Source organism: Streptococcus sp. Marseille-Q6504 (assembly GCF_965111625.1).
The window spans coordinates 286,908-343,891 of the sequence record NZ_CBCOON010000001.1; the positions used below are offsets into that span (position 1 = coordinate 286,908).

Below are 56,984 nucleotides of genomic sequence, written 5' to 3' on the forward strand. Positions count from 1 at the left end.
AGGCGGTCTCTGAAGGACAACGAGACTTTTCAGAATTGATTGTCTATGGTCAAACTGAAAAACCAATTTCGCCTTGCGGTGCTTGTCGCCAAGTTATGGTCGAATTTTTTAAACCAGATCTAAAGGTGACTCTAGTTGCCAAAGATAAAACGACGGTCGAGATGACGGTCGGGGAATTACTTCCATATTCTTTTACAGACTTGCAATAGTCTGTGTCACTCTCTGAGTGGCAAGGGTCCTTGTGACCGATCAATCCATACTTGCAACTTAGTTGCGCATCTTATTTAGGAGGTTCAGTAATGAACAAGAAACAATGGCTAGGCCTTGGTCTAGTTGCAGTAGCAGCATTTGGACTTGCTGCATGTGGTAATCGCTCTTCTCGTAACGCAGCTTCATCTTCTTCTGATGTGAAGACTAAAGCAGCTATCGTTACAGATACTGGTGGTGTTGATGATAAATCATTTAACCAATCAGCTTGGGAAGGTCTTCAAGCTTGGGGTAAAGAACACAACCTTTCAAAAGACAATGGTTACACTTATTTCCAATCAACAAGTGAAGCTGACTACGCTAACAACTTGAACCAAGCAGCTGGAAGCTACAACTTGATCTTTGGTGTTGGTTTTGCCCTTCACAACGCTGTTGAAGAAGCAGCAAAAGAACATTCAGATAAAAACTATGTTTTGATTGACGATGTGATTAAAGATCAAAAGAACGTTGCTAGCGTTACTTTCGCAGACAACGAAGCAGCTTACCTTGCAGGTGTTGCAGCTGCTAAAACTACAAAAACTAAACAAGTTGGTTTTGTAGGTGGTATGGAATCTGAAGTTATTTCTCGTTTCGCAGCTGGTTTTAAAGCTGGTGTTGAGTCAGTTGACCCATCTATCAAGGTTCAAGTAGACTATGCTGGATCATTTGGTGATGCGGCTAAAGGTAAAACAATCGCTGCAGCTCAATACGCTGCAGGTGCAGACGTTATTTACCAAGCAGCTGGTGGTACTGGAGCAGGTGTCTTCTCTGAAGCTAAATCATTGAACGAAAGTAAAAATGAAGACGAAAAAGTTTGGGTTATCGGTGTAGACCGTGACCAAGTTGATGAAGGTAAATACACTTCTAAAGACGGTAAAGAAGCTAACTTCGTGCTTGCTTCTACATTGAAACAAGTTGGAACAACAGTTCAAGATATCTCAAACAAGACTGAAAAAGGTGAATTCCCTGGCGGTCAAGTTATCGTTTACTCATTGAAGGATAAAGGTGTTGACTTGGCAGTGACAAACCTTTCTGAAGAAGGTAAAAAAGCTGTTGAAGATGCAAAAGCTAAAATCCTTGATGGTAGCATCAAAGTTCCTGAAAAATAATTGAAGGAAGTCATTTCTTAGGAAGCGGCCAGTGGCCGCTTCTTTAAGAATTGAGACAAATGGTTTTGTCTCAATAGAGCTTGCTAAGTTTCTTTAGTAGGTTTTATTGAAACAAAATAAAACTCTGAAAGGAAGAGCACATGGCACACGAAAATGTCATTGAAATGCGTGAAATTACCAAAGTTTTTGGTGAATTTGTCGCTAACGACAAGATTAACCTTGAACTTCGTAAAGGTGAAATTCATGCACTTTTAGGAGAAAATGGAGCTGGTAAGTCCACTCTTATGAACATGCTAGCGGGGCTTCTAGAACCAACTAGTGGTGAAATTGTGGTCAACGGTCAAGTTGTAAAGCTAGATTCGCCATCAAAAGCGGCTAGCTTAGGAATTGGGATGGTCCACCAACACTTTATGTTGGTAGAAGCTTTCACTGTTGCTGAAAATATCATTTTGGGGAGTGAATTGACCAAAAATGGTGTGCTAGATATTGCTCGTGCAACTCGAGAAATCAATGAGTTGTCTGAACGTTATGGCCTTGCTGTGAATCCTTCTGCCAAAGTTGCAGACATCTCTGTTGGGGCTCAACAACGTGTTGAAATCTTGAAGACGCTTTATCGTGGAGCAGATATTCTTATCTTTGACGAACCTACTGCTGTTTTGACGCCATCAGAAATTGATGAATTGATGGCTATTATGAAGAACCTGGTTAAAGAAGGTAAATCAATTATCTTGATTACCCATAAGTTGGATGAGATTCGTGCTGTATCAGATCGTGTTACAGTTATCCGTCGTGGTAAATCTATTGAAACAGTTGAGATTGCTGGTGCGACTAATGCTGACTTAGCTGAGATGATGGTAGGACGTTCTGTTTCCTTTAAAACTGAGAAACAGGAAGCTCAACCTAAAGAAGTTATTCTGTCTATTAAAGACCTAGTAGTAAACGAAAACCGTGGTGTTCCTGCTGTTAAAAATCTCTCACTCGATGTTCGAGCTGGTGAGATTGTCGGAATTGCCGGTATTGATGGAAATGGTCAATCTGAATTAATCCAAGCTATCACTGGTCTTCGTAAGATTGAGTCTGGTAGCGTGGAGTTGAAAGGCCAGTCTATCGTAGGCTTACACCCTCGTCAAATTACAGAAATGAGTGTAGGCCACGTTCCGGAAGATCGCCACCGTGATGGTTTAGTTTTAGAAATGATGATTTCTGAAAATATCGCTCTTCAAACCTACTATAAGGAACCTCTTAGCAAGAAGGGAATCTTAAACTACACCAATATCATCGGGTATGCTAAACAGTTAATGCAAGAATTCGATGTGCGTGCTGCTAGTGAGATTGTTCCAGCCTCAGCTCTTTCTGGAGGAAATCAACAAAAAGCAATTATCGCTCGAGAAGTCGATCGAAATCCTGATCTCCTAATCGTCAGTCAACCTACTCGTGGTTTGGACGTCGGTGCCATTGAGTACATTCACAAACGCTTGATTCAAGAACGTGATAATGGGAAAGCTGTCCTTGTAGTCAGCTTTGAACTAGATGAGATTCTAAATGTCTCTGATAGAATTGCTGTTATCCATGATGGTAAGATTCAAGGGATTGTAACGCCAGAAACAACCAACAAGCAAGAGCTTGGTGTCTTGATGGCTGGTGGTGAATTGGAAAAGGAGAAGAGTGATGTCTAAAAAATTACAACAAATTTCGGTTCCTTTGATTTCTGTTATTTTAGGAATTCTACTCGGAGCCATCGTCATGTGGATTTTCGGTTACGATGCTATCTGGGGTTATGAAGAACTATTCTACACAGCATTTGGTAGTGTTCGTGGAATCGGTGAAATCTTCCGTGCTATGGGACCTTTAATTCTGATTGCCCTTGGATTTGCAGTTGCAAGTCGTGCTGGTTTCTTTAACGTTGGTCTTCCAGGACAAGCTCTCGCAGGTTGGGTTATGAGTGGCTGGTTCGCCCTCTCTTTCCCAGATTTGCCACGACCATTGATGATTCTTGCGACGATTGTAATTGCTTTAGTTGCGGGAGGGATCGTTGGTGCTATTCCTGGTATTTTAAGAGCCTACCTTGGGACATCTGAAGTTATTGTAACCATCATGATGAACTACATTGTTCTCTATACAAGTAACGCCTTTATCCACTCTTTCCCAAAAGATATCATGCAAAGTACTGACTCATCCATTCGTGTTAGTGCAAATGCAACCTATCAGACACCATGGCTTGCTGAGTTGACTGGAAACTCTCGTATGAACATTGGAATTTTCTTTGCTATCATAGCAGTAGCAGTTATCTGGTTCTTGCTCAAGAAAACAACTCTTGGTTTTGAAATCCGTGCAGTTGGTCTCAATCCAAATGCTTCTGAATACGCAGGTATTTCAGCGAAACGCACCATTATTCTATCAATGATTATTTCTGGTGCCCTTGCAGGACTTGGTGGCGCAGTAGAAGGACTTGGTACTTTCCAAAACGTTTATGTTCAAGGTTCATCATTGGCAATCGGATTTAACGGTATGGCAGTAAGCCTACTTGCTTCAAACTCACCAGTTGGAATTCTATTTGCAGCCTTCCTTTTCAGTGTTCTTCAAGTTGGAGCCCCTGGTATGAATGCTGCACAAGTACCATCTGAGCTTGTAAGTATCGTTACAGCCTCAATTATCTTCTTTGTCAGCGTTCACTACATCATCGAACGCTTTGTCAAACCAAGAAAGCAACTTAAAGGAGGTAAATAAGGATGTCGATTACAACAATGTTAACCCTTATGGTTTCTTCGATGTTGATTTATGCAGCACCACTTATTTTCACAAGTATCGGAGGAGTTTTCTCAGAACGTGGTGGAGTTGTTAACGTTGGTCTTGAAGGAATCATGGTCATGGGTGCCTTTTCTGGAGTTGTTTTTAACCTTGAATTTGCTCAAGATTTGGGAGCATTAACTCCTTGGTTAGCTCTTCTAGTTGGTGGATTAGTCGGAGCTATCTTCTCGCTCATTCACGCAGTAGCTACAATTCATTTCCGTGCAGACCATGTTGTCAGTGGTACTGTACTTAACTTGATGGCGCCAGCCTTGGCAGTTTTCTTGGTGAAGGTGCTTTATAATAAGGGACAAACGGATAACTTAACGCAAACTTTTGGTCGTTTTGACTTCCCGGTATTAGCTAATATCCCTGTTATCGGCGATATCTTCTTCAAGTCAACTAGTCTACTAGGTTACCTAGCAATTACTTTCTCATTCCTAGCATGGTTTGTTCTCTTTAAAACTCGCTTTGGACTTCGCCTTCGTTCAGTTGGTGAACACCCACAAGCAGCAGATACTTTGGGTATCAATGTCTACAAGATGAGATATCTTGGAGTAGTGATTTCAGGCTTCCTTGGAGGAATTGGTGGAGCTATTTACGCTCAGTCAATCTCCGTCAACTTTTCAGTTACAACTATCGTAGGACCTGGATTTATCGCTCTTGCAGCCATGATCTTTGGTAAATGGAATCCTGTTGGTGCTATGCTTTCAAGTCTCTTCTTTGGACTATCACAAAGTTTGGCAGTTATCGGTTCTCAACTTCCTTTCTTGCAAGGAGTTCCAGCCGTTTACTTGCAAATTGCACCATATCTCTTGACCATTGTCGTCCTAGCAGCCTTCTTTGGTAAAGCTGTTGCGCCGAAGGCAGATGGTATCAACTATATCAAGTCTAAATAACATAAAAAAAACGTCAGTTTCAACTGACGTTTTATTTTTTTGGTTCTTGGTGGGTTAGGTTAAGTCCCCAAGGAATAAGATTTTCTGTTTTATTTTGGATACGTTTGATATTGTCCTTGTGTCGAACAATCACTAGACTGGCAAGACCAATAATAATCACAGTGAAAAGTAGGTCATAACTACTCAAGATAAATCCAAAAAGAGGAAATAGAAGGACGCCAATAATTGCAGCAATCGCAGCTGATATACTAGAGAGAGAAATCATACTTCCCAGATAAAGGATTCCAAAGAAAATGACTGCTAGATAAAGGCAAAAGAGAGGAGCAAATCCAAAAATAACTCCTGCACTGGTAGCGACAGCCTTGCCACCCTTGAATTTGGCAAAGATAGGGAAGGTGTGGCCAATGACTGCTAAAAGCCCAAAGACGATTGGTGAAACTCCCTGCACATGGAAGATTAGTGGAAGTAGAGTGGCTAGAGTACCTTTAAAGAAATCAATTACAAAGGTTGCCATTCCAGCTTTCTTGCCTAGGATTCGGAAGGTATTGGTCGTCCCAGTATTACCAGATCCATGTTCTCTTAGATTGATGTTAAAGAATATTTGTCCAATCCACAGTCCTGAAGGAATTGAACCTAATAAATAAGCTAAAATTAATAATACTATTGTCATCATGTTTCTATTATACCATGAAATAGGAGAGAAACGAAACTGAATCTTTTCACCACTTGTGACATCTGATATTTTTGTAAGTAGAAAAATTTTTAAATAAATAGTATGATTATTCGGGAATCAAGTATAAAGTTTTAAAAATTCATGGAAATTTCTGAAAATCGTTGATTTTATGTTTATTTATGCTATAATAGGAACAATTATTTTTAGGAGGTGGAATATGTCTTACTTATTTGAGATATTACCAAGTTTATTGAGCGGTGCGACAATGACTTTACAAGTTTTTGCACTGGTCTTACTTTTTTCAATCCCTTTAGGCATTTTGGTTGCCTTTTGCTTACAGGTCCATTGGAAACCCCTCCATTACATGATTGACATCTATATCTGGGTGATGCGTGGAACTCCCTTGCTCTTGCAGTTAATCTTTATCTACTATGTTCTGCCAAGTATAGGAATTCGACTAGATCGAGTACCAGCTGCGATCATTGCCTTCACGCTTAATTATGCAGCCTATTTTGCTGAAATTTTCCGTGGAGGAATTGCAACTATTCCTCAAGGGCAATACGAAGCAGCCAAGGTTTTAAAATTTAATCCTATTGATACTGTTCGCTACATCATCTTGCCCCAGGTGACCAAGATTGTCCTACCAAGTGTATTTAACGAAGTTATGAGTCTGGTTAAGGATACTTCTTTGGTATATGCACTTGGTATTTCAGATTTGATCCTAGCCAGTCGTACTGCAGCCAATCGTGATGCTAGTTTGATTCCGATGTTTTTAGCAGGCGCTATCTATCTTCTGATGATTGGTATCGTTACGATTTTAGCTAAGAAACTTGAGAAGAAGTTCAGCTACTATAGATAGGAGGTTATCCATGTTAGAGTTAAGAAATATCAGCAAAAAATTTGGAAAAAAAGAAATTTTATCTAATTTCAGTTTAACAATTCCTGAAAAGCAGATTTTGGCTATTGTTGGACCTTCTGGTGGTGGGAAGACAACCTTGCTTAGAATGTTGGCTGGACTTGAAACCATTGATTCAGGTGAGATTTTTTATAATGGAGAATCCCTACCTTTGGATGAACTTGAAAAGCGTCACTTGTTAGGTTTTGTGTTTCAAGATTTTCAGCTTTTTCCTCACTTATCCGTTATGGAGAACTTGATTTTATCACCCATCAAGACTATGGGGATGTCTGAAGCAGATGCTAAGAAGAAGGCGGTCGACTTATTAACTCGTCTAGGACTCCTAGCTCATGCAGATGCCTATCCATACTCATTATCTGGTGGTCAAAAGCAACGGGTTGCCTTAGCACGCGCTATGATGATAGATCCTGAAGTGATTGGGTATGACGAACCAACTTCGGCCCTTGACCCTGAGTTGCGTCTCGAGGTTGAAAAACTGATTCTACAAAATCGAGGATTAGGCATGACTCAGATTGTCGTGACTCACGATCTCCAGTTTGCAGAGAATATTGCTGACCAGATTCTCAAAGTAGAGCCTAAGTAGGAGGTATCTATGAATCGAAAGAAAATCAGCCTTGTTTTGGTATTCTTTCTGGCTTTTTTCCTGGTAGGATGTACACAAAAAGCTAGTGATCCCAAAGTCGATAATTGGGACAAATACCAAGAACAGGGAACCATTACCATCGGGTTTGACAATACCTTTGTTCCCATGGGCTTTGAAGAAAAGAATGGCCAATATGCTGGATTTGACATTGATTTAGCACAGGCTGTTTCTGAGAAACTTGGCTTTAAGGTTCAGTTTCAACCCATTGATTGGGATATGAAGGAAACCGAACTTCAAAACGGCACCATTGATGCTATCTGGAATGGATATTCAGCGACTGATGAACGCCGTGAGAAGGTTGCTTTTACCATTCCTTACATGGAAAATAAGCAAGTTCTAGTCTCTAAGAAATCTCAGAATATACAATCAGTGTCTGATATGACGGGCAAGGTTTTGGGTGCCCAGGCAGGATCTTCTGGTTATATAGATTTCGAAGCCCAACCAGAACTCTTAAAAAACATCGTAAAAGATCAAAAAGCCAATCAATATCAGAGTTTTAACGAAGCCTTGATTGATTTGCAAAATGATCGGATTGATGCTCTTTTAATTGACCGTGTTTACGCCAATTATTATCTTGAAACTGAAGGAATTTTAGACCAGTATGAGATTTTTCCTGCTGGTTTTGAGAGTGAGTCTTTTGCAGTTGGTGTGAGACCAGCTGATAAGACCTTGTTAGCAAATTTAAATCAAGCTTTTGTAGACCTTTATCAAGAAGGTAAATTCCAAGAAATAAGCCAAAAATGGTTTGGTGAAGATGTGGTCACAAATCAAATTAAAGGAAAAGAAAACTAAGATTTTTATCTTGGTTTCTTTTTTTGATAGAGATGGTTGATGTTTTTGCTAAAAAGACTTGGGAATAGGCTTTTTAACTAGAAAAATTTTGCAAAATCCCTAGAAAACCTGTAAAATAGTAAAGATGAACAAATAGGAGGTTCCTTGTGTCGAAAAAGGAAATCAATATTAACAATTATAATGATGATGCCATTCAAGTGCTAGAAGGGTTGGATGCGGTTCGGAAACGTCCAGGGATGTATATCGGATCGACTGACGGTGCTGGTCTCCACCACCTTGTCTGGGAAATCGTCGATAATGCTGTCGATGAGGCCTTGTCTGGATTTGGTGACCGGATCGATGTGACAATCAATAAAGACGGAAGTTTAACGGTTCAAGACCACGGACGTGGAATGCCGACTGGAATGCACGCTATGGGAATTCCAACGGTTGAGGTTATCTTTACCATCCTTCACGCCGGAGGAAAATTCGGTCAGGGTGGTTATAAGACATCAGGAGGTCTCCACGGGGTTGGATCTTCTGTCGTCAATGCCCTCTCTAGTTGGTTAGAGGTAGAAATTACTCGTGATGGAGCAGTTTATAGACAGCGTTTTGAAAATGGAGGCAAGCCAGTTACCACTCTAGAAAAGGTTGGGACTGCACCTAAGTCTAAGACAGGTACCAAAGTGACCTTCATGCCAGATGCCAGCATCTTTTCTACGACAGACTTTAAGTACAATACTATTTCAGAGCGTCTCAATGAGTCAGCTTTTCTCTTGAAGAATGTAACCTTGTCATTAACGGACAAGCGAACAGATGAAGCAATCGAGTTCCATTATGAGAACGGGGTACAGGACTTTGTTTCCTACCTCAACGAAGACAAGGAAACCTTGACACCAGTTCTATACTTTGAAGGGGAAGACAATGGTTTCCAAGTAGAAGTAGCCCTCCAGTATAATGATGGCTTTTCAGATAACATCTTATCCTTTGTCAATAACGTCCGTACCAAAGACGGTGGAACGCATGAGACAGGACTCAAGTCAGCCATTACCAAGGTTATGAATGACTATGCACGTAAGACGGGGCTTCTCAAGGAAAAAGATAAAAATCTTGAAGGTTCGGATTACCGTGAAGGATTGGCGGCCGTTCTTTCTATCTTGGTTCCTGAAGAACATTTGCAATTTGAAGGACAGACTAAGGACAAACTAGGAAGTCCACTAGCTCGTCCAATCGTTGATAGTATTGTTGCTGAAAAACTGACTTTCTTCCTTATGGAAAATGGAGAATTAGCTTCAAATCTGATTCGTAAAGCTATCAAGGCTCGTGATGCCCGTGAAGCGGCTCGTAAGGCGCGTGATGAGAGCCGAAATGGTAAAAAGAATAAAAAAGACAAGGGCTTACTTTCTGGTAAATTAACCCCAGCCCAGTCTAAAAATCCAGCTAAGAACGAACTCTATCTGGTCGAGGGGGACTCTGCCGGTGGATCTGCCAAACAAGGACGTGATCGTAAGTTCCAGGCTATCTTGCCTCTTCGTGGTAAGGTCATCAATACAGCCAAGGCAAAGATGGCAGATATCCTCAAAAACGAAGAAATCAACACCATGATTTATACCATCGGTGCTGGTGTTGGGGCAGACTTCTCTCTTGAAGATGCTAACTATGACAAAATTATTATCATGACCGATGCGGACACCGATGGTGCCCATATCCAGACCTTGCTCTTGACATTTTTCTACCGTTACATGCGTCCGCTAGTTGAGGCAGGCCATGTCTATATCGCCCTTCCTCCTCTTTACAAGATGTCTAAAGGCAAAGGCAAGAAAGAAGAAGTGGCCTACGCTTGGACGGATGGCGAGCTAGAAGAACTTCGCAAGCAGTTCGGTAAAGGTGCTACCCTTCAACGCTACAAGGGTCTTGGTGAAATGAATGCGGACCAGCTCTGGGAAACAACCATGAACCCAGAAACTCGTACCCTCATTCGTGTCACGATTGAAGACTTAGCACGCGCAGAACGTCGTGTCAATGTCCTCATGGGTGACAAGGTTGAACCACGCCGTAAGTGGATTGAAGATAATGTCAAGTTTACGTTGGAAGAAGCGACTGTGTTTTAAAATTAGGATATAAATACAAATGGAGGACAAGATATGTCTGAAAATCTAAGTGAAGAGCAAGTGAAAGAAGCTCTTGAAAGTGGCTATGCGCAATCTGAAGCCTTATTAAACGATAAAGATGAATTAGATGATTTTTTGTATCGTTTGGAGCAAAAAATTAAAGAGATGCCATTGGTTGGTAAGAAATTTACAATGATCCCAGTCATGATTTCTTTAGTGAAAAATTATGTTCAAGGGAAATACACCACGGTTCCTTATGGGACTATTTTAGCCGTTTTAAGCGCACTTATTTATTTCCTTTCCCCAATTGACATTATTCCAGATTTTATTCCGTTAGCAGGCTTCTTGGATGATATGGCTGTTTTAGGACTTTGTATGAATATGGTCAGCATTGATATCGAAAATTATGAAAAATGGCGTCAAGCTCAAGGGTTAATTTAATTAGATTTTCCTTCTTAATGATCTTGGCTTTCTAAAAGAGGTGTACATCATGATTAGTTTATTGTCCGATACTCCTTTTCTTGTGATTGTCCTGGTACTAGGCGCAGTTACGTATATGATTGCTAAACCAGAAAAACCTGAAAAAATTCGCTTTCTTGAATTTTTACTATTAACTATAGTAACCACAGGTGTCTTTTTATTTGATAATCCTTTAAGGTCTAATCCTTATGCAGGTTTGCTCTTCTATGTTTTTGACTTTTATATTTTCACACCAGTGAGCCTTGCTTTTGGATTCACAGCTATTTATAAGAGCAATAAACATCTCAAACATTATCCTAGTAGTTACTCAAAATTTCTTAAGATAAATGCCTGGTTTTTAGAAATATTTTCAGTTATTAATTTCCTCTTTTTAATGCTGACTGAAGAAATGGGAATTATGTTGCTGCTACCACTTTTTGGAATCAGTTCTATTATCCAATTTATAGTTGGAGAACTTGAAAGAAAAAGAGTTCAGAAACTTCTTAAGCAAAGAAATGAAGATGCTGTTATTCAGAACATAGAGACCACTGAGGAAGAACCACATGAGAACTGACCAGGAAATGCTTGAACTGATTTTAGGAACAGCTAAAAAGTTACAAGTTGATGCTGTGGCACCACTATCTGGTTCACGTACTGATACAAAAGCACCAAAAGATGAGTTTCAGGATTACGACGTAGTCTATGTTGTGGACGACTTAGACACTCTAACGAATGACCTTTCTTGGCTGGACCAGTTCGGTAAACGCGTCATTGAGCAAGAGGTTACTCTTGGACAATGACGTCTCTACCTCATGCTATTTGAAGATGGCAATCGGATTGATTTAACCCTCTGTCCTAAAGATTACATCAACGAGTGGGTGGATAGTGAGGCGGGCTTCACAGTTTTAGAAGATAAGAAGGGGATTTTTGAGACTTATTCTCCAAGTCCTCAGCGCTATTGGACGGCACCAGCCAGTGCGACTGACTTTGACAAATCTTGCAATGAATTTTGGTGGGTGTCAACTTACGTGGTCAAAGGAATTTGTCGTAATCAGCTCATCTATGCGACCGACTGAGCTCAAGGGCAAGGCTCCAAGCCAGAATAAGACCGTCCGCCTCAAGTTGCAGGAAATCTATGATTTCCTTGTGGACTTTACTGCCATCGGTGCTTATGCTTATCCCAAAAGAACTCACAAGGTCAATCTTCGCGACCACCTCAACACCATCCGCAGCCGCTATAAAAAACGCAAGCCACCTAAGAAGGCGAGGGAAGAAGCGACGGAAAGCAACTAGAATATAACTAAATTTGAGTTGAAAAATTGTTAGTGGTCGCATCGGATTTGAAAGGAGTAGAGAATGATAATCAGACCTGCAAGCACAAAAGATTGTCAAGCTATTTATGCCCTTTATCAAAATGAAAAATGGATTTCTTTTACAGAGGAAAAAGTGACATCATTATTTTCAACAAATCTGTCCCATTACTTGGTAGTTGAAGAGAACCAGAAAATCCTTGGTTTTGCCCGCTACTTGACAGATGAAGTGATGACGACCTTTTTAGCTGAAATAGTTATTGATAAATGCCACCGTAGAAAAAGACTGGGGCAGCAGCTGATTGAGGAGATCCACAAAAAATATCCTTTGACACGGATTGAATTAATATCTGAAGCAGATGGATTTTATCGGTCAATAAGTTTTAAGCCTGTTGGTACAGGATTTAGAAAATCTGAATGAAAGGAGACAGCCAATGACGCTTGACAACAAACTGGGTCTGACAGATTCGCTTGAACTAGCCACGATGGTTATGCGACGGAGGCTGCCAAGCCTGTCTAGACTTTGCTTTTCAGCAAGCTGGCTTGTTAGAAGTTTACTCTTTTACATCCTTACTCAATCAACTTTCGCAAAAAGTCATGCAAAAACTGAGCATGGAATTTGTCAAAGAATTTGATAATGAAAAAGTTCCAGCAGACAGTCCGCTTTATAGACATGTCCTCTACAGAATCAGGAGTTTCCACTAAAAAGGCAGGTATTCCCATGAGAACTGAAACCGAGATGTTTGATGTGATTTTGCAAACTGCAAAAGTGCTACAGGTCGATGCAGTCGCCATGTCCGGATCGCGGACAAACCCAAAGGCTCCCAAGGACGAGTTCCAAGACTATGATGTAGTCTATATCATGGAGGATTTGGATGATCTGATAGCAGACCTTGCTTGGTTGGACCAGTTTGGCACACGTATCATTGAGCAACATAATATCTTAGGCAACCGTCGTCTCTATCTCATGCTATTTGAAGATGGCAATCGGATTGATTTAACCCTCTGCCCCAAAGACCACATTCAAGAGTGGGTAGAAAGCGAAGCGGATTTCACGGTGCTAGAGGATCCTAAGGGCTTGTTTGTGCCTCATTCTCCCAGTCCAGAGCGCTTCTGGACAAGTCCAGCTAGTGAGACGGATTTTGAAAAAACTTGTAATGAATTTTGGTGGGTGTCAGCCTACGTGGTCAAAGGGATTTGTCGTAATCAGCTCATCTACGCGACTGACCATCTCTACGGTATTTGTCAGCAAGAACTCTTGAAAATCTTAGCTTGGCAGGTCGCAAGTGATAGAGGAACAGTCGACATCGGTAAAAATTACAAGTACCTCTTTAACTACTTGCCAATTGAGAAGGAGAAGGAATTCTCTGCTCTTCTTGATTTCTCAAGTTTAGACAAAATCACTCAGTCTTTATTTGCTACCATGCAACTTTTCCATCAGGAAGCTCAAAGCCTTGCTCAAAAGATGGACTTTAAGTATGAAAAAGAAGTGGCTGAGAACATGATGAGATATGCTAAGGAAAAACTTCTAAATCACTTAGAAAATAAAGAACACAATTCAAAACTTTAAATTACAGAGAGGATAGTTTAGTTATATAAAGTAACTGAAATTCTTTTCTATAAAATCTACTCTACATTCTTTGAAAGGAGTTGAACACGCCCTAAATGCTGTGTGAAAACTCCTGACGCATCTTTTAAAACGTATTTTAAACTACAGAAAGGATAGTTTGGTTACTGGAGGTAACTGAACACGGGACTAAGACTTGGGAAAAAAGATAAATCGCCTTGGGTTCATCGAACCCTGCAGCGATTTCCTATTTTTCTACAGAAATTTTCGGCAGGCCGAATCGTCCCTTTGTATCTTATATGAGTAATATCCAAAATATGTCCTTAGAGGACATCATGGGAGAGCGCTTTGGTCGCTACTCCAAGTACATCATTCAAGACCGGGCTTTGCCAGACATTAGGGATGGATTGAAGCCGGTTCAACGCCGTATTCTTTATTCGATGAATAAGGATGGCAATACTTTTGACAAGAGCTACCGTAAGTCGGCCAAGTCTGTCGGTAACATTATGGGGAATTTCCACCCACACGGGGATTATTCTATCTATGACGCCATGGTTCGTATGTCTCAGGACTGGAAAAATCGTGAGATTCTAGTTGAAATGCACGGTAATAACGGTTCTATGGATGGAGATCCGCCTGCGGCTATGCGTTATACCGAGGCCCGTTTGTCTGAGATTGCAGGCTACCTTCTTCAGGATATCGAGAAAAAGACAGTTCCTTTTGCTTGGAACTTTGACGATACCGAGAAAGAGCCAACAGTCTTGCCAGCTGCTTTTCCAAACCTCTTAGTCAATGGTTCAACTGGGATTTCAGCTGGTTATGCCACAGATATTCCACCGCATAATTTGGCTGAGGTCATTGATGCTACAGTCTACATGATTGATCATCCTACTGCCAAGGTTGAAAAGCTCATGGAATTCTTGCCTGGGCCAGATTTCCCTACTGGTGCCATTATCCAAGGCCGTGATGAAATCAAAAAGGCCTATGAAACTGGTAAAGGGCGCGTGGTTGTTCGTTCTAAGACAGAAATTGAGAAGCTAAAAGGTGGTAAGGAACAAATCGTTATCACTGAGATTCCTTATGAAATCAATAAGGCTAACTTGGTCAAGAAAATTGATGAAGTCCGTGTCAATAACAAGGTAGCAGGTATCGCTGAGGTTCGTGATGAGTCTGACCGTGATGGTCTTCGTATTGCTATCGAACTCAAGAAAGATGCGAACACTGAGCTTGTTCTCAACTACCTTTTCAAGTATACTGACCTACAAATCAACTACAACTTCAACATGGTGGCGATTGACAATTTCACACCTCGTCAGGTGGGAATTGTGCCAATCTTGTCTAGCTATATTGCCCACCGTCGTGAAGTTATCTTGGCGCGTTCTCGCTTTGATAAGGAAAAGGCTGAAAAACGTCTTCATATCGTGGAAGGTTTGATTCGTGTCATCTCTATCCTGGATGAAGTTATTGCCCTTATCCGTGCTTCTGAAAATAAGGCTGATGCCAAGGAAAACCTCAAGGTCAGCTATGAATTTACAGAAGAACAGGCTGAGGCCATCGTTACCTTGCAACTTTATCGTTTGACCAATACAGACGTGGTTGTCTTGCAAGAAGAAGAAGCAGAACTTCGTGAGAAGATTGCTATGCTTGCGGCTATCATCGGTGACGAACGAACCATGTACAATCTCATGAAGAAAGAACTTCGTGAGGTCAAGAAGAAATTTGCGACTCCACGTTTGAGTAGTTTAGAAGATACTGCTAAAGTGATTGAGATTGATACAGCTAGTCTGATCGCTGAAGAAGATACTTACGTCAGCGTGACTAAGGCAGGTTACATCAAGCGTACTAGTCCTCGTTCTTTCGCAGTTTCAACGTTAGAGGAAATTGGTAAACGGGATGATGACCGATTGCTATTTATCCAATCTGTTAAGACAACTCAACATCTCTTAATCTTTACGACACTAGGAAATGTTATCTACCGTCCTGTCCATGAATTAGCAGATATTCGTTGGAAGGATATCGGGGAGCACTTGAGCCAAACGATTACAAACTTTGAAACCAATGAAGAAGTGCTATACGTAGAAGTTGTGGATCAGTTTGATGATGCGACGACCTACTTTGCAGCGACTCGCCTTGGACAAATCAAGCGTGTTGAACGCAAAGAATTCTCTCCATGGAGAACCTATCGTTCTAAATCTGTCAAATATGCTAAGTTGAAAGACGATAGTGACCATATTGTAGCTGTTGCACCAATCAAACTTGATGATGTTTTGTTGATTAGTAAAAATGGATATGCCCTTCGCTTTAATATCGAAGAGGTTCCAGTTGTTGGAGCCAAGGCTGCAGGTGTTAAAGCTATGAATCTGAAAGCAGATGATGAGCTTCAAGCTGCCTTTATCTGCAATACTTCATCCTTCTATCTGTTAACGCAACGTGGAAGCTTGAAACGGGTTTCAACAGAGGAAATTCCAGCAACCAGTCGTGCTAAGCGTGGTCTTCAAGTTCTGAGAGAATTGAAGAGTAAACCACATCGCGTCTTCTTGGCCGGTTCTGTCTCAGAACAAGGATTTATCGGAGATCTCTTCAGTACAGAAGTAGAAGATGGCGAACAAACTCTGGTTGTTCAATCAAATAATGGAACGATTTACGAATCAATCCTACAAGATTTGAATCTATCAGAGCGCACAAGTAATGGAAGCTTTATCTCAGATACTATTTCAGACGAGGAAGTTTTCGATGCCTATCTCAAAGAAGTCTTTAAAGAAGAAAAAGATAATTAAGAAGAAAATCAGTCCTAGTGACTGATTTTTTATAAATAAAATTTTCAGAAAATTACAAATAATACTTGAATTTTTAGGAGAATAGTGTAGAATAGAACACAAAGCTTGATTAGAATAAAGGAGATTGTCATGACCGTTACGATTGATTGGGAAAATCTCGGTTTTTCCTATATGAAACTACCTTATCGTTATATCGCTTATTTTAAAAATGGACAATGGACTCAAGGAGAATTAACAGAAGATGCAACCTTGCATATTTCAGAATCATCTCCAAGCCTTCACTATGGACAGCAAGCATTTGAAGGATTGAAAGCCTATCGTACAAAAGATGGCAGTATTCAACTCTTCCGTCCAGATGAAAATGCTAAACGACTCCAACGTACCTGTGACCGTCTCTTGATGCCCCAAGTGCCAACAGAAATGTTTGTAGAGGCTTGTAAGTCAGTAGTTCGTGCTAATGAAGAATACGTACCACCTTACGGAACTGGTGGAACCCTTTATCTTCGTCCGCTCTTGATTGGTGTCGGAGACATCATCGGGGTAAAACCAGCCGAGGAGTATATTTTCACCATCTTTGCTATGCCAGTTGGAAATTACTTTAAGGGTGGATTGGTTCCAACAAACTTCTTGATTCAAGATGAGTATGACCGTGCTGCACCAAATGGGACAGGAGCTGCCAAGGTCGGTGGGAATTATGCAGCTAGTCTTTTGCCAGGAAAAGTGGCTAAATCACGTCATTTCTCAGACGTTATTTATCTCGACCCATCAACCCACACCAAGATTGAAGAAGTCGGTTCAGCAAACTTCTTTGGTATTACTGCTGACAATGAGTTTGTAACGCCACTGAGTCCATCAATCTTACCATCGATTACCAAGTATTCATTGCTTTACTTGGCAGAGCATCGTTTAGGCTTGAAGCCTGTCGAGGGAGATGTACCAATTGATAACTTGGATCGATTTGTAGAAGCAGGTGCCTGTGGAACAGCAGCAGTAATCTCACCTATTGGGGGAATCCAACACGGTGATGATTTCCATGTTTTCTACAGTGAAACAGAGGTTGGTCCAGTGACTCGTAAACTATACGATGAATTGACAGGTATCCAATTTGGGGACATTGAAGCACCAGAAGGCTGGATTGTAAAAGTAGATTAAATATTATTAAAGGAGATCTTTATGAAAACGAAAAAGTGGATGTTAACAGCAGGAGTGGTCCTGAGTACAGCAGTTTTTCTTGTGGCTTGTGGTAAAGTTGATAAAGAAGCAGATGCACCTACAACCTTCTCTTATGTCTATGGAGTAGACCCATCATCTCTGGACTACAGTATTGCAACTCGTACTTCAACAACGGATATTATTGGTAACGTTGTTGATGGTTTGTTGGAAAACGATGAATATGGAAATTTGGTTCCTTCACTAGCAGAAGACTGGAGTGTCTCACAAGACGGTTTGACTTATACTTATAAACTTCGTAAAGGAGTTAAATGGTATACCTCAGAGGGTGAAGAATATGCTGAAGTAACAGCGCATGACTTTGTTACAGGACTAAAACACGTAGCAGATGGTAAATCAGACGGTGTCACTCTTATTCAAAACTCCATTAAGGGCTTGAATGAATATATGACTGGTGAGACTAATGACTTCTCTACAGTTGGGGTTAAGGCATTGGATGACTACACAGTCCAGTATACTCTTAATGCACCTGAAAGTTTCTGGAATTCAAAAGTGACTTCAGCAACCATGTTGCCGGTAAACGAGGAATTCCTCAAAGCTTCAGGTAAGAACTACGGAGCAGTAAGTCCATCTGGAATTCTTTATAATGGTCCGTATATCTTGAAGACATTGACTTCAAAATCTTTAATCGAATACGAAAAGAACCCAAATTATTGGGATAAAGAGAAGGTTAAAATTGAGAAAGTAAAATTGACCTACTATGATGGTTCAGACCAAGAATCATTAATCCGTAGCTTCTCTTCAGGTGTTTATACAACAGCTCGTATCTTCCCAAGTAGCTCAAACTTTGCTTCTACATTGGAACAATACGGAGATAAAATCACATACAGTCCACAGGATTCAACTAGTTATTACTTTACCTTTAACGTAAACCGTCAATCTTACAATAAGACTGCGAAAACAAGTGAAGAACAGAAAACTTCTACAAAAGAAGCGATGTTGAACAAGGACTTCCGTCAAGCAATCAACTTTGCCTTCAACCGTCATTCATATGCTGCACAACTCAATGGTGAAGATGGTGCGGACAAGATCATTCGTAACAGTCTAGTTCCAGATAACTTTGTACAATCTGGTGGTAAAAACTTTGGTGATATCGCTCAAAAAGAATTGGTCAACTATGGAGACCAATGGAAAGGCGTTGAGCTTGTAGACGGAAAAGATACCATCTACAATCCAGACAAAGCCAAAGCTTCATTCGAAAAAGCTAAGAAAGAATTGGAAGCAAAAGGTGTAACCTTCCCAATTCATTTGGATGTTCCGGTTGAACAGACAGATACAATTGCCGTTCAACAAAGTAATTCCTTCAAACAATCAATCGAGTCAACTCTTGGTTCTGAAAATGTCGTGATTGATGTCCTTCAGATGACCGATAACGAAAAGGAAAGCATTACATCGCAAGCACGTGTTCCAGCCCAAAAAGACTATGACTTGAACAGTACTGGATGGGCTCCAAGCTACCAAGACCCAGCAAGTTATCTTAATATCATGGATCCTAAGACTGGTTCTGCTATGAAACACCTTGGTATTACAAAAGGTAAAGACAAGGAAGTAGTAGCTCAACTTGGTCTGGACGAATATAAGAAACTCTTGGATGATGCAGTTTCTGAAACAAACGATTTGGACAAGAGATATGAAAAATATGCTAAAGCTCAAGCATGGCTCACTGATAGTTCTCTCTTAATGCCAACCGCTTCATCAGGTGGTTCACCAGTTGTCAGCAACGTTGTTCCTTTCTCTAAACCATACTCACAAGTAGGTATTAAGGGTGATCCATATATCTTCAAGGGAATGAAATTGCAAAAAGAAATTGTATCTGCTAAAGAATATCAAGCAGCTCTTGAAAAATGGCAAAAAGAAAAATTGGAATCAAACAGTAAATACCAAAAAGAACTAGAAAGTCATGTCAAATAAAACAGACTAGTATTTTTGGAATAAAGGGGCCTATATGGAATGGATTAAACTAATAGGGATAGTTATCATTGTGGTTGGATTTATCTATAAATTAGATACCATCGCAACGGTAGTCTTAGCTAGTTTAGTTACAGCTCTAGTTTCTGGAGTTTCTCTTGTTGAGTTCTTGGAAATTTTAGGAAGAGAATTTAGCAATCAACGAGTTCTGACGATTTTTATGGTAACCTTGCCCTTGGTTGGTTTATCTGAAACTTTTGGACTCAAGCAACGTTCGATTGACTTGATTCAAAAGATTAAAGGACTGACCGTAGGAAGTTTTTATACCGTTTATTTCTTTTTTCGGGAACTCGACAGCTTCTTTGCCATTCGTATCGGAGGGCAGCCGCAGTTTGTAAGGCCTCTGGTTCAACCCATGGGACAAGCAGCGGCAGAGTCACAATTAGGTAGAAAATTAACGGAGCAGGAGAGCGAAGCGCTAAAAGCGCGTGCAGCAGCAAATGATAATTTTGCAAATTTCTTTGCTCAGAACACTTTCGTTGGTGCAGGTGGTGTCCTCTTAGTTGGGGGCACTCTGGACCAATTAGGTTACGAAAGTAATTATGCAGGGATCGCTTCGGCTTCTCTTATTGTTGCAGGAGTTGCCTTGCTTGTGGTAGGGTTGTACAATTACTTATTTGATAGAAAATTGCTAGCGAATAAGCTTAGTAAAGGAAAAGAAGAATGACCAATCTAGCAAGACAGTTATTAGAGTTAACCTATATTGTGATTGGTTGTCAATTTCTTCACACGGCCTATTGTAGCTACAAAGACAAAACAAACCCAGTTCGATATGGAACAGCTGGGTTTTGGGCTTTATTGGGCATCAGTTTTATCGGTGGTTCTTATCTACCTTCTATCTGTATTGGAGTTATCGTAGTGCTCTTAGCCCTACTAACTCTCTTTAAACAGGTTCGTATCGGAACCTTACCGTCTCTGGATGAAGTCAAGGCAAACTTTGAAGCTAAACGGTTGAAGAATAAAATTTTTATTCCGGTCATGCTGATGGCTTTGATTGCTTTAGTATTAGCAAAAATGATCCCTGAGTTTAGTAAGATTGCTATCAGTCTTGCAGCATTTTTAGCAACCATTTCTCTTTTATTGATTACTAAGAGTTCTCCTAAAAGCTTATTATCAGAAAACAATCGCATGGTTCAGCAAGTCTCAACTAGTGGGATTGTTCCCCAACTTTTAGGAGCTTTGGGGGCTATTTTTACTGTAGCTGGAGTTGGAGATTTAATGTCACATCTGATAAGTGGTTTTGTGCCTTCGGGGAGTCGGTTGATGGGTGTAGTGGCTTATGTGTTGGGAATGGTTCTATTTTCAATGATTATGGGAAATGCCTTTGCGGCCTTTACTGTCATTACTGCTGGAATTGGTGTTCCCTTTGTATTTTCCTTGGGAGCAGATCCAATCGTGGCGGGTGCTCTTGCTATGACAGCAGGTTGTTGTGGGACTCTATTAACCCCAATGGCTGCCAATTTCAATACTCTACCTGTAGCCCTTTTGGATATGAAAGATCCAAATGGCGTTATCAAAGCACAAGTAGGAGTAGCTATTGTCATGATTATCATACATGTATTTCTGATGTACTTTTTGGCATTTTAGTAAAGGAAATAAAATGAAAATATTAGTTACAGGATTTGATCCTTTTGGTGGTGAAAAGGTCAATCCAGCTCTAGAAGCAGTTAAATCACTACCGTCTGAAATCAATGGTGCAGAGCTTCATTGGGCAGTAATCCCAACGGTCTTTTATAAATCAGCAGAGGTTTTAGAAGCAGAAATAAATCGATACCATCCAGATGTTGTGCTTTGTATCGGACAAGCAGGAGGAAGAGCGAGTTTGACTCCTGAGAGAGTTGCTATCAATCAAGATGATGCTAGAATTCCTGATAACCAAGGAAATCAACCGATTGACACACCCATTCGCCTAGATGGAGAAGCTGCCTATTTTAGCACACTCCCTATCAAAGCAATGGTACAAGCTATAAAAGAAGAAGGGCTACCAGCTTCAGTATCCAATTCAGCAGGGACCTTTGTTTGCAACCATTTGATGTATCAGGCACTCTATTTAGCGAATAAGAAATTTCCCAATATGCTAGCAGGATTTATGCATATTCCCTATATGACAGAACAAGTGGTAAATAAGCCTAGTACTGCATCCATGTGCTTAAGAGATATTGTCCGAGGTATCGAAGTTGCTATTGCTGCTATCGTGGACCATAAAGATAAAGATTTGAAATTGGTCGGAGGGACGACTCACTAATAATTCAATTTTCAAATTAAAAAATATTCCTTAAACTCTCTGTCAAGATAAGCATGATAGAGAGTTTTTTCTTGCTAGATTAGGGAATTTCTTGTAAAATAGATAAAGTGAAAAGAGGTATGGTATGAGCAAAAAAGATAAAAAAATTGAGATTCAATTGTCAGATGCTAAAGTAGTAGTTGGAAAAGATAAGTACGCTGGTTACACATTAACAATTGGTAAAAAGTTAATCGGTGAAATTGCCGAACTAGATGACCAATTTGCAATCATAAAGAATGGAAATGTCGATAGTTTTTACAAGAATCTTGAAAAAGCTGTGGAAATATTGATTGAGAACTATAATTTAGCAAAATAATGCTTGTTTTTTGCAAATTTTCATGATATAATAGTTTTCGTTGATTGTCGGAGAGATAGCGAAGAGGCTAAACGCGGCGGACTGTAAATCCGCTCCTTCGGGTTCGGGGGTTCGAATCCCTCTCTCTCCATATCATCAATGGGGTATAGCCAAGCGGTAAGGCAAGGGACTTTGACTCCCTCATGCGTTGGTTCGAATCCAGCTACCCCAGTTCTTAGGTAATAAATTCAAGATAAAAAGAAAAATATCTTAGGGTATTTTATTTTTATAATTGAAGGACGTTCGAGATGTTCATGTCGTTGCGGGTGCTTAGGAAAAAAATTATAAGTATGTCAAGTTAAAAAGACTTGATTGTTGGAGGATTTTTTAGATGAATGAATTTGAAGATTTGCTAAATAGCGTTAGCCAAGTTGAACCTGGTGATGTTGTTAGTGCTGAAGTATTGACAGTTGATGCTAATCAAGCTAACGTTGCAATCTCTGGAACTGGTGTTGAAGGTGTCTTGACTCTTCGCGAATTGACAAACGATCGCGATGCTGATATCAATGACTTTGTAAAAGTAGGTGAAGTATTTGATGTTCTTGTACTTCGTCAAGTAGTTGGTAAAGATACTGATACAGTAACATACCTTGTATCTAAAAAACGCCTTGAAGCTCGCAAAGCATGGGACAAACTTGTAGGACGCGAAGAAGAAGTTGTTACAGTTAAAGGAACTCGCGCTGTTAAAGGTGGACTTTCAGTAGAATTTGAAGGTTTGCGTGGATTTATCCCAGCTTCAATGTTGGATACTCGTTTCGTACGTAACACTGAGCGTTTTGTAGGTCAAGAATTTGAAGCTAAAATCAAAGAAGTTGACCCTAAAGAAAACCGCTTCATCCTTTCACGTCGTGAAGTTGTCGAAGCAGCTACTGCAGCAGCTCGTGCAGAAGTTTTCGGTAAATTGGCTGCTGGTGATGTTGTAACTGGTAAAGTTGCGCGTATCACAAGCTTCGGTGCTTTCATCGACCTTGGTGGTGTTGATGGATTGGTTCACTTGACTGAATTGTCACACGAACGTAACGTTTCTCCAAAATCAGTTGTAACTGTTGGTGAAGAAGTAGAAGTGAAAATCCTTGACCTTAACGAAGAAGAAGGACGTGTATCACTTTCACTTAAAGCAACAACACCTGGACCATGGGATGGCGTTGAGCAAAAATTGGCTAAAGGTGACGTTGTAGAAGGTACAGTTAAACGTTTGACTGACTTCGGTGCATTTGTTGAAGTATTGCCAGGTATCGATGGACTTGTTCACGTATCACAAATTTCACACAAACGTATTGAAAATCCAAAAGAAGCTCTTACAGTTGGTCAAGAAGTTACTGTTAAAGTTCTTGATGTTAATGCTGATGCAGAACGCGTTTCACTTTCTATCAAAGCTCTTGAAGAACGTCCAGCTCAAGAAGAAGGACAAAACGAAGAAAAACGTGCTCCACGTCCACGTCGTCCAAAACGTCAAGAAAAACGTGACTTTGAACTTCCTGAAACTCAAACAGGATTCTCAATGGCTGACTTGTTCGGAGACATCGAACTTTAATCAATCAGAACTAATTATAAATCCTTTGTTGTAAAACAAGGGATTTTTCTTTTTTCAACTAGTATTTTTTGATATAATGGATTTATGTTACATTCCGAAAAAGAATTAATTTACCAAATTGTAAATGAACAACTCTCTAGTCTTTTAGAAGGTGAGACTAATGTGTTGGCTAATCTATCAAATGCCAGTGCTCTCTTAAAAATGAAGTTTCCTCGTACTGTCTTTGCAGGTTTCTATTTATATGACGGAAATGAGCTTATTTTAGGCCCTTTTCAGGGTGGAGTCTCATGTGTTAGAATCGCTCTCGGAAAAGGAGTTTGTGGTGAGTCAGCGGCTAGCCGTCAAACAGTTATCGTTGGTGATGTCAAGACTTATCCAAATTATATTTCTTGTGATAGTAGTGCTCGTAGCGAAATCGTACTTCCAATGGTAAAAAATGGACAGCTTTTGGGTGTATTAGATTTGGACTCATCTCATGTTGATGATTATGATTATATAGACCAACAGTATTTAGAAGAGTTTGTGTCCATTTTACTAGATAAGACAGAATGGAAATTTTCAATGTTTGAGGAGAAAGCATAATGTATCAGGCGCTTTATCGAAAATATAGAAGTCAAAATTTTTCACAGTTAGTGGGCCAGGAAGTTGTTGCTAGAACTCTTAAACAGGCTGTGGAACAGGATAAGATTAGTCACGCCTACCTCTTTTCAGGGCCTCGTGGAACTGGTAAGACTAGTGTGGCTAAGATTTTTGCTAAGGCTATGAACTGCCCTAATCAAGTAGGGGGAGAACCTTGTAATAACTGTTACATCTGTCAAGCTGTTATGGATGGAAGTTTAGAAGACGTTATCGAAATGGATGCTGCTTCTAATAATGGTGTTGATGAAATTCGTGATATTCGTGATAAATCAACTTATGCTCCAAGTATAGCTCAGTATAAGGTTTATATCATTGATGAGGTTCATATGCTTTCGACAGGTGCCTTTAATGCCCTTTTGAAAACACTGGAAGAACCAACTCCAAATGTAGTCTTTATTTTGGCAACAACTGAGCTTCATAAAATTCCTGCAACTATTTTGTCTCGTGTTCAACGATTTGAGTTCAAGTCCATTAAGACTCAGGATATTCGAGATCATATCTTCCAGATTTTAGAAAAAGAAGGGATTGATTACGAAACAGAAGCTGTTGAAATTATTGCTCGACGAGCTGAAGGTGGGATGCGGGATGCTTTGTCAATTTTAGATCAAGCTTTAAGTCTCACCAATGAAGATAGATTGACAACAGCCATTTCAGAGGAAATCACTGGAACCATTAGTCTCAGCGCCTTGGACGACTATGTGGCTGCAATAGCTCAAAAAGATGTTACCCGTGCTTTAGAAAATCTTCAGGTGATTTTTGATAACGGAAAGAGCATGACACGTTTTGTAGTCGATTTGCTGCAATATCTACGTGATATCTTAATTGTTCAAGCAGGCGGAGAAAATACACATCATAGTGATGCATTTGAGAGAAACTTAGCTCTTCCGCAGGATGTCTTGTTTGAGATGATCAGTCTTGCTACTAGAAGTTTAGCTGATATTAAGGCTAGCCTACAACCTAAAATTTATGCCGAAATGATGACTATTCGTTTAGCAGAAATTGATTCTCAACCAGAACTTTCAGGTGAAGTGGCTGAGGAATTGTCTTCTCTTCGAGAAGAAGTTGCACGATTGAAACAAGCTCTTGCCAATGTTGGTTCTAATCCCAAACAAACTGTTTCTACACCAAGTCGTCCGACTAACAGTAAGTCAATCTATCGTGTAGACCGAAATAAGGTGCAGTCTATTCTTCAAGAAGCAGTAGAAAATCCAGACTTAGCCCGTCAAAACTTAATCCGTCTTCAGAATGCTTGGGGAGAAGTCATTGAAAGCTTATCTGGTCCAGATAAGGCACTCTTGGCTGGTTCTAAACCAGTTGCTGCTAATGAACATCATGCGATTTTGGCTTTTGAGTCGAATTTCAATGCTGGTCAAACCATGAAACGAGACAATCTTAACACCATGTTTGGCAATATTCTTAGTCGTGCCGCTGGATTTTCTCCAGAAATTTTAGCTATTTCACAAGAAGAATGGCTAGAAGTTCGAGCTGCATTTTCAAGCAGAGCCAAAGGTTCTCAAGAACAAGTCAATAAGGAAGAAACCGAAGAGTCCCTACTTCCTCAAGGCTTTGAATTTTTAGCAGATAAAGTGACTATAGCAGAAGACTAAAAGGAATTGGTGGTAAAAGACTATGAACAGACAACAATTTATTATCATGGCCTTATTTACTGCTGCTGAGACTTATTTCTTTAATGAATCCATCATGGAGCAACGGTATATCGTGGCCTTGCTTTGGGCTATTTTGATCCTGAGAAATTTTCGCGTGAGTTATATCATGGGTAAAATTGTGAGCGCTATAGATGATCATTTTCAAGGGAAGAAGTAGCTCCTAGCTTCTAGACAAAATCAAAGCCTTTTAGGCTTTTTTTGTTATACTATTAAGGTATATTTATTGACATTTTACTGTGTTTTTCTAGGGATTTAAAAAGGTTAAATTTCAGGTAAATACAGTAAAAAGGATGAAAAGAAAGGAACAATCATGTCAGTATTAGAGATCAAAGATCTTCACGTTGAAATTGAAGGAAAAGAAATTTTAAAAGGGGTCAATCTGACTCTTAAAACAGGAGAAATTGCAGCTATCATGGGACCAAATGGTACCGGTAAGTCTACTCTTTCAGCTGCTATTATGGGGAACCCAAACTATGAAGTCACTAAAGGTGAAGTCTTGTTTGACGGTGTAAACATCCTTGAATTGGAAGTGGATGAGCGTGCGCGTATGGGACTTTTCCTTGCCATGCAATATCCATCAGAAATTCCTGGGATTACAAATGCTGAGTTTCTTCGTGCAGCTATGAATGCTGGTAAAGAAGATGATGAGAAGATTTCAGTTCGTGAATTTATCACTAAGTTAGACGAAAAAATGGAATTGCTCAACATGAAAGAAGAAATGGCAGAGCGTTACCTCAACGAAGGTTTCTCAGGTGGTGAGAAAAAACGTAACGAAATTCTTCAACTCTTGATGTTGGAACCAACTTTTGCCCTCTTAGATGAGATTGACTCTGGTCTTGATATTGATGCCCTTAAAGTTGTCTCTAAAGGTGTGAATGCTATGCGTGGTGAAGGTTTTGGTGCTATGATCATTACTCACTACCAACGTCTTTTGAACTATATCACACCAGATGTGGTACACGTTATGATGGAAGGTCGTGTTGTTCTTTCTGGTGGCCCAGAATTGGCTGCACGCTTGGAACGTGAAGGATACGCGAAACTAGCTGAAGAACTTGGCTATGACTACAAGGAAGAATTGTAATCCCTTCGTATCTTTTAGGAGAAGTAAATGACTAAAGAAACTATTAAACTTTTTTCAGAAATGCACGCTGAACCAAGCTGGTTGTCAGACCTCCGTCAAAAAGCTTTTGATAAGATTGAGAGTTTGGAATTGCCAGTCATTGAGCGTGTAAAATTTCACCGTTGGAATCTTGGTGATGGAACCATCACGGAAAGTGAACCATCAGCAAATGTTCCTGATTTCACTGCTTTAGATAATCACTTGAAATTGGTGCAGGTTGGAACTCAAACAGTTTTTGAGCAAATTCCAGTTGAGTTGGCTGAACAAGGAGTGTTCTTTACAGACTTCCATTCGGCTTTAGAAGAAATTCCAGAACTCGTAGAAGAATTTTTCATGTCATCAGTAAAATACGACGATGACAAATTGGCAGCCTACCACACAGCTTACTTTAATAGTGGTGCTGTTCTCTATATTCCAGACAATGTAGAAATCACAGAACCAATCGAAGGAATTTTCTACCAAGATAGTGATAGTGATGTGCCATTTAACAAGCATATTCTGATCATTGCAGGTAAAAACTCTAAAATCAGCTACCTCGAACGTTTAGAATCACGCGGTGATGGTAGTGCTAAGGCGACTGCTAATATCACTGTTGAAGTGATTGCACGTTCTGGTGCTCAAGTGAAATTTGCTGCAATTGATCGTCTTGGTGAGAATGTCACTGCCTACATTAGCCGCCGAGGTAAATTGGGCAACGATGCAAGTATTGACTGGGCTATCGGTGTCATGAACGAAGGAAATGTCGTTGCTGACTTTGATAGTGACCTATTTGGAAATGGTAGCCATGCAGACCTTAAGGTCGTAGCTCTTTCAAGTGGTCGTCAGGTGCAAGGGATTGATACTCGAGTGACTAACTATGGTTGCAACTCTATCGGTAATATTCTTCAACATGGTGTTATCCTTGAAAAAGCAACTTTGACTTTCAATGGTATTGGCCACATCATCAAGGGTGCTAAGGGAGCGGATGCCCAACAAGAAAGTCGTGTTCTCATGCTTTCAGACCAAGCGCGTTCTGATGCCAACCCAATTCTTTTGATTGATGAAAATGATGTCACTGCAGGTCACGCGGCTTCTATTGGTCAAGTTGATCCAGAAGACATGTACTACCTCATGAGCCGTGGATTGGACAAGGCAACTGCAGAACGTTTAGTTGTTCGTGGTTTCCTTGGATCTGTAATCGTTGAGATTCCTGTCAAGGAAGTTCGTGATGAAATGATTGCGACGATCGAAGAAAAATTGTCAAAACGCTAAGGGGAAGCCTATGTTAGATGCAGAAGCTATACGCAAGGATTTTCCAATTTTAGATCAGATTGTTAATGACGAACCTCTGGTTTATTTGGATAATGCTGCGACGACACAAAAACCACTAGCTGTTCTGGAAGCCATTAACCGCTACTATGAACAGGACAATGCCAATGTCCACCGAGGTGTTCACACCTTGGCAGAGCGTGCAACAGCATCTTATGAAGCTGCTCGCGAAACCATTCGCAAGTTCATCAACGCAGGTTCGACAAAGGAAGTACTCTTCACTAGAGGAACTACGACCAGTCTTAACTGGGTGGCGCGTTTTGCTGAGGAAATCTTGACTGAGGGAGATCAGGTCTTGATTTCTGTCATGGAACACCATTCCAATATTATTCCATGGCAGGAAGCTTGCCGAAAGACTGGGGCAGAGCTTGTTTATGTCTATCTCAAAGATGGAGCTCTGGATATGGATGACTTGCGTTCTAAATTGACTGACAAAGTTAAATTTGTTTCACTAGCTCACGCATCAAACGTTCTTGGAGTGGTTAATCCTATCAAAGAAATCACACAAATGGCTCACCAAGTTGGAGCCATCATGGTGGTAGATGGTGCTCAATCTACGCCTCATATGAAGATTGATGTACAGGATTTGGATGTGGACTTCTTTGCCTTTTCAGGTCACAAGATGGCTGGTCCGACTGGTATTGGTATTCTTTACGGCAAAGAAAAGTATCTTGAGCAAATGTCACCAGTTGAATTTGGTGGCGAGATGATTGATTTCGTCTATGAGCAATCTGCTAGCTGGAAGGAGTTACCTTGGAAATTCGAGGCTGGAACTCCCAATATGGCTGGTGCTATTGGACTTGCAGCTGCCGTGGATTATCTTGAAAACATTGGTATGGATGCTATTGAAGCTCACGAACAGGAATTGATCGCATACGTTTATCCAAAATTACTGGCAATTGAAGGATTGACCATTTACGGTTCGCAAGATTTGGCTCAGCGTTCAGGTGTTATTGCCTTTAACCTAGGTGATCTTCATCCTCACGACCTTGCGACTGCTCTGGATTATGAAGGAGTAGCAGTTCGTGCGGGTCACCATTGTGCGCAACCTTTGCTTCAATATTTGGATGTTCCAGCAACAGCTCGCGCTAGTTTTTATATCTACAACACCAAGGCTGATTGCGACAAGTTGGTAGATGCCCTACAAAAGACAAAGGAGTTTTTCAATGGCACTTTCTAAACTAGATAGCCTTTATATGGCAGTGGTAGCAGACCATTCAAAAAATCCCCATCATCAAGGAAAGTTAGAAGACGCTGAGCAAATCAGCCTCAATAATCCAACCTGCGGGGATGTGATTAATCTCTCTGTTAAGTTTGACGCAGAGGACCGTTTGGAAGATATAGCTTTTCTAAACTCTGGTTGTACGATTTCAACTGCCTCTGCTAGTATGATGACAGATGCAGTTTTAGGAAAGGCCAAGCAAGAAATTTTAGAACTTGCAACCATTTTTTCTGAAATGGTTCAAGGTCAAAAGGATGAGCGTCAAGATCAACTTGGAGATGCAGCTTTCTTGTCAGGTGTTGCTAAATTCCCTCAGCGAATTAAATGCGCAACCCTAGCTTGGAATGCCCTTAAAAAAACAATTGAAGACCAAGAAAACAAATAAGACAAGCTTTCTTTGTCTTATAAATCATTAGAAATAAAGAATGAAAGAAAGGATATTATGGCTGAAGAAAGAGTAGAACCAAAACCAATTGATCTTGGTGAATATAAATTTGGTTTCCATGACGATGTAGAGCCTGTCCTATCGACAGGAAAAGGATTGAATGAAGATGTTATTCGTGAACTATCAGCTGCTAAGGGAGAGCCTGAGTGGATGTTAGAATTTCGATTGAAATCTTACGAAACCTTTAAAAAAATGCCTATGCAAACTTGGGGAGCAGACTTGTCAGAGATTGATTTTGATGACTTGATTTACTACCAAAAACCATCTGATAAACCAGCTCGTTCTTGGGATGAAGTTCCTGAAAAAATCAAAGAAACCTTTGAACGTATCGGGATTCCAGAAGCTGAACGTGCCTATCTTGCTGGAGCTTCTGCCCAGTATGAGTCAGAAGTGGTTTACCACAACATGAAGGAAGAATTCCAGAAATTGGGTATTATCTTTACTGATACAGATTCTGCTCTCAAGGAATACCCAGACTTGTTTAAACAATACTTCGCTAAGCTTGTACCACCAACAGATAACAAGTTAGCAGCCCTCAACTCAGCCGTTTGGTCAGGTGGAACCTTTATTTATGTTCCTAAAGGTGTGAAAGTTGATATTCCCCTACAAACCTACTTCCGTATCAACAACGAAAATACTGGTCAGTTTGAACGTACCTTGATTATCGTTGACGAAGGAGCAAGTGTCCACTATGTTGAAGGATGTACAGCACCTACTTATTCAAGCAATAGCTTACATGCTGCCATTGTAGAAATCTTTGCCTTGGACGGAGCTTACATGCGTTATACAACCATCCAAAACTGGTCTGACAACGTTTATAACTTGGTAACCAAACGTGCTAAAGCATTGAAAGATGCGACTGTTGAGTGGATTGATGGAAACCTAGGTGCCAAAACAACCATGAAATACCCATCTGTTTACCTTGATGGAGAAGGTGCGCGTGGAACTATGCTTTCGATTGCCTTTGCCAATGCTGGTCAACATCAGGATACTGGTGCCAAGATGATCCACAACGCGCCACATACAAGTTCATCAATTGTGTCTAAATCCATCGCCAAAGGCGGAGGGAAGGTTGACTATCGTGGACAAGTAACCTTTAACAAGAACTCTAAGAAATCTGTTTCTCACATTGAGTGTGATACCATTATCATGGATGACTTATCAGCATCAGATACTATTCCATTTAATGAAATTCATAACTCACAAGTTGCATTGGAGCACGAAGCTAAGGTTTCTAAGATCTCAGAAGAACAACTCTATTACCTCATGAGTCGTGGTTTGTCAGAATCTGAGGCGACCGAGATGATCGTCATGGGATTTGTAGAGCCCTTCACCAAAGAACTGCCAATGGAATATGCAGTTGAGCTCAACCGCTTGATTAGCTACGAAATGGAAGGATCAGTTGGATAATCATTATAAAAAAAACTGAGCAAATATTACATTTGTTCAGTTTTTTAGATACAATTTTATAAATATTCACAAAATACATTATCTGTGGTAAAATAAAACAATTATTGTTAGTGGAGATGAAGAATGAATATTTTTAGAATAAAAGACTTCAGTCTAAGTAAAACAGAAATGCATCGTCATTTGAAATTATGGGATTTAATTCTTTAAGGAATTGGGGCCATGGTGGGAACTGGTATTTTTACCATTACAGGAACAGCTGCAGCAACACTAGCAGGACCTGCTCTTGTGCTATCTATCGTGATTTCTGCGATCTGTGTGTCCTTTATGCTTTAATACACTCTTGAAACTTGGATAGCATTTGTATTAGCTTTAATAGTAGGAGTTATTACTTACTTTACTTATGGCTATAAAAACTCTACACTATCAAAAAATCAATAAAGAAAAAATCGCGATTTTTCGCGATTTTTTTATAATTTTTCATTTACAAATCGAACGAAACGATTCCACCATACCTTTAAGAAGAAGGCTTTCTCAACATTCTTTTCAGCGACCATTTCAAAGGTGGGTTTGTCAGTGGTGATATAACCTTGACCAACTAAGTCCTTGTCATCGTAAGTCAGATGTCCAACGACCGTACCTGCTTCTAGAGGAGCAACATGCTCAGTGGTATCAGGTGTGTATGTAACACTTGATTCCGCTCGACTACCAAGACGTTGAACAATTTTTATATCTTCTTTAGCGACTGCTGTAACCGTATCTTGCTTCCCGTCATAAACTGGAGATTTGCTATCTTGGTAGCTTTCCCCCTGCTTAACGATTGTTTGGAGAGCAAAATTAGATGAGATATAGTCCAGAAGAGCTGAAGTTGCTGTGAAACGAGCGTAAGGATTTGTATCTTGATTATCCGCATTAAGGACAACGGTAATGATACGCATTCCTTTTTCAACAGTCGTACCAACAAAAGAAGCACCTGCTTTATCAGTTGTTCCAGTCTTAAGACCATCAATACCACCACGGTAAGCAGGCATACCATCTAACATTGAGTTTGTAGAATGAATAGTCATTCCTGCAAAAGTGGAAGAAGGTTTCTTCGTGATTTCTAAAACCTGAGGATATTTGAGGATAAGATTACGAGCGACAACTGCAACATCATAGGCGCTCATCTTATTTTCGTCATCTTTCTTAGAACCAGGATAGATATTATTCCCAAGAGTTTCATTATTTAGACCAGTTGTATTGACGAGGGTAGCATCTTGAATTCCCCATTCAAGAAGTTTAGCCTTCATCATATCAACAAAGTCTTTTTCTGATCCAGCAACCTTTTCTGCCAACGCGATAGCTGCACTATTGGCACTAGATACCAATGTTGCTTCTAGCAACTCTTCAACAGTGTAGTTACGAGCTTCCATGGGAACGTTACTTGCTTCAGAGTTGGTTGTAAGCTGGTAGGGGTAATCTGAAATTTCCACTGGGGTAGAAAGAGTGATTTTTCCTTGCTCTAGCGCCTCATAGACTAGGTAAACAGTAAGTAACTTACTAATAGAGGCAATCTCAACAGGTTGAGTCGCATCTTTCTCGTATAAAATCTTTCCACTAGTAGCTTCGACAGCGATGGCATGTTTTGCAGCAACATCAAAATCTTGAGCAAATACAGTAGTAGCAGAACTAAATGAAATAAGCGTAATGAATGTTAAAAATAATTTCTTCATAGTAGTTTTATTCTATCATAAAGATAAAAAATATTCTTGTTTTTATGATGAAGGTTATCAATCTTTTTCGAAATATGGTAAAATAGGAAAAAGAGGAGGTGGCTTATGTTTCGGAGAAATAAATTATTCTTCTGGACCACTGAGATATTATTAATAACCTTAATTTTCTACTTATGGCGAGAAATGGGTGCTATTATTACACCGTTTGTAAGTGTCGTAAATACAATCATGATTCCCTTCTTATTGGGTGGATTTCTCTACTACTTAACAAACCCAATTGTCATTTTTTTAGAGAAGGAATGTAAAATTAATCGAATCATTGGTATTTTGTTAACACTTTGTGTTCTCTTTGGAACCATAGTGATAGCTGTCGTCTATCTCTTGCCGATTTTAATTAATCAGTTGAGTAGCTTGATTAATTCTAGCCAAGATATCTATTCTCGAATCCAAGATTTAGTGATAGAATTATCGAAATATCCTACTTTCCAAGAGCTAGATATTCAACAAACAATCCAACAATTAAATCTTTCTTATGTCGATATTTTACAAAATATCTTAAATAGTGTGACAAATAGTGTGGGAAGTGTCCTTTCAGCTTTGGTAAGCACTGTTTTAATTATCATTATGACACCGGTTTTCTTGATTTATTTCCTTTTAGATGGTCATAAATTCTTACCGATGCTAGAAAGAACTATTTTAAAGCGAGACAAACTTAATATATCTGGTTTAATAACAAACTTGAATGAGACTATTTCCCGTTACATAAGTGGAGTATCAATCGATGCGTTCATTATCGGGTGTTTGGCTTTTATCGGTTATAGTGTGATTGGCTTAAAATATGCATTAGTTTTTGCTATTTTCTCAGGTTTAGCAAATTTGATTCCTTATGTTGGACCGAGTATTGGACTAATTCCGATGATTATTTCAAATCTGTTTACGGATCCTCAAAAGATGATTATAGCAGTTATCTATATGCTGATTATCCAACAAGTAGATGGGAATATCCTATACCCTCGTATTGTTGGTGGAGTCATGAAAGTCCATCCGATTACAATTCTCGTGCTATTATTGTTGTCAAGTAATATCTATGGTGTCGTAGGTATGATCGTTGCCGTTCCTACCTACTCAATTCTCAAAGAAATATCCAAATTCCTAGTCCGACTTTATGAAAAACATAAAGAAGTACAAGAAGTGGGAGAAAAATAAAGATTTTAAAAAGAAACGGATTCATCTGTTTCTTTTTTTATCAATAAATCGACAACTTATAGTAAGAATAAGAATAATTAATAAAAACTTTGTAAAACACTTGCAATTTAGCTAAAATTTGATAAAATAGTAAGGAAAGTTAGACTGTATTGCCTACTGTCTATCTATAAAATATATTTTATTGGAGGCTTTTACTCAAATGGCAAAAGAAAAATACGATCGTAGTAAACCACACGTTAACATTGGTACTATCGGACACGTTGACCACGGTAAAACTACCCTAACTGCAGCTATTACAACTGTTTTGGCACGTCGCTTGCCTTCAGCAGTTAACCAACCTAAAGACTATGCGTCTATCGATGCTGCTCCAGAAGAACGCGAACGCGGTATCACTATCAACACTGCGCACGTTGAGTACGAAACTGAAAAACGTCACTACGCTCACATCGACGCTCCAGGACACGCGGACTACGTTAAAAACATGATCACTGGTGCCGCTCAAATGGACGGAGCTATCCTTGTAGTAGCTTCAACTGACGGACCAATGCCACAAACTCGTGAGCACATCCTTCTTTCACGTCAGGTTGGTGTTAAACACCTTATCGTCTTCATGAACAAGATCGACTTGGTTGACGACGAAGAATTGCTTGAATTGGTTGAAATGGAAATCCGTGACCTTCTTTCAGAATACGATTTCCCAGGTGACGATCTTCCAGTTATCCAAGGTTCAGCTCTTAAAGCTCTTGAAGGTGACTCTAAATACGAAGACATCATCATGGAATTGATGAACACTGTTGATGAGTACATTCCAGAACCAGAACGTGACACTGACAAACCATTGCTTCTTCCAGTCGAGGACGTATTCTCAATCACTGGACGTGGTACAGTTGCTTCAGGACGTATCGACCGTGGTACTGTTCGTGTCAACGACGAAATCGAAATCGTTGGTATCAAAGAAGAAACTTCAAAAGCAGTTGTTACTGGTGTTGAAATGTTCCGTAAACAACTTGACGAAGGTCTTGCAGGAGATAACGTAGGTGTCCTTCTTCGTGGTGTTCAACGTGACGAAATCGAACGTGGACAAGTTATCGCTAAACCAGGTTCAATCAACCCACACACTAAATTCAAAGGTGAAGTTTACATCCTTACTAAAGAAGAAGGTGGACGTCACACTCCATTCTTCAACAACTACCGCCCACAATTCTACTTCCGTACTACTGACGTTACAGGTTCAATCGAACTTCCAGCAGGTACTGAAATGGTAATGCCAGGTGATAACGTGACAATCGACGTTGAGTTGATCCACCCAATCGCCGTAGAACAAGGTACTACATTCTCTATCCGTGAGGGTGGACGTACTGTTGGTTCAGGTATGGTTACAGAAATCGAAGCTTAATTCGATTTAGTTCCCAGAAGAACAATTATTTAAGTCAGACATTAAAAGAATCTTGCTATGCAAGGTTCTTTTTTTACTAGTTATACAAAGTCAAAATAAGACAGTATGGGAGTTGATTACAAATATAGAAACTTAATTAAATAATTATCTGATTTATTAACGAATGTATATCCTAGTTTTTCAGAATAAATTTTTATTAGGTTAAAAAGCTTTTCACAAATGCCTGTTTTTTTGATAGAATAGAAGGAAGAAAAAAAGAAATGAGTTCGTCATGTCAAAAGGATTTTTAGTCTCTTTAGAGGGGCCAGAGGGAGCTGGTAAAACGAGCGTGCTTGAAGCTATCCTTCCTTTGTTAGAAGAAAAGAATATTGAGTTTTTAACAACACGTGAGCCAGGTGGTGTTTTGATTGGTGAGAAGATTCGAGAAGTCATTTTAGATCCTAGTCATACTCAGATGGATCCAAAGACAGAGTTGCTTCTCTATATTGCAAGTCGTAGACAGCACCTAGTAGAGAAGGTCTTGCCAGCACTTGCAGCTGGAAAATTGGTCATCATGGATCGTTTTATTGATAGTTCAGTTGCTTATCAAGGCTTTGGTCGTGGTTTGGATATTGAAGCTATTGACTGGCTCAATCAATTTGCGACAGATGGACTCAAGCCAGATTTGACACTTTATTTTGATATTGAAGTAGAAAAGGGGCTTGAAAGAATCGCGGCAAACAGCGATCGCGAAGTCAACCGTTTGGACTTGGAAGGTTTAGACCTACACAGAAAAGTTCGTAAAGGCTATCTTTCTCTTCTTGAGAAGGAAGGTGAGCGTATTGTTAAAATCGATGCGAGTTTACCACTAAATCAAGTGGTTGAAAATACTAAACAAGTTTTATTTGACAGAATGGGGATTCAAGAATGAATCAAGAGCAATTAAAAGCTTCTCAACCTCTGCAATTTGAGCGGTTTGTTCATATCTTGGAACAAAAACAACTCAATCATGCCTATCTCTTTTCAGGGTATTTCGGAAGCATGGAAATGGCCTTATTTCTGTCTAAGAGTTTGTTCTGTACAGAAAAACAAGGTGTCTTACCTTGCGAGTCTTGCCGAAATTGTAAGTTGATTGATCAGGAAGAATTTCCTGATGTCACCATTATTCGTCCGATGAATCAAATCATTAAAACGGAACGAATCCGAGAATTAGTTGGGCAGTTTTCTCAGTCAGGGATTGAAAATCAACGGCAGGTTTTTATTATTGAACAAGCAGAAAAAATGCATGCCAATGCCGCCAATTCACTACTAAAGGTCATTGAAGAACCACAAAGTGAAACCTATATTTTCTTCTTAACCAATGATCAAGAGCAGATGTTACCAACTATCCGTAGTCGGACACAGATTTTCCAATTTCAGAAAAAAGTTGCAAATCTTATTGTCGAGCTGGAAAAAGTAGGTTTGGTGAAAAACAAAGCAAGACTTTTGGCTGAGTTTAGCCAATCACCATCAGAAGCTGAAAAACTGACAAATCAAGCAAGTTTTTGGACTCTGGTTGAAGAAAGTGAGCGATTCTTTAGCTGGTTGGAGTCTGGGAAAAAGGAATCCTACTTACAGGTTTCAAAATTAGCTAGTTTAGCTGATGACAAAGAAAAACAAGACCAAGTATTCAGAATTCTGGAAGTTTTAGCAGGTCAAGAGATTCAAAAAAATGTAGCTCGTACAATTTTGCAAAACCTTCTCGAAGCCAGAAAAATGTGGAAAGCAAATGTGTCTTTCCAAAATTCTTTGGAATACCTAGTTTTACAATAAAATGAACATGAAAACAGAAAAAGAAAGGGCTGTTCATGAACAAGAAAGAATTATTTGATGCCTTAGATGATTTTTCTCAACAATTATTGGCAACCTTGGCAGATGTTGAAGCCATCAAAAAAAATCTCAAGAGTGTTGTAGAAGAGAATACAGCTCTTCGCTTAGAAAACGATAAACTGAGAGAGCGCTTGAGTGAGGAAGAAGAAACAGCTCCAACTAAGACCAAGCATGTTAGAGAAAACGTGAGTCGAATCTATGACGACGGTTTTCATGTGTGTCGCGACTTTTATGGCCAACGTCGTGAACAAGATGCAGAATGTATGTTTTGTGATGAATTGTTGTTTAGGGAGTAAGCATGCAGATTCAAAAAAGTTTTAAAGGTCAGTCACCTTATGGTAAGTTATATCTTGTCGCAACTCCGATTGGGAATCTAGAAGATATGACCTTTCGTGCTATTCAGACTTTGAAAGAAGTGGACTGGATTGCTGCCGAGGATACTCGTAATACTGGTCTATTGCTGAAGCATTTCGATATTTCAACCAAACAAATCAGTTTTCATGAGCACAATGCCAAGGAAAAGATTCCTGATTTGATTGGTTTCCTGAAAGCAGGACAAGGTATTGCTCAAGTTTCTGATGCGGGTTTGCCAAGTATTTCTGACCCCGGTCATGATTTGGTCAAGGCGGCAATTGAAGAAGATATAGCAGTTGTCACAGTTCCAGGTGCTAGCGCAGGAATTTCTGCCTTGATTGCCAGTGGTTTGGCTCCACAACCCCACATTTTTTATGGCTTCTTACCTCGAAAATCGGGACAACAAAAGCAATTTTTCGAATCAAAAAAAGATTATCCTGAGACCCAGATTTTCTATGAATCTCCACATCGTGTGGCTGATACCCTAGAAAATATGCTAGCAGTTTATGGTGACCGTCCAGTAGTTCTAGTTCGAGAATTGACTAAGATTTTTGAAGAATACCAACGGGGGAAAATCACTGAGTTGCTTGAAAGTATCTCTGAAACACCGCTCAAGGGCGAGTGTCTTCTCATCGTAGAAGGTGCTAGTCTAGAAGTTGAAGATAAGGATGAAGAAGATCTATTCTCTGAAATACAAAATCGTATCCAAGAAGGTGTTAAGAAAAATCAAGCCATTAAGGAAGTCGCTAAAATATATCAGTGGAACAAAAGCCAGCTCTATGCATCTTATCATGAATGGGAAGAGAATCAATCGGATGACTAAACAGGGAAGTTTGCCTTCTTCCCTTTTTTTGTTATACTAGTAAAAGAAAATTTAGAAAGATTTGTGGGTGTCAAACAGTCCAGTGGCTTGTTTTGATATGAACTTAGTTTCCACCCAAAGAGGTATTAGTGTCATGTCTCAATCTTATATCAATGTTATCGGTGCTGGTTTAGCAGGTTCGGAAGCAGCTTACCAAATCGCAGAGCGTGGTATTCCGGTTAAACTCTATGAAATGCGTGGTGTCAAATCAACACCTCAGCATAAAACAGATAATTTTGCAGAATTAGTGTGTTCCAACTCATTACGAGGGGATGCTCTTACAAATGCTGTCGGGCTCCTCAAGGAAGAAATGCGTCGTCTTGGTTCTGTGATTTTAGAATCAGCAGAAGCTACACGTGTTCCTGCAGGTGGAGCGCTTGCGGTTGATCGTGACGGTTTTTCTCAAATGGTTACTGAAAAAATTGCCAATCATCCCTTGATTGAGATCGTTCGTGACGAAATCACAGAATTGCCAACAGATGCTATTACAGTTGTAGCGACTGGTCCTTTAACTAGCGATGCCCTGGCTGAGAAAATTCATTCTCTTAATGGTGGTGACGGTTTTTATTTCTACGATGCGGCAGCGCCTATTATCGACGTCAACACTATCGATATGAGCAAGGTCTATCTCAAGTCTCGTTATGACAAGGGAGAAGCTGCCTACCTCAATGCTCCGATGACCAAGCAAGAGTTTATGGATTTCCATGAAGCTTTGGTCAATGCGGAAGAAGCACCCCTTAATTCTTTTGAAAAAGAAAAGTACTTTGAAGGGTGTATGCCAATTGAAGTTATGGCTAAACGTGGCATTAAAACCATGCTTTATGGCCCTATGAAACCAGTTGGACTCGAGTATCCAGAAGACTATAAAGGGCCTCGTGATGGTGACTTTAAAACACCGTATGCAGTTGTTCAGCTTCGTCAGGATAATGCTGCAGGTAGTCTCTATAACATCGTTGGTTTCCAAACTCACCTCAAATGGGGAGAACAAAAGCGTGTCTTCCAAATGATTCCAGGACTTGAAAATGCGGAGTTTGTCCGTTATGGTGTTATGCACCGTAATTCTTACATGGATTCACCAAATCTTCTTGAACAGACATACCGTTCTAAGAAACAGCCAAATCTCTTCTTTGCTGGTCAGATGACAGGTGTGGAAGGGTACGTTGAGTCAGCTGCTTCAGGATTAGTTGCTGGAATCAATGCTGCTCGTCTTTTCAAGGGAGAAAGTGAGGCTATTTTCCCAGAGACTACAGCTATCGGTAGTTTAGCTCATTATATCACTCATGCTGATAGCAAGCACTTCCAACCCATGAATGTCAACTTTGGGATTATCAAGGAGTTAGAAGGTGAGCGTATTCGTGATAAAAAGGCTCGTTATGAGAAAATTGCAGAACGCGCCTTGTCTGATTTAGAGAAATTTTTATCTGTCTAATTTTTTTGAAAGAATCGCTCATGATACTATAAAAATCCTTGAAATTGTGATAAAATAGGTAGGATGAAAAAAGGAGAGAGAAAATGTTAGAACCTAAGTATAAACGTATATTAATCAAGCTATCTGGTGAAGCCCTTGCTGGCGAACGTGGTGTCGGTATTGATATCAAAACCGTCCAAAGTATGGCCCAAGAAATCAAGGAAGTTCACGAACTAGGAATTGAAATCGCCTTGGTTATCGGTGGTGGTAACCTTTGGCGTGGAGAACCTGCAGCAGAAGCTGGTATGGATCGCGTTCAAGCGGATTACACTGGAATGCTTGGGACAGTTATGAATGCTCTTGTGATGGCAGATTCATTGCAACAAGCTGGTGTTGATACTCGTGTACAAACAGCTATTGCCATGCAACAAGTAGCAGAGCCTTATATTCGTGGACGTGCCCTTCGTCACCTTGAAAAAGGACGTATCGTTATCTTTGGCGCGGGAATTGGTTCACCTTACTTCTCTACAGATACAACAGCGGCTCTTCGTGCAGCTGAGATTGAAGCGGACGCTATTTTGATGGCTAAGAATGGTGTAGACGGTGTCTACAATGCGGATCCTAAGAAAGATAAAACGGCTGTTAAATTTGAAGAATTGACTCACCGTGATGTTATTAATAAAGGTCTCCGTATCATGGATTCAACAGCTTCAACTCTATCTATGGATAACGATATTGACTTGGTTGTCTTTAATATGAACCAACCTGGCAATATCAAACGTGTTGTATTTGGTGAAAATATCGGAACAACTGTTTCAAACAATATCGAAGAAAAGGAATAAGAAAAATTATGGCTAACGCAATTGTAGAAAAAGCTAAAGAGAGAATGACTCAATCTCACCACTCACTTGCTCGTGAATTTGGTGGTATCCGTGCAGGTCGTGCTAACGCTAGCTTGCTTGACCGTATTACTGTTGAATACTATGGTGTCGAAACACCTCTTAACCAAATCGCTTCTATCACAATTCCTGAAGCGCGTGTCTTGTTGGTAACACCATTTGATAAATCTTCATTGAAGGATATCGAGCGTGCCTTGAACGCTTCAGATCTTGGTATTACACCAGCTAACGATGGTTCTGTTATTCGCTTGGTAATCCCAGCTCTTACAGAAGAAACTCGTCGCGACCTCGCTAAAGAAGTGAAAAAAGTTGGTGAAAATGCTAAAGTAGCGATCCGTAATATTCGTCGTGACGCTATGGATGAAGCTAAGAAACAAGAAAAAGCAAAAGAAATCACTGAAGATGAATTGAAGACTCTTGAAAAAGATATTCAAAAAGCGACAGACGATGCTGTTAAACACATCGACGACATGACTGCCAATAAAGAAAAAGAAATCTTGGAAGTCTAAGAAATAAACAGAAAAACTCAGTTGGCATTGCTGGCTGAGTTTTATTCGAAAGAAGGAAACATGAATACAAATCTTGCAAGTTTTATCGTTGGACTCATCATCGATGAAAATGACAGTTTTTACTTTGTACAAAAGGATGGTCAAACCTATGCTCTTGCCAAGGAAGAAGGTCAGCATACAGTTGGTGATACTGTTAAAGGTTTCGCCTACACGGATATGAAGCAAAAACTTCGCTTGACAACTCAAGAAGTGACTGCAACTCAGGATCAATTTGGTTGGGGAACTGTAACAGAAGTGCGTAAGGATTTGGGTGTTTTTGTTGATACAGGGCTTCCTGACAAGGAAATCGTAGTGTCACTGGATATCCTACCTGAACTAAAAGAGCTCTGGCCCAAGAAGGGCGATAAACTTTATATTCGTCTAGAAGTAGATAAGAAAGACCGTATTTGGGGTGTTTTGGCTTATCAGGAAGACTTCCAACGTTTGGCACGTCCAGCATACAACAACATGCAAAATCAGAACTGGCCTGCAATCGTTTATCGTCTTAAGTTATCAGGCACTTTTGTCTATCTACCAGAAAACAACATGCTTGGATTTATCCACCCAAGTGAGCGCTTTGCAGAGCCACGTTTGGGGCAAGTGTTAGATGTGCGTGTCATTGGTTTCCGTGAAGTTGACCGAACTCTTAATCTATCACTAAAACCTCGCTCTTTTGAGATGTTAGAAAATGATGCACAAATGATTCTGACTTACTTGGAAAGTAATGGTGGATTTATGACCTTAAATGATAAATCTTCACCAGATGACATCAAGGCTACCTTTGGTATCTCAAAAGGTCAGTTTAAAAAAGCGCTTGGTGGTTTAATGAAAGCTGGAAAGATTAAACAAGACCAATTTGGTACAGAGTTAATTTAGGGAGGCTTATGCGAAAATCATTTTATACTTGGCTTATGACAGAGCGTAATCCTAAAAGTAATAGTCCCAAAGCAATTTTAGCGGATCTTGCCTTTGAGGAGTCAGCCTTCCCGAAACATACGGATGATTTCGATCAGGTGAGTCGATTTTTAGAAGAACATGCTAGTTTTTCCTTTAATATGGGAGACTTCGATCGCATCTGGCAAGAATATTTAGAACATTAAAGATACCATAGGTGTTAGGGATAGCAATTTCTAAATGCCTTTGCTATAATAAAAAGAAATTAAAGAGTTAGAGAGGTTCTTTATTTGAAGGAACATTCAATAGACATTCAGTTAAGTCATCCAGATGACCTGTTTCATCTTTTTGGTTCCAATGAACGCCATCTTCGCTTGATGGAGGAAGAGTTAGATGTCATCATCCATGCTCGTACAGAGATTGTACAAGTCTTGGGAGAGGAGTCTTCTTGTGAAGAAGCACGGCAAGTCATTCAAGCCTTGATGGTCTTGGTCAATCGTGGCATGACAGTAGGAACTCCGGATGTGGTGACAGCCATCAATATGGTTAGAAACAATGAAATCGATAAGTTTGTTGCCCTCTATGAAGAAGAGATTATCAAAGACAATACTGGTAAGCCGATACGTGTAAAGACACTGGGTCAAAAACTTTATGTAGATAGTGTTAAGAACCATGATGTTACCTTCGGGATTGGGCCAGCGGGGACAGGAAAAACTTTCCTAGCAGTGACCTTGGCTGTTACAGCTCTCAAACGTGGTCAAGTCAAGCGTATTATCCTGACTCGTCCAGCAGTAGAAGCTGGGGAAAGCTTGGGATTTCTACCAGGAGATTTGAAGGAAAAGGTAGACCCTTATCTTCGACCAGTATACGATGCCTTATATCAGATTTTAGGGAAAGACCAAACAACTCGTCTCATGGAGCGAGAAATTATTGAGATTGCACCTTTGGCCTATATGCGTGGACGTACCTTGGATGATGCCTTTGTCATCTTAGATGAAGCCCAAAATACAACCATCATGCAGATGAAGATGTTCTTGACACGTCTTGGATTCAATTCAAAAATGATTGTCAATGGGGATATTAGCCAGATTGACCTACCACGTAATGTTAAGTCAGGTTTGATTGATGCCCAGGAAAAACTTAAGAACATTCATCAGATTGACTTTGTACACTTCTCAGCCAAGGATGTGGTTCGCCATCCAGTCGTTGCTCAGATTATCAGAGCCTATGAACCTCGACCTGTCAAAGCTGAAGAAAATCAAGAAGAAACAGAATAAAGAAAAAGAGCAGTTGAAAAACTGCTCTTAATTTTTTGAATTTCTTATTAGACAAGTTCACTGATAGGTGTGAAGTCACGTTCTAAACCTTCAGCAACAGGTTGACTTGTGAGTTGACCTTGATAAGTTGTTACACCTTCACGTAATCCAGCATCGTCAAGGATTGCTTTCTTAAATCCTTTTCCTGCCAAGGCTTCGATATATGGAAGAGTCACATTTGTAAGGGCGATAGTAGAAGTACGAGCAACGGCTCCAGGAATGTTAGCAACCGCATAGTGGAGAACACCATGTTTTTCATAGACAGGCTCATCGTGGGTTGTTACACGGTCAGCAGTTGCAATAACGCCACCTTGGTCTACAGCAACGTCTACGATGACAGAACCGGGACGCATTTGTTGAACCATGTCATCTGTCACTAATTTTGGAGCTTTGGCACCAGGAATCAATACTGCACCGATAACAACGTCTGCTTCACGCACACTTGCTTCGATATTAAATGGGTTAGACATGAGTGTTTGGATTTGGTGACCAAAGACATCTTCAAGTTCAGAGAGACGTTTAGCGCTGATATCTAGAATAGTTACTTGAGCACCTAAACCAAGAGCGATACGTGCTGCGTGTGTACCAACGACACCACCACCGATAATGGTTACTTTTCCTTTTGGTACACCTGGGACACCACCTAAAAGAACTCCAGAACCACCAGCTTGTTTCGTCAAGAAGTGAGCTCCGATTTGGACAGCCATACGACCTGCAACCTCACTCATTGGAACCAATAGAGGGAGTTGACCTTCAGTATTGCGTACAGTTTCATAAGCAACACCAGTTGTTTTTGCTGCAAGCATAGCATCCGCTAATTCTGGGGCTGCTGCCATGTGCAAGTAGGTGAAGAGAAGTAAGTCTTCACGCAAGAACTGGTACTCACTAGCAAGGGGTTCCTTGACTTTAACAACTAACTCTGCAGCCCAGGCTTCAGCAGCAGTTGCGACAATCTCAGCTCCTTGCTTTTCATAGTCAGCATCAGTAAAACCAGATCCAAGACCAGCATTTGTTTCGATGAGGACACGGTGACCATGACCAACAAGACTCTGTACACCAGCAGGTGTCAAAGCAACACGATTTTCATTATTTTTAATTTCCTTTGGAATTCCAATTAACATAGAGATTAGCTCCTTATTTAATATCTAGGTTCTTATACGAAATCATCACAGGAAGAACCCAGTCTTTTCTTGTGATGTTCTTATTTTATATAAAAGCGCTATAAATTGCAAGAAAAACTTATTTATCTACTTAAGATATGTCTTAACCAAAGAAGAATATTTTGCAAATAAATAAGCAGTTGAAAAGATATTTCAGCTGTTTTTTCTTTGCATTACGAATAAGATAAGAGAGGAGAAATTATGGAAGAACTTATTGAGAAAATCAAAGAATATAAAATCATTGTTATCTGTGCTATTTTTGGCATGGTCTTAGGCGGATTTTTCCTCCTGAAGCCAGTCGCTCAAACACCGGCTAAGGAAAGCAATTTGCAAACAGAAGTTACAACTGTTTCAAAGGATCCGACGGAGGAAAAGGAAGATAAAAATCAGAAGGAAGAAGTGGTGGAGCAAGATCTGATTACTGTTGATGTAAAAGGTGCGGTCAAATCACCTGGAATTTATGATTTGCCAGTTGGAAGTCGTATCAACGATGCTGTCCAAAAAGCTGGTGGCTTGACAGATAATGCTGATAGTAAGTCTATAAATCTTGCCCAGAGAATTAGTGACGAAGCACTTGTTTATGTTCCGACTAAGGAAGAAACTACCAGTCAAGAGGCGCATTCAAATGCTTCCAACACCAAAGAAAATAAGAAAGTCAATCTCAATAAAGCCAGTTTAGAGGAGCTGAAACAAGTCAAGGGGTTGGGAGCCAAACGTGCTCAGGATATCATCGACCATCGTGAGTCCAACGGTAAGTTTAAGTCAGTTGATGAGCTCAAAAAGGTTTCTGGTATTGGTGCAAAAACGATAGAAAAGTTAAAAGAGTATGTCACAGTGGATTAGTCGATTTCCCATACCAAAAATCTATCTCAGTTTTCTTTTATTATGGCTCTACTATGCTATTTTTTCAGCAAGCTTTTTAGCACTCTTGGGCTTTGTCTTTTTACTGCTCTGCCTCTTTTTTCAATTTCCATGGAAGACTGTGGTCAAGGTTATCTTTGTTTGTGGTCTTTTTGGAAGCTGGTTTATATTTCAAAAATGGCAACAAGAAGAAGCGAGTCAACATCTTGTTGACTCCGTTAATACGGTACGAATCTTGCCTGATACTATCAAGGTCAATGGAGATAGTTTATCCTTTCGTGGGAAGGCTGATGGCAGACTCTTTCAGGTCTATTATAAATTCCAGTCAGAGTCTGAAAAGGAAAGGTTTAAAGAGTTATCTGAACTGCATGAGATAGTAGTAAAAGGAAAGCTAGCTATTCCTCAAGGAGCAAATAATTTTGCTGGATTTGATTATCGAAATTATCTAAAAACACAGGGGATTTATCAGACCTTAACTATATCGGAAATGGTCGAATTAAAGAAAACATCCAGCTGGGATATAGGAGAAAATCTATCCAGCTTGCGGAGAAAAGCAGTTGTCTGGATTAAAAGGAATTTTCCTGACCCCATGCGTAATTATATGACAGGTCTTTTATTAGGGCACTTGGACACAGATTTTGAGGAAATGAACGAACTCTATTCCAGTCTAGGGATTATTCACCTTTTTGCTTTGTCAGGAATGCAGGTCGGTTTCTTCATGAATGCTTTTAAGAAGTCACTCTTACGATTGGGTTTGACGCAAGAGAAGTTCAAATGGCTTGCCTATCCCTTTTCTTTGGTCTATGCAGGTTTGACAGGTTTCTCAGCTTCTGTCATTAGAAGCCTGTTGCAAAAACTTTTGGCTCAGCATGGCTTCAAGGGTCTGGATAACTTTGCTTTGACAGTCCTTGTCCTGTTTATCGTGATGCCGAATTTCTTCCTAACTGCTGGTGGAGTGCTCTCCTGTGCCTATGCCTTTATCCTGACCATGACTGGTGAAGAAGTAGCAGGGATAAAAGGTTTGGTAAGAGAAAGTTTCATTATTTCCCTAGGAATTCTGCCAATTTTATCATTCTATTTTTCTGAATTTCAACCTTGGTCCATACTCTTAACCTTTGTCTTTTCTTTTTTATTTGATATGGTCTTGCTACCACTTTTATCAATACTCTTCTGTCTGTCATGGATATATCCTATTACCCAGTTTAACTTTTTTTTTGAATGGCTAGAAAACATCATACGCTATGTATCTCAGCTATCTACTAGACCTTTAGTTTTTGGTCAACCGAGTCTTTGGGTTCTGGCATGTCTATTAGTCTCTTTGGCTCTGATTTATGATTATCGTAAAAATTTGAAGAAAGCACCTTTGCTTATCCTATTTATCGTTTCCCTTTTCTTAGTAACCAAACATCCACTGGAAAATGAAATCACAGTCCTAGACATGGAGCAGGGACGGAGCATTTTCCTAAGAGACATGACAGGAAAGACAATATTACTGGATGTCGGTGAAAAGTTAGCAGTTGAGAAAAAAGAAGCTTGGCAGGAGAAAGTCAGCTCGAGCGTTGCCAAACGAAGTTTAATTCCCTATCTGAAAAGTAGAGGAGTGGCAAAGATTGATCAACTTGTTTTAACGGATAGTGAACCTAAGCAACTAGACCACCTACTAGAAATTAGTAAAGCCTTCAATCTTGGAGAGATTCTAGTAACTGAAGAAACTCTATCTAAAAGAGAATTTATGGATAAATTAAAGGAAAGTAACTTGAAAGTACGTCCTATTAAAACAGGAGAGCAGTTATTTATTTTTGGGAGTAGTTTAGAAGTAATCGAAAATCAAAACAGTGATAGTAAAGCATCAATAGCAATGTATGGAAAGCTACTAAATCAAACTTTTCTAGTCACTGGAAAGATAGAGGAGAAGTTCTTAGCAAACTCTTATCCAAAACTCCAAGCAGATGTAGTGCTAACTCATCAGCAAGCATCGAAGAAAAAAACAGATATCGAAATCTTCCAGCCTAAAATCACTGTCATTTCTGTTGACAAGAAGAAAAAATTTAAAGAAAAAAATGGGGAGAATAACCAAGAACTTGGGAATTCGATTTACAAAACGGATCAAAAAGGGGCCATTCGTTTTAAAGGTTGGAGTGCTTGGCAAATAGAAACAGTTCGCTGAGCTTAGCTTTTCAAGAAAATTAAAATTGTCTAAACAATCAATCAAAACTTGATTTTAGAACCTTTTTGCTATAAAATGGTAAAGATTAGTGTCAAACTTTTATATTGCAAATAGGAGAAAACATGACAAAAACTTTGAAACGTCCTGAGGTTCTATCACCTGCAGGAACACTTGAAAAACTAAAAGTAGCTGTTCAATATGGAGCAGATGCTGTCTTTATCGGTGGTCAGGCCTATGGTCTTCGTAGCCGTGCAGGGAACTTTACTTTCGAACAAATGGAAGAAGGAGTACAGTTCGCGGCTAAGTATGGAGCTAAGGTATATGTGGCTGCTAATATGGTTATGCACGAAGGAAACGAAGAAGGCGCTGGAGAATGGTTCCGTAAATTACGTGATATTGGGATTGCAGCGGTTATCGTATCAGATCCAGCCTTGATCATGATTGCAGCAACAGAAGCACCAGGACTTGAAATTCACCTTTCAACTCAAGCAAGTGCTACCAACTATGAAACTCTAGAATTCTGGAAAGAACTTGGATTGACGCGTGTCGTTTTGGCGCGTGAGGTTTCTATGGAAGAATTGGCAGAGATTCGCAAACGTACCGATGTTGAGATTGAAGCCTTCGTCCATGGTGCTATGTGTATCTCATACTCTGGTCGTTGTACTCTTTCTAACCATATGAGTATGCGTGACGCCAACCGTGGTGGATGTTCACAATCTTGCCGTTGGAAATATGACCTTTACGATATGCCCTTCGGTAAGGAACGTAAGAGTCTTAAGGGAGAAATTCCTGAAGAATTCTCTATGTCTGCGGTTGATATGTCTATGATTGACCATATCCCTGATATGATTGAAAATGGTGTGGACAGTCTTAAGATTGAAGGCCGTATGAAGTCGATCCACTATGTTTCAACAGTAACAAACTGCTACAAGGCTGCAGTCGATGCTTACCTTGAAAGCCCTGAAAAGTTTGAAGCAATCAAGCAAGACTTGATTGATGAAATGTGGAAGGTTGCCCAACGTGAATTGGCTACAGGTTTCTACTATGGGACACCATCTGAAAATGAGCAACTTTTCGGAGCTCGTCGTAAGATTCCAGAATACAAGTTTGTTGCTGAAGTAGTAGCTTATGATGATGCGACTCAGACAGCAACCATCCGCCAACGTAATGTTATCAACGAAGGCGACCAAGTTGAGTTCTACGGTCCAGGCTTCCGTCATTTTGAAACTTTTATCGAAGACCTTCACGATGCCAAAGGAAATAAAATCGATCGCGCCCCAAATCCAATGGAACTTTTGACTATCAAGGTTCCTCAACCTGTTCAAGCTGGTGACATGGTACGTGCTTTGAAAGAAGGCCTGATCAATCTTTACAAAGAAGATGGAACAAGCGTCACAGTTCGTGCCTAGATAAGGAAAAAGAATGGTTCAAGCTCAGGGCTTACTAGTAGATCATGAAAGCAGATGTGTTCATTACCATAGTGATAAGGATATCGCAGCACTTCAGTGCTATGAGTGTCAAAAATACTATGCTTGTTATCAGTGTCATAATGAACTAGAGTCGCACATATTTTCTCCCTATCCTTTAAATCTGAAAGAGGATAGACCTATCTTATGTGGCTCCTGTGGGAAAACACTAAGGTATGAGGAGTATACAGAGACGGGCACTTGTCCATTTTGTAATGCTGCATTTAATCCAGCTTGTCAAAATCATTACTCAATTTATTTCAGATAAGAACTGACAAAACCGAGTTGTAAAACTCGGTTTTTTGTTTTCAGAAAACAAGGAAAGGTAGTGAAAGTGGTATGAAAAGACAATAAAATTTTCTATATAATTGTCTTGAAAATCGTAAAATTAGAAATAAATGATTCGAAACGCTTTCATTACTAGTAAAAAGTTGACAAAAGCAAATTTTAGGACTAAACTAGAAGGGTAAATTTAATTTAAAAAAGGAGAATTCGTCATGAATTTAACATTTTTCGGACTTTGTCTTGCCTGTATGGGTGTATCTATTGCTGAAGGATTGATTATGAGTAATCTCTTCAAGTCTGCCGCTCGTCAACCTGAAATTATTGACCAATTACGCAGCCTTTTAATTCTTGGTGTTGCCTTTGTAGAAGGTACCTTCTTTGTAACCCTAGCGATGGCATTTGTCATTAAATAGACAACTCTATTTAGAAATGGAGGTGTCAAACCATGGAAGAAAGTTTGAATCCAACCGTTAATATTGGACCAATATCCTTTGATTTGACCCTGCTTGCCATGTCTCTTGTAACTGTTTTGATGGTTTTTGCCTTTGTCTATTGGGCAAGTCGTGAAATGACCATCCGTCCAAAGGGTAAACAAAATGCTCTTGAGATGATTTATGACTTTGTGATTGGTTTTACTAAACCAAACATTGGAGATTCATACATCAAGGATTATTCCTTGTTTCTGTTTTCTCTATTTCTGTTTATCTTGGTTGCCAATAATATCGGCTTAATGGCAAAAGTACAAACAACAAACGGTTATAACTTGTGGACTTCCCCAACAGCCAACCTTGGATACGATTTATCCCTCTCATTCTTGATCACTTTGATCGCCCATGTAGAAGGAGTTCGTCGTAGAGGCGTTAAAGAATATTTGAGAGCATTTGTTACACCTGGCTTTATGACTCCGATGAACATTTTAGAAGAGTTCACCAATTTTGCTTCCTTGGCGATTCGGATCTACGGAAATATTTTTGCCGGTGAGGTCTTAGCTGGATTGCTATTGGCCTTGTCACAACATGCCTTGTATTGGTATCCTTTTGCCTTTATCGCAAACATGTTATGGACAGCATTTTCGATTTTCATTTCATGTATTCAAGCTTATGTATTTACCATGTTGTCATCTATGTACATTGGTAAAAAAATAAATGAAGGGGAAGAGTAAGTAGAGGAGGATTAGAAGATGGATTTAACTATTAGTACCATTATTGGTGACTTTATTCTGGTCGCTGGTTCCTTCCTTTTATTGATCTTTTTAGTGAAGAAATATGCTTGGGGAAATATTACCAGTGTCTTAGATGAACGCGCTGAAAAGATTTCTTCAGATATTGATGGTGCCGAAGAAGCCCGTAAAAAGGCAGAGGAACTTGCTAGCAAACGTGAAGCTGAGTTAGCAGGCAGCCGTACCGAAGCTAAAACGATTATCGAGAATGCAAAGGAAACAGCTGAGAAAAGTAAAGCTGATATTTTGGCCGAAGCTAAACTTGAAGCTGGGCGCTTAAAAGAAAAAGCCAACCAAGAAATTGCTCAAAATAAAGCTGAAGCTTTACAAAGTGTTAAGGGAGATGTGGCAGACTTGACAATCAGTCTAGCTGGAAAAATTATCTCTCAAAACCTTGACGGTCAGGCCCATAAAGAACTCATTGATCAGTATATCGATCAGCTAGGAGAAGCTTAATGGACAAAAAGACTCTAAAGGTAATTGAAAAATACAGCATGCCTTTTGTCCAATTGGTGATTGAAAAAGGAGAAGAAGATTCTATTTTTTCAGACTTGTCTCAAATCAAGCAAGTAGCTGAAGAAACAGGCTTACCTTCTTTTTTAGCTCAGGTGGCAGTAGATGAGTCGGATAAAGAAAAAACGGTTCGTTTTTTCCATGACTCTGTGTCACCTTTAGTACAAAACTTTATCGAGGTTCTACTTTACAATCACAGATCAAACCTGTTTTATGATGTGATTGTAGATTGCTTGAATCGTCTTGAAAAAGAAACCAATCGTTTTGAAGTGACTATTTTGTCTGCACATCCTTTGACTGACGAACAGAAAGAACGACTAATTCCTCTAATCGAGAAAAAGATGTCTCTAAAAGTTCGTAGCATTAAGGAAAAAGTTGACGATAGTTTAATCGGTGGTTTTGTTATTTTTGCCAATCACAAGACAATTGATGTGAGTATTAAACAACAACTTAAAGTTGTTAAGGAAAATTTGAAATAGAAAGTGGTGTTCTTTTGGCAATTAACGCACAAGAAATCAGCGCTTTAATTAAGCAACAAATTGAAAATTTCAAACCCAATTTTGATGTGACTGAAACAGGTTTTGTAACCTATATTGGTGACGGGATTGCGCGTGCTCATGGTCTTGAAAATGCCATGAGTGGTGAGCTGTTGATTTTTGAAAATGGCTCTTATGGTATGGCGCAAAACTTGGAATCAACAGATGTCGGTATTATCATCCTTGGGGACTTTACAGATATCCGTGAAGGCGATACAATTCGTCGTACAGGGAAAATCATGGAAGTTCCAGTTGGTGATAGCTTGATTGGACGTGTTGTCGATCCCCTTGGTCGTCCTGTAGACGGTTTGGGTCCAATCAACACTGATAAGACTCGTCCAGTTGAAGCACCAGCTCCTGGTGTTATGCAACGTAAGTCTGTCTCAGAACCATTGCAAACAGGTTTGAAAGCTATTGACGCCCTTGTTCCAATCGGTCGTGGCCAACGTGAGTTGATCATTGGTGACCGTCAAACAGGGAAGACAACTATCGCTATTGACGCTATCTTGAACCAAAAAGGTCAAGATATGATTTGTATCTATGTAGCGATTGGACAAAAAGAATCAACAGTTCGTACACAAGTGGAAACACTTCGTCAGTACGGTGCCTTGGATTACACAATCGTTGTGACAGCTTCAGCTTCACAGCCTTCACCATTGCTCTACCTCGCACCATATGCTGGAGTTGCTATGGCAGAAGAGTTCATGTACCAAGGGAAGCATGTCTTGATCGTTTATGATGACCTATCTAAACAAGCGGTAGCTTATCGTGAACTTTCTCTCTTGCTCCGTCGTCCACCAGGTCGTGAGGCCTTCCCAGGGGATGTCTTCTACCTTCACAGTCGTCTACTTGAGCGTTCTGCTAAAGTTTCAGATGAGCTTGGCGGTGGATCTATCACGGCTCTTCCGTTTATCGAGACCCAAGCAGGAGATATCTCAGCCTATATCGCCACAAACGTAATCTCTATTACGGATGGACAAATCTTCTTAAGTGATAGTCTCTTTAATGCGGGTATTCGTCCAGCTATTGATGCGGGTTCTTCTGTATCTCGTGTTGGTGGTTCTGCTCAGATTAAAGCCATGAAGAAGGTTGCTGGTACTCTTCGTATCGACCTTGCTTCATACCGAGAGTTGGAAGCCTTCACTAAATTTGGTTCAGATTTGGATGCTGCTACTCAGGCTAAATTGAACCGTGGTCGTCGTACTGTAGAAGTATTGAAACAACCTGTTCATAAACCACTACCTGTTGAGAAACAAGTGACCATTCTGTATGCCTTGACTCATGGATTCTTGGATACTATATCAGTTGATGATATTGTTCGTTTTGAGGAAGAATTCCATGCCTTCTTTGATGCGCAACATCCAGAGATTTTGGAAACTATTCGTGAAACAAAAGACTTGCCAGAAGAAGCAGTCTTGGATGCTGCGATTACTGAGTTTCTCAACCAATCCAGCTTCCAATAAGAATAGAGGTGTCAGATGGCAGTATCTCTAAATGATATTAAAACAAAAATCGCCTCAACGAAAAATACTAGTCAAATTACTAACGCCATGCAGATGGTTTCTGCAGCTAAGTTAGGTCGTTCTGAAGAAGCTGCACGCAACTTCCAGATTTATGCTCAAAAAGTCCGTAAACTCCTTACAGACATCCTTCACGGGGATGGTGCTGGCGGATCAACAAATCCCATGTTGATTAGTCGCCCTGTCAAGAAAACAGGCTATATCGTCATTACATCTGACCGTGGTCTTGTTGGAGGATATAACTCTTCAATCTTGAAGGCTGTCATGGAACTGCAACAAGAATACCATCCATCAGGTGATGATTTCGAAGTCATCTGTATCGGTGGTATGGGAGCAGACTTCTTTAAAGCTCGTGGTATTCAGCCAATTTATGAATTGCGTGGTCTCGCAAGTCAACCAAGCTTCGATGAAGTTCGTAAGATTATTTCAAAAACCATTGAAATGTATCAAAATGAACTTTTCGATGAGCTCTATGTTTGCTACAACCACCACGTGAATACACTGACAAGTCAAATGCGTGTGGAGCAGATGCTTCCAATTGTCGACTTGGACCCAAATGAAGCAGATGATAACTACAGCTTGACATTTGAGCTTGAAACAAGTCGTGAAGAAATCTTGGATCAACTATTGCCACAGTTTGCAGAAAGTATGATTTACGGTGCTATTATTGATGCCAAGACAGCTGAAAATGCGGCAGGGATGACGGCTATGCAAACAGCTACAGATAATGCTAAAAAAGTTATCAATGATTTGACTATCCAGTATAACCGTGCCAGACAGGCGGCGATTACACAAGAAATTACAGAAATCGTAGCAGGAGCTAGTGCCTTAGAATAGGCTCTAGTCCAGCTCGTATGAAAATGAACTTATACTCAATGAAAATCAAAGAGCAAACTAGGAAGCTAGCCGCAGGCTGTACTTGAGTACGGTAAGGCGACGCTGACGTGGTTTGAATTTGATTTTCGAAGAGTATTAGGACCTAGTTGAGCTAGGAACCGACAGTATCTTATACAGAATAGGAGAAGTAGATGAGTTCAGGTAAAATTGCTCAGGTTATCGGTCCCGTTGTAGACGTCATGTTTGCAGCAGGTGAGAAACTACCAGAGATTAATAATGCACTTGTCGTCTACAAAAATGACGAAAGAAAAACAAAAATCGTCCTTGAAGTAGCCTTGGAGTTGGGAGATGGTATGATTCGTACTATCGCTATGGAATCAACTGATGGCTTGACCCGTGGTTTGGAAGTATTGGACACAGGCCGTCCAATCTCAGTACCAGTTGGGAAAGAAACTCTAGGACGTGTCTTCAACGTTTTGGGAGATACCATTGACTTGGAAGCTCCTTTTGGTGAAGATGCAGAGCGTCAGCCAATTCATAAAAAAGCACCAACTTTTGATGAATTGTCTACCTCTTCAGAAATTCTAGAAACAGGGATCAAGGTTATCGACCTTCTTGCCCCTTACCTTAAAGGTGGTAAGGTCGGACTCTTCGGTGGTGCCGGAGTTGGTAAGACCGTTTTGATCCAAGAATTGATTCACAACATCGCCCAAGAACACGGTGGGATCTCAGTATTTACTGGTGTTGGGGAACGTACTCGTGAAGGGAACGACCTCTACTGGGAAATGAAAGAATCAGGCGTTATCGAAAAAACAGCCATGGTATTTGGTCAGATGAATGAGCCACCAGGAGCACGTATGCGTGTTGCCCTTACTGGTTTGACAATCGCTGAATACTTCCGTGATGTAGAAGGTCAAGACGTTCTTCTCTTCATTGACAACATTTTCCGTTTCACACAAGCTGGTTCAGAAGTATCTGCCCTTTTGGGTCGTATGCCTTCAGCCGTTGGTTATCAACCAACCCTCGCAACAGAAATGGGTCAATTGCAAGAACGTATCACGTCAACCAAGAAGGGTTCTGTAACATCTATCCAGGCTATCTATGTGCCAGCGGATGACTATACTGACCCAGCGCCAGCAACAGCTTTTGCTCACTTGGACTCAACAACTAACTTGGAACGTAAATTGGTTCAATTGGGGATTTACCCAGCCGTTGACCCTCTTGCTTCAAGCTCACGTGCCTTGGCACCTGAAATTGTTGGAGAAGAGCACTATGCAGTAGCTGCTGAAGTGAAACGTGTCCTTCAACGTTACCATGAATTGCAAGATATTATTGCCATCCTTGGTATGGATGAGCTTTCTGACGAAGAAAAGACTTTGGTTGCTCGTGCACGCCGTATTCAGTTCTTCTTGTCACAAAACTTCAACGTTGCGGAACAATTTACAGGTCAACCAGGTTCTTATGTTCCAGTAGCTGAAACTGTTCGTGGCTTCAAGGAAATTCTTGACGGTAAATACGATCACCTTCCAGAAGATGCCTTCCGTGGAGTAGGTTCAATCGAAGATGTTATTGCTAAGGCTGAAAAAATGGGATTTTAAGAGGTGATCTATGGCACATTTAACTGTCCAGATCGTGACACCAGATGGCCTCGTCTATGATCACCATGCCAGCTTTGTATCGGTACGAACTCTGGATGGTGAGATGGGGATCTTGCCACGACATGAAAATATGATTGCGGTTCTAGCAGTTGATGAAGTAAAGGTTAAACGCATCGATGATGATACTCATGTGAACTGGATTGCAGTAAACGGAGGAATCATTGAGATTGCTAATAATGTCATTACCATTATTGCTGACTCAGCTGAACGTGCGCGCGATATTGATGTTAGTCGTGCAGAACGTGCTAAACTTCGTGCAGAACGCGAAATTGAAGAAGCACAAGACAAACACTTAATCGACCAAGAGCGCCGTGCTAAAATTGCATTGCAACGTGCTATTAACCGTATCAATGTCGGAAATAAATTATAAAATAAAAAATGAACTTGTTAAATCAAGTTCATTTTTTATTATTTCTTATTAAGTGAAACTTATGCAGACTGCTTCAGGAACCTGAAATTCATTAGAGAGTTCTGCCAGTCTACCAGTTTCAGGATTGCGCTTAAAGACAGTCGCATTATCAGAATCCTGGTGAACAGCGATAAGGAATTCTTGGTCAGGCGACAAATCAAAATCACGTGGATTTTTTCCATTGGTTGGAACAATCTCTAATAATTCCAAGCTTCCATCTGCTAAAATGCTATAAACAGCGATAGAATCATGGCCTCGATTAGAAGCGTAGAGGAATTTGCCATCTTTAGAAAGACGAATAGCCGCAGTACCATTAAAACCACTATAGTCATCTGGTAAGGTTGAAATGACCTGCATTTGTTCAAATTCTCCAACACCATCGTAAATCAATACTTCAATCGTACTATTGAGTTCACAGATGAGATAAGCAATCTTGTAGTGGTGGTGGAAAACAAGGTGACGA

General features: G+C 40.1%; 57 protein-coding genes, 2 tRNA genes and 4 pseudogenes (2 of these 63 cut by a window edge). 59 read left to right on the forward strand and 4 right to left on the reverse strand.

Annotated features, from left to right (window positions below; translation table 11 throughout):
* The 5 genes from ACWPUA_RS01405 to ACWPUA_RS01425 form a co-directional block, all read left to right on the forward strand.
* A protein-coding gene (locus tag ACWPUA_RS01405; RefSeq protein WP_320693384.1) for a cytidine deaminase crosses the window boundary here: on the forward strand, positions 1 to 209 show its 3' portion. The gene continues 181 nt to the left of window position 1, outside the view; 209 of the gene's 390 nt are visible here — the last part of the coding sequence; its start codon lies beyond the left edge, outside the window; it ends in the stop codon at positions 207 to 209.
* 90 nt (positions 210 to 299) lie between these two features.
* Entirely contained in the window at positions 300 to 1,355 is a 1,056-nt protein-coding gene (locus tag ACWPUA_RS01410) for a BMP family lipoprotein (protein WP_195183300.1), read from the forward strand.
* Between the two features lie 140 nt (positions 1,356 to 1,495).
* Complete coding sequence (locus ACWPUA_RS01415) at positions 1,496 to 3,031, forward strand: ABC transporter ATP-binding protein (protein WP_006148713.1); 1,536 nt, start codon at positions 1,496 to 1,498, stop codon at positions 3,029 to 3,031.
* On the forward strand, positions 3,024 to 4,082 hold the full coding sequence (locus ACWPUA_RS01420; RefSeq protein WP_006153229.1) for an ABC transporter permease: 1,059 nt from the start codon (positions 3,024 to 3,026) through the stop codon (positions 4,080 to 4,082). The genes ACWPUA_RS01415 and ACWPUA_RS01420 overlap by 8 nt, the downstream gene beginning before the upstream one ends.
* Positions 4,083 to 4,084: 2 nt before the next feature.
* Positions 4,085 to 5,041, forward strand: a complete 957-nt coding sequence (locus tag ACWPUA_RS01425; protein ID WP_006153267.1) for an ABC transporter permease — start codon at positions 4,085 to 4,087, stop codon at positions 5,039 to 5,041.
* 31 nt (positions 5,042 to 5,072) lie between these two features.
* Here the strand turns inward: ACWPUA_RS01425 and plsY are convergent, their stop codons facing one another.
* Entirely contained in the window at positions 5,073 to 5,714 is a 642-nt protein-coding gene (gene plsY / locus ACWPUA_RS01430) for a glycerol-3-phosphate 1-O-acyltransferase PlsY (protein WP_006153287.1), read from the reverse strand.
* A gap of 217 nt (positions 5,715 to 5,931) precedes the next feature.
* On the opposite strand from plsY, the gene ACWPUA_RS01435 reads away from it, so the two are divergent.
* The 30 genes and pseudogenes from ACWPUA_RS01435 to ACWPUA_RS01580 all read left to right on the forward strand — a co-directional run.
* Entirely contained in the window at positions 5,932 to 6,573 is a 642-nt protein-coding gene (locus ACWPUA_RS01435) for an amino acid ABC transporter permease (RefSeq protein WP_006153198.1), read from the forward strand.
* Between the two features lie 10 nt (positions 6,574 to 6,583).
* Positions 6,584 to 7,213: an amino acid ABC transporter ATP-binding protein gene (locus tag ACWPUA_RS01440; protein WP_454378702.1), complete on the forward strand. Its 630-nt coding sequence runs from the start codon at positions 6,584 to 6,586 to the stop codon at positions 7,211 to 7,213.
* Positions 7,214 to 7,222: 9 nt separating this feature from the next.
* On the forward strand, positions 7,223 to 8,065 hold the full coding sequence (locus ACWPUA_RS01445; protein ID WP_006153302.1) for an amino acid ABC transporter substrate-binding protein: 843 nt from the start codon (positions 7,223 to 7,225) through the stop codon (positions 8,063 to 8,065).
* Between the two features lie 146 nt (positions 8,066 to 8,211).
* Positions 8,212 to 10,155 (forward strand): DNA topoisomerase IV subunit B, encoded by a 1,944-nt coding sequence (gene parE, locus ACWPUA_RS01450; RefSeq protein WP_254724071.1) that lies wholly within the window; start codon positions 8,212 to 8,214, stop codon positions 10,153 to 10,155.
* A 33-nt stretch (positions 10,156 to 10,188) separates the two neighbouring features.
* Positions 10,189 to 10,596, forward strand: a complete 408-nt coding sequence (locus tag ACWPUA_RS01455; protein ID WP_006153213.1) for a YkvA family protein — start codon at positions 10,189 to 10,191, stop codon at positions 10,594 to 10,596.
* A gap of 49 nt (positions 10,597 to 10,645) precedes the next feature.
* A complete protein-coding gene (locus ACWPUA_RS01460; protein ID WP_454378705.1) occupies positions 10,646 to 11,188 on the forward strand; it encodes a hypothetical protein in 543 nt (180 codons plus the stop codon).
* Positions 11,178 to 11,687, forward strand: a pseudogene (locus tag ACWPUA_RS01465) (aminoglycoside 6-adenylyltransferase); the annotation flags it as partial. The gene ACWPUA_RS01460 and the pseudogene ACWPUA_RS01465, both read left to right, overlap by 11 nt.
* Positions 11,680 to 11,907 (forward strand): annotated as a pseudogene (locus ACWPUA_RS01470) (hypothetical protein); the annotation flags it as partial. The pseudogenes ACWPUA_RS01465 and ACWPUA_RS01470, both read left to right, overlap by 8 nt.
* A gap of 63 nt (positions 11,908 to 11,970) precedes the next feature.
* Entirely contained in the window at positions 11,971 to 12,345 is a 375-nt protein-coding gene (locus tag ACWPUA_RS01475; RefSeq protein WP_254724074.1) for a GNAT family N-acetyltransferase, read from the forward strand.
* A gap of 66 nt (positions 12,346 to 12,411) precedes the next feature.
* A pseudogene (locus ACWPUA_RS01480) lies at positions 12,412 to 12,629 on the forward strand (GNAT family N-acetyltransferase); the annotation flags it as partial.
* A gap of 16 nt (positions 12,630 to 12,645) precedes the next feature.
* Positions 12,646 to 13,494 (forward strand): aminoglycoside 6-adenylyltransferase, encoded by an 849-nt coding sequence (locus ACWPUA_RS01485; RefSeq protein WP_454378834.1) that lies wholly within the window; start codon positions 12,646 to 12,648, stop codon positions 13,492 to 13,494.
* A 296-nt stretch (positions 13,495 to 13,790) separates the two neighbouring features.
* A complete protein-coding gene (gene parC, locus ACWPUA_RS01490) occupies positions 13,791 to 16,268 on the forward strand; it encodes a DNA topoisomerase IV subunit A (protein WP_454378707.1) in 2,478 nt (825 codons plus the stop codon).
* Between the two features lie 129 nt (positions 16,269 to 16,397).
* Complete coding sequence (locus ACWPUA_RS01495; RefSeq protein WP_006153311.1) at positions 16,398 to 17,420, forward strand: branched-chain amino acid aminotransferase; 1,023 nt, start codon at positions 16,398 to 16,400, stop codon at positions 17,418 to 17,420.
* A 21-nt stretch (positions 17,421 to 17,441) separates the two neighbouring features.
* Positions 17,442 to 19,409: a peptide ABC transporter substrate-binding protein gene (locus ACWPUA_RS01500; RefSeq protein ID WP_006153264.1), complete on the forward strand. Its 1,968-nt coding sequence runs from the start codon at positions 17,442 to 17,444 to the stop codon at positions 19,407 to 19,409.
* A 34-nt stretch (positions 19,410 to 19,443) separates the two neighbouring features.
* Positions 19,444 to 20,133, forward strand: a complete 690-nt coding sequence (locus ACWPUA_RS01505; protein ID WP_006153277.1) for a DUF969 domain-containing protein — start codon at positions 19,444 to 19,446, stop codon at positions 20,131 to 20,133.
* On the forward strand, positions 20,130 to 21,053 hold the full coding sequence (locus ACWPUA_RS01510; protein ID WP_006153230.1) for a DUF979 domain-containing protein: 924 nt from the start codon (positions 20,130 to 20,132) through the stop codon (positions 21,051 to 21,053). Before ACWPUA_RS01505 ends, ACWPUA_RS01510 begins: the two co-directional genes overlap by 4 nt.
* Positions 21,054 to 21,066: 13 nt before the next feature.
* Positions 21,067 to 21,711 carry a pyroglutamyl-peptidase I gene (gene pcp, locus ACWPUA_RS01515; RefSeq protein ID WP_006153272.1) on the forward strand — a complete coding sequence of 215 codons (645 nt, stop codon included), beginning with the start codon at positions 21,067 to 21,069 and terminating at the stop codon, positions 21,709 to 21,711.
* A 124-nt stretch (positions 21,712 to 21,835) separates the two neighbouring features.
* The gene (locus ACWPUA_RS01520) at positions 21,836 to 22,066 is read left to right on the forward strand and encodes a DUF2969 domain-containing protein (protein WP_006153263.1); all 231 of its coding nucleotides are present in this window, start codon (positions 21,836 to 21,838) and stop codon (positions 22,064 to 22,066) included.
* 49 nt (positions 22,067 to 22,115) lie between these two features.
* A tRNA-Tyr gene (locus tag ACWPUA_RS01525) sits at positions 22,116 to 22,196 on the forward strand.
* A 9-nt stretch (positions 22,197 to 22,205) separates the two neighbouring features.
* Positions 22,206 to 22,277 (forward strand) — tRNA-Gln (locus ACWPUA_RS01530).
* Between the two features lie 159 nt (positions 22,278 to 22,436).
* Entirely contained in the window at positions 22,437 to 23,639 is a 1,203-nt protein-coding gene (gene rpsA, locus ACWPUA_RS01535; RefSeq protein ID WP_004253232.1) for a 30S ribosomal protein S1, read from the forward strand.
* Positions 23,640 to 23,723: 84 nt separating this feature from the next.
* Positions 23,724 to 24,221 (forward strand): GAF domain-containing protein, encoded by a 498-nt coding sequence (locus ACWPUA_RS01540; protein WP_454378711.1) that lies wholly within the window; start codon positions 23,724 to 23,726, stop codon positions 24,219 to 24,221.
* Positions 24,221 to 25,885 carry a DNA polymerase III subunit gamma/tau gene (gene dnaX, locus ACWPUA_RS01545; protein ID WP_454378713.1) on the forward strand — a complete coding sequence of 555 codons (1,665 nt, stop codon included), beginning with the start codon at positions 24,221 to 24,223 and terminating at the stop codon, positions 25,883 to 25,885. The genes ACWPUA_RS01540 and dnaX overlap by 1 nt, the downstream gene beginning before the upstream one ends.
* A 22-nt stretch (positions 25,886 to 25,907) precedes the next feature.
* Positions 25,908 to 26,102 (forward strand): DUF3272 family protein, encoded by a 195-nt coding sequence (locus ACWPUA_RS01550; protein WP_004253242.1) that lies wholly within the window; start codon positions 25,908 to 25,910, stop codon positions 26,100 to 26,102.
* Between the two features lie 153 nt (positions 26,103 to 26,255).
* On the forward strand, positions 26,256 to 27,026 hold the full coding sequence (gene sufC, locus ACWPUA_RS01555; protein WP_000114489.1) for a Fe-S cluster assembly ATPase SufC: 771 nt from the start codon (positions 26,256 to 26,258) through the stop codon (positions 27,024 to 27,026).
* A 27-nt stretch (positions 27,027 to 27,053) separates the two neighbouring features.
* A complete protein-coding gene (gene sufD / locus ACWPUA_RS01560; protein WP_454378716.1) occupies positions 27,054 to 28,316 on the forward strand; it encodes a Fe-S cluster assembly protein SufD in 1,263 nt (420 codons plus the stop codon).
* 10 nt (positions 28,317 to 28,326) lie between these two features.
* Positions 28,327 to 29,553, forward strand: a complete 1,227-nt coding sequence (locus tag ACWPUA_RS01565) for a cysteine desulfurase (protein ID WP_454378718.1) — start codon at positions 28,327 to 28,329, stop codon at positions 29,551 to 29,553.
* Complete coding sequence (gene sufU, locus ACWPUA_RS01570; RefSeq protein WP_454378720.1) at positions 29,540 to 29,980, forward strand: Fe-S cluster assembly sulfur transfer protein SufU; 441 nt, start codon at positions 29,540 to 29,542, stop codon at positions 29,978 to 29,980. Before ACWPUA_RS01565 ends, sufU begins: the two co-directional genes overlap by 14 nt.
* Positions 29,981 to 30,037: 57 nt before the next feature.
* Positions 30,038 to 31,450, forward strand: coding sequence for a Fe-S cluster assembly protein SufB (sufB, locus tag ACWPUA_RS01575; RefSeq protein WP_000797053.1), 1,413 nt, complete (start codon positions 30,038 to 30,040; stop codon positions 31,448 to 31,450).
* Between the two features lie 123 nt (positions 31,451 to 31,573).
* Positions 31,574 to 31,771: pseudogene (locus tag ACWPUA_RS01580) on the forward strand (amino acid permease); the annotation flags it as partial.
* A gap of 146 nt (positions 31,772 to 31,917) precedes the next feature.
* Here ACWPUA_RS01580 and pbp3 read toward each other — a convergent pair.
* Positions 31,918 to 33,159: a D-alanyl-D-alanine carboxypeptidase PBP3 gene (pbp3, locus tag ACWPUA_RS01585; RefSeq protein WP_454378722.1), complete on the reverse strand. Its 1,242-nt coding sequence runs from the start codon at positions 33,157 to 33,159 to the stop codon at positions 31,918 to 31,920.
* Between the two features lie 105 nt (positions 33,160 to 33,264).
* Between pbp3 and ACWPUA_RS01590 the strand changes: the two genes are divergently transcribed.
* From ACWPUA_RS01590 to ACWPUA_RS01645, 12 genes are all read left to right on the forward strand, one after another.
* Positions 33,265 to 34,365 carry an AI-2E family transporter gene (locus ACWPUA_RS01590; RefSeq protein ID WP_006153242.1) on the forward strand — a complete coding sequence of 367 codons (1,101 nt, stop codon included), beginning with the start codon at positions 33,265 to 33,267 and terminating at the stop codon, positions 34,363 to 34,365.
* A 199-nt stretch (positions 34,366 to 34,564) separates the two neighbouring features.
* The gene (gene tuf / locus ACWPUA_RS01595; protein WP_004253262.1) at positions 34,565 to 35,761 is read left to right on the forward strand and encodes an elongation factor Tu; all 1,197 of its coding nucleotides are present in this window, start codon (positions 34,565 to 34,567) and stop codon (positions 35,759 to 35,761) included.
* Between the two features lie 271 nt (positions 35,762 to 36,032).
* Positions 36,033 to 36,671: a dTMP kinase gene (gene tmk / locus ACWPUA_RS01600; RefSeq protein ID WP_454378725.1), complete on the forward strand. Its 639-nt coding sequence runs from the start codon at positions 36,033 to 36,035 to the stop codon at positions 36,669 to 36,671.
* On the forward strand, positions 36,668 to 37,552 hold the full coding sequence (locus ACWPUA_RS01605) for a DNA polymerase III subunit delta' (RefSeq protein ID WP_454378727.1): 885 nt from the start codon (positions 36,668 to 36,670) through the stop codon (positions 37,550 to 37,552). The genes tmk and ACWPUA_RS01605 overlap by 4 nt, the downstream gene beginning before the upstream one ends.
* Before the next feature lie 35 nt (positions 37,553 to 37,587).
* Positions 37,588 to 37,905 (forward strand): DNA replication initiation control protein YabA, encoded by a 318-nt coding sequence (yabA, locus tag ACWPUA_RS01610; protein ID WP_004253267.1) that lies wholly within the window; start codon positions 37,588 to 37,590, stop codon positions 37,903 to 37,905.
* A gap of 2 nt (positions 37,906 to 37,907) precedes the next feature.
* Positions 37,908 to 38,786, forward strand: a complete 879-nt coding sequence (rsmI, locus tag ACWPUA_RS01615) for a 16S rRNA (cytidine(1402)-2'-O)-methyltransferase (RefSeq protein WP_454378730.1) — start codon at positions 37,908 to 37,910, stop codon at positions 38,784 to 38,786.
* Between the two features lie 133 nt (positions 38,787 to 38,919).
* Entirely contained in the window at positions 38,920 to 40,254 is a 1,335-nt protein-coding gene (gene trmFO, locus ACWPUA_RS01620; RefSeq protein WP_454378732.1) for a methylenetetrahydrofolate--tRNA-(uracil(54)-C(5))-methyltransferase (FADH(2)-oxidizing) TrmFO, read from the forward strand.
* Positions 40,255 to 40,337: 83 nt separating this feature from the next.
* On the forward strand, positions 40,338 to 41,075 hold the full coding sequence (gene pyrH, locus ACWPUA_RS01625; protein WP_454378733.1) for a UMP kinase: 738 nt from the start codon (positions 40,338 to 40,340) through the stop codon (positions 41,073 to 41,075).
* A gap of 8 nt (positions 41,076 to 41,083) precedes the next feature.
* Positions 41,084 to 41,641 carry a ribosome recycling factor gene (gene frr, locus ACWPUA_RS01630; RefSeq protein WP_006152642.1) on the forward strand — a complete coding sequence of 186 codons (558 nt, stop codon included), beginning with the start codon at positions 41,084 to 41,086 and terminating at the stop codon, positions 41,639 to 41,641.
* A gap of 60 nt (positions 41,642 to 41,701) precedes the next feature.
* A complete protein-coding gene (gene cvfB, locus ACWPUA_RS01635) occupies positions 41,702 to 42,556 on the forward strand; it encodes an RNA-binding virulence regulatory protein CvfB (protein WP_454378735.1) in 855 nt (284 codons plus the stop codon).
* 8 nt (positions 42,557 to 42,564) lie between these two features.
* Complete coding sequence (locus ACWPUA_RS01640) at positions 42,565 to 42,780, forward strand: YozE family protein (RefSeq protein WP_001232087.1); 216 nt, start codon at positions 42,565 to 42,567, stop codon at positions 42,778 to 42,780.
* Between the two features lie 84 nt (positions 42,781 to 42,864).
* Positions 42,865 to 43,851 (forward strand): PhoH family protein, encoded by a 987-nt coding sequence (locus ACWPUA_RS01645; protein WP_454378737.1) that lies wholly within the window; start codon positions 42,865 to 42,867, stop codon positions 43,849 to 43,851.
* Between the two features lie 47 nt (positions 43,852 to 43,898).
* On the opposite strand, the gene ald is transcribed toward ACWPUA_RS01645, so the two are convergent.
* The gene (ald, locus tag ACWPUA_RS01650; RefSeq protein ID WP_454378739.1) at positions 43,899 to 45,011 is read right to left on the reverse strand and encodes an alanine dehydrogenase; all 1,113 of its coding nucleotides are present in this window, start codon (positions 45,009 to 45,011) and stop codon (positions 43,899 to 43,901) included.
* Positions 45,012 to 45,251: 240 nt separating this feature from the next.
* Between ald and ACWPUA_RS01655 the strand changes: the two genes are divergently transcribed.
* The 12 genes from ACWPUA_RS01655 (at position 45,252) to ACWPUA_RS01710 (ending at position 56,482) form a co-directional block, all read left to right on the forward strand.
* Complete coding sequence (locus ACWPUA_RS01655) at positions 45,252 to 45,893, forward strand: helix-hairpin-helix domain-containing protein (protein WP_454378741.1); 642 nt, start codon at positions 45,252 to 45,254, stop codon at positions 45,891 to 45,893.
* On the forward strand, positions 45,877 to 48,078 hold the full coding sequence (locus ACWPUA_RS01660) for a ComEC/Rec2 family competence protein (RefSeq protein WP_454378743.1): 2,202 nt from the start codon (positions 45,877 to 45,879) through the stop codon (positions 48,076 to 48,078). Before ACWPUA_RS01655 ends, ACWPUA_RS01660 begins: the two co-directional genes overlap by 17 nt.
* Before the next feature lie 122 nt (positions 48,079 to 48,200).
* Positions 48,201 to 49,487, forward strand: a complete 1,287-nt coding sequence (locus ACWPUA_RS01665) for a peptidase U32 family protein (RefSeq protein WP_371499602.1) — start codon at positions 48,201 to 48,203, stop codon at positions 49,485 to 49,487.
* Between the two features lie 13 nt (positions 49,488 to 49,500).
* Positions 49,501 to 49,812 (forward strand): CHY zinc finger protein, encoded by a 312-nt coding sequence (locus ACWPUA_RS01670; protein WP_414290633.1) that lies wholly within the window; start codon positions 49,501 to 49,503, stop codon positions 49,810 to 49,812.
* A gap of 229 nt (positions 49,813 to 50,041) precedes the next feature.
* A complete protein-coding gene (locus ACWPUA_RS01675) occupies positions 50,042 to 50,242 on the forward strand; it encodes a F0F1 ATP synthase subunit C (RefSeq protein ID WP_004253309.1) in 201 nt (66 codons plus the stop codon).
* A 32-nt stretch (positions 50,243 to 50,274) separates the two neighbouring features.
* Positions 50,275 to 50,991, forward strand: coding sequence for a F0F1 ATP synthase subunit A (gene atpB, locus ACWPUA_RS01680; protein ID WP_454378746.1), 717 nt, complete (start codon positions 50,275 to 50,277; stop codon positions 50,989 to 50,991).
* An 18-nt stretch (positions 50,992 to 51,009) separates the two neighbouring features.
* A complete protein-coding gene (atpF, locus tag ACWPUA_RS01685) occupies positions 51,010 to 51,504 on the forward strand; it encodes a F0F1 ATP synthase subunit B (protein ID WP_036757323.1) in 495 nt (164 codons plus the stop codon).
* Positions 51,504 to 52,040 (forward strand): F0F1 ATP synthase subunit delta, encoded by a 537-nt coding sequence (locus tag ACWPUA_RS01690; RefSeq protein ID WP_006152681.1) that lies wholly within the window; start codon positions 51,504 to 51,506, stop codon positions 52,038 to 52,040. The genes atpF and ACWPUA_RS01690 overlap by 1 nt, the downstream gene beginning before the upstream one ends.
* 14 nt (positions 52,041 to 52,054) lie before the next feature.
* On the forward strand, positions 52,055 to 53,560 hold the full coding sequence (gene atpA / locus ACWPUA_RS01695; RefSeq protein WP_454378749.1) for a F0F1 ATP synthase subunit alpha: 1,506 nt from the start codon (positions 52,055 to 52,057) through the stop codon (positions 53,558 to 53,560).
* A gap of 15 nt (positions 53,561 to 53,575) precedes the next feature.
* Positions 53,576 to 54,454: a F0F1 ATP synthase subunit gamma gene (locus ACWPUA_RS01700; RefSeq protein WP_004253324.1), complete on the forward strand. Its 879-nt coding sequence runs from the start codon at positions 53,576 to 53,578 to the stop codon at positions 54,452 to 54,454.
* Between the two features lie 191 nt (positions 54,455 to 54,645).
* Positions 54,646 to 56,052: a F0F1 ATP synthase subunit beta gene (gene atpD, locus ACWPUA_RS01705; protein WP_036757320.1), complete on the forward strand. Its 1,407-nt coding sequence runs from the start codon at positions 54,646 to 54,648 to the stop codon at positions 56,050 to 56,052.
* Positions 56,053 to 56,062: 10 nt separating this feature from the next.
* A complete protein-coding gene (locus tag ACWPUA_RS01710) occupies positions 56,063 to 56,482 on the forward strand; it encodes a F0F1 ATP synthase subunit epsilon (RefSeq protein WP_006148659.1) in 420 nt (139 codons plus the stop codon).
* A gap of 48 nt (positions 56,483 to 56,530) precedes the next feature.
* Here the strand turns inward: ACWPUA_RS01710 and ACWPUA_RS01715 are convergent, their stop codons facing one another.
* Positions 56,531 to 56,984: the 3' end of a lactonase family protein gene (locus ACWPUA_RS01715; RefSeq protein WP_414277026.1), read on the reverse strand. 557 nt of this gene lie beyond the right edge of the window; only the last 454 of its 1,011 coding nucleotides appear in the window; its start codon lies off the right edge, out of view — the gene reads right to left on this strand; the stop codon is at positions 56,531 to 56,533.

What these genes read in the sequence shown, in the direction of transcription:
- ACWPUA_RS01455 (WP_006153213.1), top strand. Translation starts at nt 10,189, where the DNA reads ATGTCTGAAAATCTAAGTGAAGAGCAAGTGAAAGAAGCTCTTGAAAGT.
- ACWPUA_RS01460 (WP_454378705.1), top strand. Translation starts at nt 10,646, where the DNA reads ATGATTAGTTTATTGTCCGATACTCCTTTTCTTGTGATTGTCCTGGTA.
- pbp3 (WP_454378722.1), bottom strand. Translation starts at nt 33,159, where the DNA reads ATGAAGAAATTATTTTTAACATTCATTACGCTTATTTCATTTAGTTCT.
- ACWPUA_RS01665 (WP_371499602.1), top strand. Translation starts at nt 48,201, where the DNA reads ATGACAAAAACTTTGAAACGTCCTGAGGTTCTATCACCTGCAGGAACA.
- ACWPUA_RS01495 (WP_006153311.1), top strand. Translation starts at nt 16,398, where the DNA reads ATGACCGTTACGATTGATTGGGAAAATCTCGGTTTTTCCTATATGAAA.
- ACWPUA_RS01710 (WP_006148659.1), top strand. Translation starts at nt 56,063, where the DNA reads ATGGCACATTTAACTGTCCAGATCGTGACACCAGATGGCCTCGTCTAT.
- yabA (WP_004253267.1), top strand. Translation starts at nt 37,588, where the DNA reads ATGAACAAGAAAGAATTATTTGATGCCTTAGATGATTTTTCTCAACAA.
- ACWPUA_RS01670 (WP_414290633.1), top strand. Translation starts at nt 49,501, where the DNA reads ATGGTTCAAGCTCAGGGCTTACTAGTAGATCATGAAAGCAGATGTGTT.
- cvfB (WP_454378735.1), top strand. Translation starts at nt 41,702, where the DNA reads ATGAATACAAATCTTGCAAGTTTTATCGTTGGACTCATCATCGATGAA.
- sufC (WP_000114489.1), top strand. Translation starts at nt 26,256, where the DNA reads ATGTCAGTATTAGAGATCAAAGATCTTCACGTTGAAATTGAAGGAAAA.
- ACWPUA_RS01520 (WP_006153263.1), top strand. Translation starts at nt 21,836, where the DNA reads ATGAGCAAAAAAGATAAAAAAATTGAGATTCAATTGTCAGATGCTAAA.
- atpF (WP_036757323.1), top strand. Translation starts at nt 51,010, where the DNA reads ATGGATTTAACTATTAGTACCATTATTGGTGACTTTATTCTGGTCGCT.
- sufB (WP_000797053.1), top strand. Translation starts at nt 30,038, where the DNA reads ATGGCTGAAGAAAGAGTAGAACCAAAACCAATTGATCTTGGTGAATAT.
- ACWPUA_RS01590 (WP_006153242.1), top strand. Translation starts at nt 33,265, where the DNA reads ATGTTTCGGAGAAATAAATTATTCTTCTGGACCACTGAGATATTATTA.
- ACWPUA_RS01565 (WP_454378718.1), top strand. Translation starts at nt 28,327, where the DNA reads ATGTTAGATGCAGAAGCTATACGCAAGGATTTTCCAATTTTAGATCAG.
- trmFO (WP_454378732.1), top strand. Translation starts at nt 38,920, where the DNA reads ATGTCTCAATCTTATATCAATGTTATCGGTGCTGGTTTAGCAGGTTCG.
- dnaX (WP_454378713.1), top strand. Translation starts at nt 24,221, where the DNA reads ATGTATCAGGCGCTTTATCGAAAATATAGAAGTCAAAATTTTTCACAG.
- ald (WP_454378739.1), bottom strand. Translation starts at nt 45,011, where the DNA reads ATGTTAATTGGAATTCCAAAGGAAATTAAAAATAATGAAAATCGTGTT.
- ACWPUA_RS01425 (WP_006153267.1), top strand. Translation starts at nt 4,085, where the DNA reads ATGTCGATTACAACAATGTTAACCCTTATGGTTTCTTCGATGTTGATT.
- atpB (WP_454378746.1), top strand. Translation starts at nt 50,275, where the DNA reads ATGGAAGAAAGTTTGAATCCAACCGTTAATATTGGACCAATATCCTTT.
- ACWPUA_RS01540 (WP_454378711.1), top strand. Translation starts at nt 23,724, where the DNA reads ATGTTACATTCCGAAAAAGAATTAATTTACCAAATTGTAAATGAACAA.
- ACWPUA_RS01510 (WP_006153230.1), top strand. Translation starts at nt 20,130, where the DNA reads ATGACCAATCTAGCAAGACAGTTATTAGAGTTAACCTATATTGTGATT.
- ACWPUA_RS01655 (WP_454378741.1), top strand. Translation starts at nt 45,252, where the DNA reads ATGGAAGAACTTATTGAGAAAATCAAAGAATATAAAATCATTGTTATC.
- ACWPUA_RS01415 (WP_006148713.1), top strand. Translation starts at nt 1,496, where the DNA reads ATGGCACACGAAAATGTCATTGAAATGCGTGAAATTACCAAAGTTTTT.
- pcp (WP_006153272.1), top strand. Translation starts at nt 21,067, where the DNA reads ATGAAAATATTAGTTACAGGATTTGATCCTTTTGGTGGTGAAAAGGTC.
- ACWPUA_RS01475 (WP_254724074.1), top strand. Translation starts at nt 11,971, where the DNA reads ATGATAATCAGACCTGCAAGCACAAAAGATTGTCAAGCTATTTATGCC.
- frr (WP_006152642.1), top strand. Translation starts at nt 41,084, where the DNA reads ATGGCTAACGCAATTGTAGAAAAAGCTAAAGAGAGAATGACTCAATCT.
- rpsA (WP_004253232.1), top strand. Translation starts at nt 22,437, where the DNA reads ATGAATGAATTTGAAGATTTGCTAAATAGCGTTAGCCAAGTTGAACCT.
- ACWPUA_RS01675 (WP_004253309.1), top strand. Translation starts at nt 50,042, where the DNA reads ATGAATTTAACATTTTTCGGACTTTGTCTTGCCTGTATGGGTGTATCT.
- sufU (WP_454378720.1), top strand. Translation starts at nt 29,540, where the DNA reads ATGGCACTTTCTAAACTAGATAGCCTTTATATGGCAGTGGTAGCAGAC.
- ACWPUA_RS01550 (WP_004253242.1), top strand. Translation starts at nt 25,908, where the DNA reads ATGAACAGACAACAATTTATTATCATGGCCTTATTTACTGCTGCTGAG.
- sufD (WP_454378716.1), top strand. Translation starts at nt 27,054, where the DNA reads ATGACTAAAGAAACTATTAAACTTTTTTCAGAAATGCACGCTGAACCA.
- ACWPUA_RS01700 (WP_004253324.1), top strand. Translation starts at nt 53,576, where the DNA reads ATGGCAGTATCTCTAAATGATATTAAAACAAAAATCGCCTCAACGAAA.
- tmk (WP_454378725.1), top strand. Translation starts at nt 36,033, where the DNA reads ATGTCAAAAGGATTTTTAGTCTCTTTAGAGGGGCCAGAGGGAGCTGGT.
- ACWPUA_RS01640 (WP_001232087.1), top strand. Translation starts at nt 42,565, where the DNA reads ATGCGAAAATCATTTTATACTTGGCTTATGACAGAGCGTAATCCTAAA.
- ACWPUA_RS01660 (WP_454378743.1), top strand. Translation starts at nt 45,877, where the DNA reads ATGTCACAGTGGATTAGTCGATTTCCCATACCAAAAATCTATCTCAGT.
- ACWPUA_RS01410 (WP_195183300.1), top strand. Translation starts at nt 300, where the DNA reads ATGAACAAGAAACAATGGCTAGGCCTTGGTCTAGTTGCAGTAGCAGCA.
- ACWPUA_RS01420 (WP_006153229.1), top strand. Translation starts at nt 3,024, where the DNA reads ATGTCTAAAAAATTACAACAAATTTCGGTTCCTTTGATTTCTGTTATT.
- ACWPUA_RS01505 (WP_006153277.1), top strand. Translation starts at nt 19,444, where the DNA reads ATGGAATGGATTAAACTAATAGGGATAGTTATCATTGTGGTTGGATTT.
- rsmI (WP_454378730.1), top strand. Translation starts at nt 37,908, where the DNA reads ATGCAGATTCAAAAAAGTTTTAAAGGTCAGTCACCTTATGGTAAGTTA.
- ACWPUA_RS01690 (WP_006152681.1), top strand. Translation starts at nt 51,504, where the DNA reads ATGGACAAAAAGACTCTAAAGGTAATTGAAAAATACAGCATGCCTTTT.
- ACWPUA_RS01605 (WP_454378727.1), top strand. Translation starts at nt 36,668, where the DNA reads ATGAATCAAGAGCAATTAAAAGCTTCTCAACCTCTGCAATTTGAGCGG.
- ACWPUA_RS01440 (WP_454378702.1), top strand. Translation starts at nt 6,584, where the DNA reads ATGTTAGAGTTAAGAAATATCAGCAAAAAATTTGGAAAAAAAGAAATT.
- ACWPUA_RS01445 (WP_006153302.1), top strand. Translation starts at nt 7,223, where the DNA reads ATGAATCGAAAGAAAATCAGCCTTGTTTTGGTATTCTTTCTGGCTTTT.
- parC (WP_454378707.1), top strand. Translation starts at nt 13,791, where the DNA reads ATGAGTAATATCCAAAATATGTCCTTAGAGGACATCATGGGAGAGCGC.
- plsY (WP_006153287.1), bottom strand. Translation starts at nt 5,714, where the DNA reads ATGATGACAATAGTATTATTAATTTTAGCTTATTTATTAGGTTCAATT.
- ACWPUA_RS01435 (WP_006153198.1), top strand. Translation starts at nt 5,932, where the DNA reads ATGTCTTACTTATTTGAGATATTACCAAGTTTATTGAGCGGTGCGACA.
- pyrH (WP_454378733.1), top strand. Translation starts at nt 40,338, where the DNA reads ATGTTAGAACCTAAGTATAAACGTATATTAATCAAGCTATCTGGTGAA.
- ACWPUA_RS01500 (WP_006153264.1), top strand. Translation starts at nt 17,442, where the DNA reads ATGAAAACGAAAAAGTGGATGTTAACAGCAGGAGTGGTCCTGAGTACA.
- atpD (WP_036757320.1), top strand. Translation starts at nt 54,646, where the DNA reads ATGAGTTCAGGTAAAATTGCTCAGGTTATCGGTCCCGTTGTAGACGTC.
- tuf (WP_004253262.1), top strand. Translation starts at nt 34,565, where the DNA reads ATGGCAAAAGAAAAATACGATCGTAGTAAACCACACGTTAACATTGGT.
- ACWPUA_RS01485 (WP_454378834.1), top strand. Translation starts at nt 12,646, where the DNA reads ATGAGAACTGAAACCGAGATGTTTGATGTGATTTTGCAAACTGCAAAA.